53 protein-coding genes, 1 tRNA gene, 1 pseudogene and 1 riboswitch (2 of these 56 cut by a window edge) are annotated in these 56,796 nt (G+C 70.5%); of the genes and pseudogenes, 33 read left to right on the forward strand and 22 right to left on the reverse strand.

Annotated elements, in window-relative coordinates; all coding sequences use genetic code 11:
• From ACZ7NC_RS15260 to ACZ7NC_RS15290, 7 genes are all read left to right on the forward strand, one after another.
• Positions 1–519: the 3' portion of a phosphorylase family protein gene (locus ACZ7NC_RS15260; protein ID WP_471488378.1), read on the forward strand. It extends 123 nt beyond the left edge of the window; 519 of the gene's 642 nt are visible here — the last part of the coding sequence; the start codon falls outside the window, past its left edge; it ends in the stop codon at positions 517–519.
• A gap of 5 nt (positions 520–524) precedes the next feature.
• Positions 525–1,547: an adenosyl-hopene transferase HpnH gene (gene hpnH / locus ACZ7NC_RS15265; protein WP_471488380.1), complete on the forward strand. Its 1,023-nt coding sequence runs from the start codon at positions 525–527 to the stop codon at positions 1,545–1,547.
• Positions 1,548–1,551: 4 nt separating this feature from the next.
• A complete protein-coding gene (ispG, locus tag ACZ7NC_RS15270) occupies positions 1,552–2,727 on the forward strand; it encodes a flavodoxin-dependent (E)-4-hydroxy-3-methylbut-2-enyl-diphosphate synthase (protein ID WP_471488382.1) in 1,176 nt (391 codons plus the stop codon).
• Positions 2,728–2,758: 31 nt separating this feature from the next.
• The gene (dxs, locus tag ACZ7NC_RS15275; RefSeq protein ID WP_471488383.1) at positions 2,759–4,702 is read left to right on the forward strand and encodes a 1-deoxy-D-xylulose-5-phosphate synthase; all 1,944 of its coding nucleotides are present in this window, start codon (positions 2,759–2,761) and stop codon (positions 4,700–4,702) included.
• The gene (locus ACZ7NC_RS15280; protein ID WP_471488385.1) at positions 4,699–6,084 is read left to right on the forward strand and encodes an aspartate aminotransferase family protein; all 1,386 of its coding nucleotides are present in this window, start codon (positions 4,699–4,701) and stop codon (positions 6,082–6,084) included. Before dxs ends, ACZ7NC_RS15280 begins: the two co-directional genes overlap by 4 nt.
• An 88-nt stretch (positions 6,085–6,172) precedes the next feature.
• Entirely contained in the window at positions 6,173–6,817 is a 645-nt protein-coding gene (locus ACZ7NC_RS15285) for a helix-turn-helix domain-containing protein (protein WP_471488387.1), read from the forward strand.
• Positions 6,814–6,936, forward strand: coding sequence for a DUF6126 family protein (locus ACZ7NC_RS15290; protein WP_471488388.1), 123 nt, complete (start codon positions 6,814–6,816; stop codon positions 6,934–6,936). Before ACZ7NC_RS15285 ends, ACZ7NC_RS15290 begins: the two co-directional genes overlap by 4 nt.
• 38 nt (positions 6,937–6,974) lie before the next feature.
• On the opposite strand, the gene ACZ7NC_RS15295 is transcribed toward ACZ7NC_RS15290, so the two are convergent.
• Entirely contained in the window at positions 6,975–7,772 is a 798-nt protein-coding gene (locus ACZ7NC_RS15295) for a tyrosine-protein phosphatase (RefSeq protein WP_471488390.1), read from the reverse strand.
• A gap of 180 nt (positions 7,773–7,952) precedes the next feature.
• Here ACZ7NC_RS15295 and ACZ7NC_RS15300 point away from each other — a divergent pair, with 180 nt between their 5' ends.
• The 3 genes from ACZ7NC_RS15300 (at position 7,953) to ACZ7NC_RS15310 (ending at position 12,515) form a co-directional block, all read left to right on the forward strand.
• Positions 7,953–10,022 (forward strand): alpha-galactosidase, encoded by a 2,070-nt coding sequence (locus tag ACZ7NC_RS15300; RefSeq protein WP_471488391.1) that lies wholly within the window; start codon positions 7,953–7,955, stop codon positions 10,020–10,022.
• 307 nt (positions 10,023–10,329) lie between these two features.
• Positions 10,330–10,487: riboswitch (cyclic di-AMP (ydaO/yuaA leader) on the forward strand.
• A gap of 4 nt (positions 10,488–10,491) precedes the next feature.
• Complete coding sequence (locus ACZ7NC_RS15305) at positions 10,492–11,442, forward strand: M23 family metallopeptidase (protein ID WP_471488392.1); 951 nt, start codon at positions 10,492–10,494, stop codon at positions 11,440–11,442.
• A gap of 287 nt (positions 11,443–11,729) precedes the next feature.
• A complete protein-coding gene (locus ACZ7NC_RS15310; RefSeq protein ID WP_471488662.1) occupies positions 11,730–12,515 on the forward strand; it encodes an SGNH/GDSL hydrolase family protein in 786 nt (261 codons plus the stop codon).
• 104 nt (positions 12,516–12,619) lie between these two features.
• Here ACZ7NC_RS15310 and ACZ7NC_RS15315 read toward each other — a convergent pair whose 3' ends face one another.
• Positions 12,620–13,240, reverse strand: coding sequence for a TetR/AcrR family transcriptional regulator (locus ACZ7NC_RS15315; protein WP_471488393.1), 621 nt, complete (start codon positions 13,238–13,240; stop codon positions 12,620–12,622).
• A gap of 70 nt (positions 13,241–13,310) precedes the next feature.
• Positions 13,311–14,489 (reverse strand): Glu/Leu/Phe/Val dehydrogenase dimerization domain-containing protein, encoded by a 1,179-nt coding sequence (locus ACZ7NC_RS15320; protein WP_471488395.1) that lies wholly within the window; start codon positions 14,487–14,489, stop codon positions 13,311–13,313.
• A gap of 229 nt (positions 14,490–14,718) precedes the next feature.
• Here ACZ7NC_RS15320 and ACZ7NC_RS15325 point away from each other — a divergent pair, with 229 nt between their 5' ends.
• The 6 genes from ACZ7NC_RS15325 (at position 14,719) to ACZ7NC_RS15350 (ending at position 21,247) form a co-directional block, all read left to right on the forward strand.
• The gene (locus tag ACZ7NC_RS15325) at positions 14,719–15,894 is read left to right on the forward strand and encodes an MBL fold metallo-hydrolase (protein ID WP_471488397.1); all 1,176 of its coding nucleotides are present in this window, start codon (positions 14,719–14,721) and stop codon (positions 15,892–15,894) included.
• Positions 15,895–16,495: 601 nt separating this feature from the next.
• A complete protein-coding gene (locus ACZ7NC_RS15330) occupies positions 16,496–19,129 on the forward strand; it encodes a sensor histidine kinase (protein WP_471488399.1) in 2,634 nt (877 codons plus the stop codon).
• 92 nt (positions 19,130–19,221) lie between these two features.
• Positions 19,222–19,656 carry a roadblock/LC7 domain-containing protein gene (locus tag ACZ7NC_RS15335; protein ID WP_471488401.1) on the forward strand — a complete coding sequence of 145 codons (435 nt, stop codon included), beginning with the start codon at positions 19,222–19,224 and terminating at the stop codon, positions 19,654–19,656.
• 2 nt (positions 19,657–19,658) lie between these two features.
• Positions 19,659–20,030 carry a DUF742 domain-containing protein gene (locus tag ACZ7NC_RS15340; RefSeq protein WP_471488664.1) on the forward strand — a complete coding sequence of 124 codons (372 nt, stop codon included), beginning with the start codon at positions 19,659–19,661 and terminating at the stop codon, positions 20,028–20,030.
• On the forward strand, positions 20,008–20,607 hold the full coding sequence (locus tag ACZ7NC_RS15345; RefSeq protein WP_030956515.1) for a GTP-binding protein: 600 nt from the start codon (positions 20,008–20,010) through the stop codon (positions 20,605–20,607). Before ACZ7NC_RS15340 ends, ACZ7NC_RS15345 begins: the two co-directional genes overlap by 23 nt.
• Positions 20,608–20,668: 61 nt before the next feature.
• Entirely contained in the window at positions 20,669–21,247 is a 579-nt protein-coding gene (locus ACZ7NC_RS15350) for a GAF domain-containing protein (protein ID WP_471488403.1), read from the forward strand.
• Between the two features lie 42 nt (positions 21,248–21,289).
• On the opposite strand, the gene ACZ7NC_RS15355 is transcribed toward ACZ7NC_RS15350, so the two are convergent.
• Entirely contained in the window at positions 21,290–21,895 is a 606-nt protein-coding gene (locus tag ACZ7NC_RS15355; RefSeq protein WP_471488405.1) for a GOLPH3/VPS74 family protein, read from the reverse strand.
• A 396-nt stretch (positions 21,896–22,291) separates the two neighbouring features.
• On the opposite strand from ACZ7NC_RS15355, the gene tdh reads away from it, so the two are divergent.
• From tdh to ACZ7NC_RS15390, 7 genes are all read left to right on the forward strand, one after another.
• Entirely contained in the window at positions 22,292–23,320 is a 1,029-nt protein-coding gene (gene tdh, locus ACZ7NC_RS15360; protein ID WP_471488407.1) for an L-threonine 3-dehydrogenase, read from the forward strand.
• A gap of 39 nt (positions 23,321–23,359) precedes the next feature.
• Positions 23,360–24,553: a glycine C-acetyltransferase gene (locus tag ACZ7NC_RS15365; RefSeq protein ID WP_471488409.1), complete on the forward strand. Its 1,194-nt coding sequence runs from the start codon at positions 23,360–23,362 to the stop codon at positions 24,551–24,553.
• Positions 24,554–24,591: 38 nt separating this feature from the next.
• Complete coding sequence (locus ACZ7NC_RS15370) at positions 24,592–25,506, forward strand: LysR family transcriptional regulator (RefSeq protein WP_471488410.1); 915 nt, start codon at positions 24,592–24,594, stop codon at positions 25,504–25,506.
• Between the two features lie 35 nt (positions 25,507–25,541).
• Entirely contained in the window at positions 25,542–26,129 is a 588-nt protein-coding gene (locus tag ACZ7NC_RS15375; protein WP_471488412.1) for a helix-turn-helix domain-containing protein, read from the forward strand.
• On the forward strand, positions 26,126–26,638 hold the full coding sequence (locus ACZ7NC_RS15380) for a GNAT family N-acetyltransferase (RefSeq protein ID WP_471488414.1): 513 nt from the start codon (positions 26,126–26,128) through the stop codon (positions 26,636–26,638). The genes ACZ7NC_RS15375 and ACZ7NC_RS15380 overlap by 4 nt, the downstream gene beginning before the upstream one ends.
• 127 nt (positions 26,639–26,765) lie before the next feature.
• The gene (locus ACZ7NC_RS15385; RefSeq protein ID WP_471488416.1) at positions 26,766–27,125 is read left to right on the forward strand and encodes an MmcQ/YjbR family DNA-binding protein; all 360 of its coding nucleotides are present in this window, start codon (positions 26,766–26,768) and stop codon (positions 27,123–27,125) included.
• Between the two features lie 238 nt (positions 27,126–27,363).
• A tRNA-Pro gene (locus tag ACZ7NC_RS15390) sits at positions 27,364–27,437 on the forward strand.
• A 70-nt stretch (positions 27,438–27,507) separates the two neighbouring features.
• Here the strand turns inward: ACZ7NC_RS15390 and pgm are convergent.
• The 11 genes and pseudogenes from pgm to ACZ7NC_RS15445 form a co-directional block, all read right to left on the reverse strand.
• Complete coding sequence (pgm, locus tag ACZ7NC_RS15395) at positions 27,508–29,154, reverse strand: phosphoglucomutase (alpha-D-glucose-1,6-bisphosphate-dependent) (RefSeq protein ID WP_471488418.1); 1,647 nt, start codon at positions 29,152–29,154, stop codon at positions 27,508–27,510.
• Positions 29,155–29,345: 191 nt separating this feature from the next.
• Positions 29,346–30,113, reverse strand: a complete 768-nt coding sequence (locus ACZ7NC_RS15400) for an NPP1 family protein (RefSeq protein WP_471488420.1) — start codon at positions 30,111–30,113, stop codon at positions 29,346–29,348.
• Between the two features lie 26 nt (positions 30,114–30,139).
• Positions 30,140–31,249 (reverse strand): glycoside hydrolase family 19 protein, encoded by a 1,110-nt coding sequence (locus ACZ7NC_RS15405; protein ID WP_471488666.1) that lies wholly within the window; start codon positions 31,247–31,249, stop codon positions 30,140–30,142.
• 93 nt (positions 31,250–31,342) lie between these two features.
• Complete coding sequence (locus ACZ7NC_RS15410; RefSeq protein ID WP_471488422.1) at positions 31,343–33,541, reverse strand: RICIN domain-containing protein; 2,199 nt, start codon at positions 33,539–33,541, stop codon at positions 31,343–31,345.
• Positions 33,542–33,587: 46 nt separating this feature from the next.
• Positions 33,588–34,469, reverse strand: a pseudogene (locus tag ACZ7NC_RS15415) (chitinase); the annotation flags it as partial.
• Positions 34,470–34,858: 389 nt separating this feature from the next.
• Positions 34,859–36,283: a rifampin monooxygenase gene (gene rox, locus ACZ7NC_RS15420; protein ID WP_471488424.1), complete on the reverse strand. Its 1,425-nt coding sequence runs from the start codon at positions 36,281–36,283 to the stop codon at positions 34,859–34,861.
• Positions 36,284–36,487: 204 nt separating this feature from the next.
• Positions 36,488–37,015 (reverse strand): NUDIX hydrolase family protein, encoded by a 528-nt coding sequence (locus tag ACZ7NC_RS15425; protein ID WP_471488668.1) that lies wholly within the window; start codon positions 37,013–37,015, stop codon positions 36,488–36,490.
• 42 nt (positions 37,016–37,057) lie between these two features.
• On the reverse strand, positions 37,058–38,212 hold the full coding sequence (locus ACZ7NC_RS15430) for an amidohydrolase family protein (RefSeq protein ID WP_471488426.1): 1,155 nt from the start codon (positions 38,210–38,212) through the stop codon (positions 37,058–37,060).
• Between the two features lies 1 nt (position 38,213).
• Positions 38,214–39,617 carry a type I glutamate--ammonia ligase gene (locus ACZ7NC_RS15435; RefSeq protein WP_471488428.1) on the reverse strand — a complete coding sequence of 468 codons (1,404 nt, stop codon included), beginning with the start codon at positions 39,615–39,617 and terminating at the stop codon, positions 38,214–38,216.
• Positions 39,618–39,674: 57 nt separating this feature from the next.
• Positions 39,675–40,484, reverse strand: a complete 810-nt coding sequence (locus tag ACZ7NC_RS15440; protein WP_471488430.1) for an SAM-dependent methyltransferase — start codon at positions 40,482–40,484, stop codon at positions 39,675–39,677.
• Positions 40,485–40,617: 133 nt separating this feature from the next.
• Complete coding sequence (locus ACZ7NC_RS15445) at positions 40,618–41,427, reverse strand: hypothetical protein (RefSeq protein ID WP_471488432.1); 810 nt, start codon at positions 41,425–41,427, stop codon at positions 40,618–40,620.
• A 223-nt stretch (positions 41,428–41,650) separates the two neighbouring features.
• On the opposite strand from ACZ7NC_RS15445, the gene ACZ7NC_RS15450 reads away from it, so the two are divergent.
• From ACZ7NC_RS15450 to ACZ7NC_RS15480, 7 genes are read left to right on the forward strand one after another with little or no spacing between them, the layout of a single operon-like run.
• Positions 41,651–42,295, forward strand: a complete 645-nt coding sequence (locus ACZ7NC_RS15450) for a helix-turn-helix domain-containing protein (protein ID WP_471488434.1) — start codon at positions 41,651–41,653, stop codon at positions 42,293–42,295.
• Between the two features lie 45 nt (positions 42,296–42,340).
• Positions 42,341–43,666, forward strand: coding sequence for a M24 family metallopeptidase (locus ACZ7NC_RS15455; protein ID WP_471488436.1), 1,326 nt, complete (start codon positions 42,341–42,343; stop codon positions 43,664–43,666).
• Entirely contained in the window at positions 43,666–44,643 is a 978-nt protein-coding gene (locus tag ACZ7NC_RS15460) for a thiamine pyrophosphate-dependent dehydrogenase E1 component subunit alpha (protein ID WP_471488670.1), read from the forward strand. The genes ACZ7NC_RS15455 and ACZ7NC_RS15460 overlap by 1 nt, the downstream gene beginning before the upstream one ends.
• Positions 44,631–45,611, forward strand: coding sequence for an alpha-ketoacid dehydrogenase subunit beta (locus ACZ7NC_RS15465; RefSeq protein WP_471488438.1), 981 nt, complete (start codon positions 44,631–44,633; stop codon positions 45,609–45,611). The genes ACZ7NC_RS15460 and ACZ7NC_RS15465 overlap by 13 nt, the downstream gene beginning before the upstream one ends.
• Before the next feature lie 21 nt (positions 45,612–45,632).
• A complete protein-coding gene (locus tag ACZ7NC_RS15470) occupies positions 45,633–46,985 on the forward strand; it encodes an amidohydrolase family protein (RefSeq protein ID WP_471488440.1) in 1,353 nt (450 codons plus the stop codon).
• Complete coding sequence (locus ACZ7NC_RS15475; protein WP_471488442.1) at positions 46,982–47,857, forward strand: cupin domain-containing protein; 876 nt, start codon at positions 46,982–46,984, stop codon at positions 47,855–47,857. The genes ACZ7NC_RS15470 and ACZ7NC_RS15475 overlap by 4 nt, the downstream gene beginning before the upstream one ends.
• Positions 47,854–48,546, forward strand: coding sequence for an SDR family NAD(P)-dependent oxidoreductase (locus ACZ7NC_RS15480; protein WP_471488444.1), 693 nt, complete (start codon positions 47,854–47,856; stop codon positions 48,544–48,546). Before ACZ7NC_RS15475 ends, ACZ7NC_RS15480 begins: the two co-directional genes overlap by 4 nt.
• 58 nt (positions 48,547–48,604) lie before the next feature.
• On the opposite strand, the gene ACZ7NC_RS15485 is transcribed toward ACZ7NC_RS15480, so the two are convergent.
• The 5 genes from ACZ7NC_RS15485 to ACZ7NC_RS15505 all read right to left on the reverse strand — a co-directional run bounded on the left by ACZ7NC_RS15485 (position 48,605) and on the right by ACZ7NC_RS15505 (position 51,977).
• Entirely contained in the window at positions 48,605–49,441 is an 837-nt protein-coding gene (locus ACZ7NC_RS15485) for an SAM-dependent methyltransferase (RefSeq protein WP_471488446.1), read from the reverse strand.
• A gap of 48 nt (positions 49,442–49,489) precedes the next feature.
• Complete coding sequence (locus ACZ7NC_RS15490; RefSeq protein WP_471488448.1) at positions 49,490–50,137, reverse strand: HhH-GDP family DNA glycosylase; 648 nt, start codon at positions 50,135–50,137, stop codon at positions 49,490–49,492.
• 15 nt (positions 50,138–50,152) lie between these two features.
• Complete coding sequence (locus ACZ7NC_RS15495) at positions 50,153–50,485, reverse strand: DUF3140 domain-containing protein (protein WP_471488449.1); 333 nt, start codon at positions 50,483–50,485, stop codon at positions 50,153–50,155.
• 68 nt (positions 50,486–50,553) lie between these two features.
• Positions 50,554–51,036: a Dps family protein gene (locus ACZ7NC_RS15500; protein ID WP_471488451.1), complete on the reverse strand. Its 483-nt coding sequence runs from the start codon at positions 51,034–51,036 to the stop codon at positions 50,554–50,556.
• Between the two features lie 131 nt (positions 51,037–51,167).
• Positions 51,168–51,977: an alpha/beta hydrolase gene (locus ACZ7NC_RS15505; RefSeq protein ID WP_471488452.1), complete on the reverse strand. Its 810-nt coding sequence runs from the start codon at positions 51,975–51,977 to the stop codon at positions 51,168–51,170.
• Positions 51,978–52,175: 198 nt separating this feature from the next.
• On the opposite strand from ACZ7NC_RS15505, the gene ACZ7NC_RS15510 reads away from it, so the two are divergent.
• Both ACZ7NC_RS15510 and ACZ7NC_RS15515 read left to right on the forward strand, forming a co-directional pair.
• The gene (locus ACZ7NC_RS15510; RefSeq protein WP_471488454.1) at positions 52,176–53,363 is read left to right on the forward strand and encodes a thiolase family protein; all 1,188 of its coding nucleotides are present in this window, start codon (positions 52,176–52,178) and stop codon (positions 53,361–53,363) included.
• A gap of 66 nt (positions 53,364–53,429) precedes the next feature.
• Positions 53,430–54,203: a sulfite exporter TauE/SafE family protein gene (locus ACZ7NC_RS15515; RefSeq protein WP_471488455.1), complete on the forward strand. Its 774-nt coding sequence runs from the start codon at positions 53,430–53,432 to the stop codon at positions 54,201–54,203.
• Here ACZ7NC_RS15515 and ACZ7NC_RS15520 read toward each other — a convergent pair.
• On the reverse strand, positions 54,189–55,001 hold the full coding sequence (locus tag ACZ7NC_RS15520) for an HAD-IIA family hydrolase (protein WP_471488457.1): 813 nt from the start codon (positions 54,999–55,001) through the stop codon (positions 54,189–54,191). The two genes, ACZ7NC_RS15515 and ACZ7NC_RS15520, sit on opposite strands and share 15 nt — an antisense overlap.
• A gap of 33 nt (positions 55,002–55,034) precedes the next feature.
• A complete protein-coding gene (locus ACZ7NC_RS15525; RefSeq protein WP_471488672.1) occupies positions 55,035–56,456 on the reverse strand; it encodes an alpha/beta fold hydrolase in 1,422 nt (473 codons plus the stop codon).
• 247 nt (positions 56,457–56,703) lie between these two features.
• Between ACZ7NC_RS15525 and ACZ7NC_RS15530 the strand changes: the two genes are divergently transcribed.
• On the forward strand, positions 56,704–56,796 hold the start of the coding sequence (locus ACZ7NC_RS15530) for a cobalt-precorrin-6A reductase (RefSeq protein WP_471488458.1). 669 nt of this gene lie beyond the right edge of the window; only the first 93 of its 762 coding nucleotides appear in the window; its start codon is at positions 56,704–56,706; the stop codon falls past the right edge of the window.

Genomic DNA, 56,796 nt, shown 5'->3' on the forward strand with positions numbered 1-56,796 from the left:
ATGGGGCCGAAGGCCGCCGAGCGCTCGGTCACCCGGATCCTGGCCGACCCCGCCCTCAGCGGGGCCGCCGTGCTCGCCACCGGCTTCTGCGCGGGGCTCGCTCCCGGGATGCACCCCGGCGATCTGGTCGTCGCCGAGGAGACCCGGGATCCGGCGGGAACCGTTCCGTGCGTCGGCACCGACCTACTCGTCAAGGAACTCGCGCGGACCGTCCCCGGCCGCACCGTCCACACCGGGCCGCTCACCGGCTCCGATCATGTCGTCCGAGGCCAGGAACGGTCCGATCTGCTCGCGACCGGCGCAATCGCGGTCGACATGGAGTCCGCGGTCACGCTTCTGAGCGCCGTACGCACGGGCGAGCGCCCGGTTGCGGCCGTCCGGGTGGTCGTGGACGCTCCAGAACATGAACTCGTCCGGATCGGCACGTTGCGCGGTGGAATATCGGCTTTCCGTGTCCTTCGTTCCGTTCTACCCGCATTCTATGAATGGCACCGTTCTTTGTTGCTCCCCAGGAGGTGAGCCAGATGGCCATGCCGCTGCGTCAGTCCATCAAGGTCGCTACATACTTGGCCGAACAAAAGCTCCGCAGGCGGGACAAGTTTCCGCTGATCGTCGAGCTGGAACCGCTTTTCGCCTGCAACCTCAAGTGCGAGGGCTGCGGCAAGATCCAGCACCCGGCCGGAGTCCTCAAGCAGCGCATGCCGGTGGCCCAGGCCGTGGGAGCGGTGCTCGAATCCGGTGCGCCGATGGTGTCCATCGCCGGCGGTGAGCCCCTGATGCACCCGCAGATCGACGAGATCGTGCGGCAGCTGGTGGCCAAGCGGAAGTACGTCTTCCTGTGCACCAACGCCATGCTGCTGCGCAAGAAGATGGACAAGTTCAAGCCCTCGCCCTACTTCGCCTTCGCCGTGCACATCGACGGCCTGCGCGAGCGCCACGACGAGTCCGTGGCCAAGGAAGGAGTGTTCGACGAGGCGGTCGAGGCGATCAAGGAGGCCAAGCGGCGCGGCTTCCGGGTCACCACCAACTCGACCTTCTTCAACACCGACACCCCGCAGACCATCGTCGAGGTGCTCAACTTCCTCAACGACGACCTCAAGGTCGACGAGATGATGATCTCGCCCGCCTACGCCTATGAGAAGGCACCCGACCAGGAGCACTTCCTGGGCGTCGAGCAGACCCGCGAGCTGTTCAAGAAGGCCTTCGCGGGCGGCAACCGAAGGAAGTGGCGGCTCAACCACTCGCCGCTGTTCCTCGACTTCCTCGAGGGCAAGGTCGACTTCCCGTGCACCGCCTGGGCGATCCCGAACTACTCGCTGTTCGGCTGGCAGCGCCCCTGCTACCTGATGAGCGACGGCTACGTGCCCACGTACCGCGAACTCATCGAGGAGACCGACTGGGACAAGTACGGCCGCGGCAAGGACCCGCGCTGCGCCAACTGCATGGCGCACTGCGGCTACGAGCCCACCGCCGTCCTCGCCACCATGGGCTCGCTGAAGGAGTCGCTGCGCGCCATGCGCGAGACGGTCTCCGGAAACCGGGAGTGACACCATGACCGCCATCCCCTTGGGTGTCCCCGAGGTACCGGTCCGGCCGATCGCCGAGCGGCGTGTGTCGCGGCGGATCCAGGTCGGCCCGGTGGCGGTCGGGGGCGGTGCCCCGGTGTCGGTGCAGTCGATGACGACGACCCGTACGTCCGACATCGGCGCCACCTTGCAGCAGATCGCCGAACTCACGGCGTCCGGCTGCCAGATCGTGCGTGTGGCCTGTCCGACGCAGGACGACGCGGACGCGCTCGCCACGATCGCCCGTAAGTCCCAGATCCCGGTGATCGCGGACATCCACTTCCAGCCCAAGTACGTGTTCGCCGCGATCGAGGCCGGTTGTGCGGCCGTACGCGTCAATCCCGGCAACATCAAGCAGTTCGACGACAAGGTCAAGGAGATCGCGCGGGCCGCCAAGGACCACGGCACGCCGATCCGGATCGGCGTCAACGCCGGGTCGCTCGACAAACGGCTGCTGCAGAAGTACGGCAAGGCGACTCCGGAGGCGCTCGTGGAGAGCGCGCTGTGGGAGGCGTCGTTGTTCGAGGAGCACGACTTCCGGGACATCAAGATCTCGGTCAAGCACAACGACCCGGTCGTGATGATCGAGGCGTACAAGCAGCTCGCCGCGCAGTGCGACTACCCGCTGCACCTCGGGGTGACCGAGGCCGGTCCGGCCTTCCAGGGCACGATCAAGTCGGCCGTCGCCTTCGGCGCGCTGCTGTCGCGGGGCATCGGCGACACGATCCGGGTGTCCCTGAGCGCCCCGCCCGCCGAGGAGGTCAAGGTCGGCATCCAGATCCTGGAGTCGCTGAACCTCAGGCAGCGGCGGCTGGAGATCGTCTCCTGCCCGTCGTGCGGGCGTGCGCAGGTCGATGTCTACAAGCTGGCCGACGAGGTCACCGCCGGCCTGGAGGGCATGGAAGTGCCGTTGCGCGTAGCCGTCATGGGCTGTGTCGTCAACGGCCCCGGCGAGGCCCGCGAGGCCGACCTCGGGGTCGCCTCCGGCAACGGCAAGGGGCAGATCTTCGTCAAGGGCGAGGTCATCAAGACCGTCCCCGAGTCCAGGATCGTCGAGACCCTGATCGAAGAGGCGATGAAGATCGCCGAGCAGATGGAGCAGGACGGGGCCGCATCGGGCGCCCCCACCGTCACGGGGAAACCGGCAGTGACTGTGAGTTGAGGCAAGGCACGGACCGAGAGGGGGCCCGAGCGTGACGATTCTGGAGAGCATCCGGGGACCGCGCGACCTGAAGGCGCTGTCCGAGGCGGAACTCGGTGAACTGTCCGACGAGATCAGGGAGTTCCTGGTGCACGCGGTCGCCAGGACCGGCGGACACCTCGGGCCCAATCTGGGGGTGGTGGAACTCTCCATCGCGCTCCACCGGGTCTTCGAGTCACCGGTCGACCGCATCGTCTGGGACACCGGTCACCAGAGCTATGTGCACAAGATCCTGACCGGTCGTCAGGACTTCTCCAAGCTGCGCGGCAAGGGCGGCCTGTCCGGCTACCCCTCGCGCGAGGAGTCCGAGCACGACATCGTCGAGAACAGCCACGCCTCCACCGCGCTCGGCTGGGCCGACGGACTCGCCAAGGCCCGCCAGGTGCAGGGGGAGAAGGGGCATGTCGTCGCGGTGATCGGCGACGGGGCGCTGACCGGCGGAATGGCCTGGGAGGCGCTGAACAACATCGCGGCCGCCAAGGACCGGCCGCTGATCATCGTCGTCAACGACAACGAACGGTCGTACGCCCCGACCATCGGCGGCCTCGCCAGCCACCTGGCCACACTGCGCACCACGGACAGCTACGAGAGGGTCCTGGCCTGGGGCAAGGAGGTGCTGCAACGCACCCCCGTCGTCGGCAACACCGTGTACGAGGCGTTGCACGGCGCGAAGAAGGGCTTCAAGGACGCCTTCGCGCCGCAGGGGCTCTTCGAGGATCTGGGCCTGAAGTACGTCGGCCCGATCGACGGGCACGACGTCGGAGCCGTCGAGTCCGCGCTGCGGCGCGCCAAGCGCTTCCACGGGCCCGTGCTGATCCACTGCCTCACGGAGAAGGGACGCGGCTATGAACCCGCCCTCGCCCATGAGGAGGACCACTTCCACACCGTCGGCGTCATGGACCCGCTGACCTGCGAGCCGCTCGCGCCGTCCAACGGGCCTTCCTGGACCTCGGTGTTCGGCGACGAGATCGTGCGGATCGGCGAGGAGCGGGAGGACGTCGTGGCGATCACGGCGGCCATGCTGCACCCCGTCGGGCTAGGCAAGTTCGCGGAGCGGTTCCCGGACCGGGTGTGGGACGTCGGGATCGCCGAGCAGCACGCTGCCGTGTCGGCGGCGGGGCTCGCGACGGGCGGGCTGCATCCGGTGGTCGCCGTCTACGCCACGTTCCTGAACCGTGCCTTCGACCAGCTGCTGATGGACGTCGCGCTGCACCGCTGCGGAGTGACGTTCGTGCTGGACCGGGCCGGCGTCACGGGCGCCGACGGGCCCTCCCACAACGGCATGTGGGACATGTCGATCCTCCAGGTCGTCCCCGGCCTCAGGATCGCCGCCCCGCGTGACGCCGACCAGCTGCGGGCACAGCTGCGCGAGGCCGTGGCCTGCGACGACGCGCCGACGCTCGTACGGTTCCCGAAGGAGTCGGTCGGGCCGTCGATCCCGGCGGTCGACCGGGTGGGCGGGCTGGACGTGCTGCACCGCACCACGCAGGAAGCGGACGTCCTGCTGGTCGCCGTCGGCGTGATGGCGCCCGTGTGCCTCCAGGCCGCCGAACTGCTTGAGGCCCGCGGCATCACCTGCACGGTCGTCGACCCGCGCTGGGTCAAGCCCGTCGACCCCGCGCTCGCGCCCCTCGCCGCACAGCACCGAATGGTGGCCGTCGTCGAGGACAACAGCCGCTCGTCGGGGGTCGGCGCCGCCGTCTCCCTGGCCCTGTGCGACGCCGAGGTCGATGTGCCGGTGCGGCGGTTCGGCATCCCGGAGCAGTTCCTCGCGCACGCCAAGCGGGGCGAGGTGCTCGCCGACATCGGGCTCACGCCGGTGGAGGTCGCCGGACGTATCAGCGCCAGCCTGGCTCTCAAGGAGGCCGAGGACAGCCTGGCCGACGGCAGCCAGGACGGTCGTACCGTCGTGCCAGTCAAGGAGAAGGCTGAATGACCACGGAGTTCGACCTCGGCCGCCTCCTCGCCGAGCGGGGAGCCGAGCGTTACGAGCTGCACGGGACGTACCTGAACCACCAGCTTCCGCGCATGCTGCACACCATCGGCTTCGACAAGGTCTACGAGCGGGCCGAGGGCGCGTACTTCTGGGACGCGGACGGCGACGACTACCTGGACATGCTCGCCGGGTTCGGGGTGATGGGGCTGGGCCGCCACCACCCTGTCGTCCGCAAGGCGCTGCACGACGTCCTCGACGCCCAGCTCGCCGACCTCACCCGCTTCGACTGCCAGCCGCTGCCCGGGCTGCTGGCGGAGAAACTGCTGGGCCACAGCCCGCACCTGGACCGGGTGTTCTTCGGCAACAGTGGCACGGAGGCGGTGGAGACCGCGCTGAAGTTCGCGCGGTTCGTCACCGGCAGGCCGCGGATCCTGTACTGCGACCACGCCTTCCACGGACTGACCACCGGCTCCCTGTCCGTCAACGGCGAGTCCGGCTTCCGGGACGGCTTCGCCCCGCTGCTGCCGGACACGGCCGTACCGCTCGGCGATCTCGACGCCCTGGCACGGGAGTTGAAGAAGGGTGACGTCGCCGCCCTGATCGTCGAGCCGATCCAGGGCAAGGGCGTGCACGAGGCCCCGCCCGGCTGGCTTCGGGCCGCCCAGGAACTGCTGCACAAGCACAAGGCGCTGCTCATCGCCGACGAGGTGCAGACGGGGCTGGGCCGGACCGGCGACTTCTACGCCTACCAGCACGAGGACGGGGTCGAGCCCGACCTGGTGTGCGTGGCCAAGGCGCTCTCCGGCGGTTATGTGCCGGTGGGCGCCACGCTCGGCAAGGACTGGATCTTCAAGAAGGTCTACTCGTCCATGGACCGGGTGCTGGTCCACTCGGCGAGCTTCGGGTCCAACGCGCAGGCCATGGCGGCCGGACTCGCGGTCCTGTCCGTGATGGAGAACGAGCAGATCGTCGCGGGCGCGCGGGCGACCGGGGAACAGCTCAGGTCCCGGCTCGCGGCACTGATCGACAAGTACGAGCTGCTCGCCGACGTCCGCGGCCGGGGCCTGATGATCGGCATCGAGTTCGGCAGGCCCGACTCGCTGAAGCTGCGGAGCCGGTGGACCATGCTCCAGGCCGCGCGCAAGGGCCTGTTCGCGCAGATGGTCGTCGTACCGCTGCTGCGGCGGCACCGCATCCTCACCCAGGTCTCCGGCGATCATCTGGAGGTGATCAAGCTGATCCCGCCGCTGATCATCGGCGAGCGGGAGGTGGACCGCTTCGTCGACGCCTTCACGGATGTGATGGACGACGCGCACAGCGGTGGCGGGCTGATGTGGGACTTCGGCAAGACGCTGATCAAGCAGGCGGTTGCCAACCGGTGAGGCCCGAGTAGGCGGCCTCGCGCATTGGGCTTTTGCCTCTTAGGCAAGAAATTTGCCGGAGAGGCAAGTCTGCGGCTGAATGGAGAGCATGAGCTCTCCCGAGACCGAGCCGGAGCCCGGAGTCGCGGCGGATGCGCCGGGGCCGGTCGATGCCCTGCCCCTCGTCGCGCCCCAGCTCCGTGCGCTGCGCCGCCGCGCCTCCCTCACCCTGGAGGCCGCGGCCCGCGCCGCCGGGCTGTCGCCCGCGCACGTCTCCCGACTGGAGACCGGGCAGCGCCAGCCCTCACTGCCGATGCTGCTCGCGCTCGCACGCATCTACGGTACGACGGTCTCGGAGCTGCTCGGCGAGACGGTCGCCGACCGGGACGCCGTCGTGCGCGCCGGCGACATGGAACCGACCGCGGCCGGCGGCTGGATCTACCGGCAGGCGGGCTCGCCAGGGCGGGGGATGCAGGCGCTGCGCGTCCATGTGCCGTACGGCTCACAGGGCGACATCGTGCGGGTCCACCCCGGCGAGGAGTGGCTCTACGTCCTGGAGGGGCGGCTGCGGCTGCGCCTCGGGGACACCACGCACCAGCTCGCGCCCGGCGACAGCGCGCACTTCGACTCGCTCACCCCGCACCGGATCGCCGCCCGGGACCAGGGCGGGGTCGAGCTCCTGTTCGTACACACCCTGCTGCAGAGCCCCACGGCCACCCTGTGCCTGGGCCCCACCGCTGGAGAGACGCCATGAGCGACATGGAAGAGAAGTTCCCGCGCGCCCTTTGGGTGCGGCTCATCATCTACATCGCGGTGGGGCACCTGTTCGCGGCCTTCATCTACTTCCTGTTCGAGGCGGGCGGCGGGCAGTAGGCGCGGGCGCGTGGTGGCTGCCGGGATGGCGGCCGACGTCAGTCGAGCAGCCGCTCCCGCAGGCGCTCGCGGGTCTCCGGAGTGATCCGCAGGCCCTGTTCCAGGTAACTGTCGACGCCGCCCCACGTCTCCTCGATCGTCTCGAAGGCCGCCGTCAGATACTCGGCCCGCGCGTCGAACAGCGGGCTGAGCAGCTCCATCACCTCGGGTGAATAGATCGAGTCACCGCTGCCGTTGCGCTTCACCTTGTAGCGGCGGTGCTTGGCGTTGGACTCCAGGTAGTCGGCGACGATCGCCTCGCGCTCGACGCCGAGGGAGAGCAGTGTCACAGCGATGGACAGGCCCGCGCGGTCCTTGCCGGCCGCGCAGTGCATCAGGGCCGGGACACTGTCCTCGGCCAGCGCGTGCAGCACCTGGGAGTGCTCGGTGGTGCGCTCCTTGATGATCGAGCGGTAGGAGACGATCATCCGGTTCGCAGCCCTGCCGTCCGCCAGGATCTCCCGCAGCTGGTCGAGATCGCCGTCCCGGACCATCGTCCAGAACTCCGCGCCGTCCGCCGGGTCGGACAGCGGCAGGTTCACATTGCGCACGCCCGGCAGCTCGACGTCCGGTCCTTCGAGCTTCTGGTCGGCCGCGTTGCGGAAGTCGAAGATCGTGTGCAGCCCCAGGGAGCCGAGGAAGGCGGCGTCCTGCGTGGTCGCGTGCGCGAGGTGGCCGCTGCGGAACAGCACCCCGTGCCGCACCCGTCGTCCGTCCACTGTCGGCAGTCCACCCACGTCACGAAAATTGCGAACCCCGGCCAGTTCAGGCTCGGTCGACGGGATCTGCTGCGTCACGGGGGCTCCTCCCAGTCGGCCCCGGCGGCGCGGCTCGGCGGTGTGGCCGACGGGGTGCGCTCTCGACGATACGACATGGGATCCAGGGCCAATGAGTTATCCACAGGCGTTGCCTCGGGACCCCTCGCCCCTTGATGATGTTGGTACTTGATCGCACCTGTTCGACTCTGTGAGGGCTTGATGCTGGAGATCTCCGACAACGGCCGTACGTGGCTCCTCTCCGGGCCGACCAGCGGTTACGCCGTCCATCTGACCGAGGGCCACGAGCTGTTGCACCTCCACTGGGGGCCGCGGATCGCGCTCGCCGACGCCGAGGCGCTCGCCGTACGTCCGCTGCCGGAGTACTGGCCCTTCGAGTCCCCGCTCGACGGACGCGAGGAGTACCCGGTCGAGGGCGGCCCCCGCTTCGTACGCCCCGCGCTGTCCGTGCGCGGCGACGAGCGGCGCGGCACCGAGTGGGTTTTCGTGCGGTACGAGACCGAGGAAGACGAGCTGCGGTTGCGCTTTCGTGACGGCGGGCTGCACGTCACCCTGCACCACCGGATGCGCGGCGACGTCGTGGAGCGCTGGGTGACCCTGGACAACGAGGGGCCCGCTCTGGAGCTGCTGCGCGCCGACTCGGCCACCTGGACGCTGCCCGACCGGGAGGACTGGCGGCTGTCCCAGCTGCACGGCCGCTGGGGCGCCGAGTCCCGGCTGGCGCAGGCCCCGCTCACCTACGGCGAGAAGGTCATCGGCAGCCGCCGGGGGCACACCGGGCACCAGCATCTGCCCTGGGTCGCGCTGGACACGGACGCCACCGAGGAGCGCGGCGAGGTCTACGGCTGCGCCCTCGGCTGGTCGGGGTCCTGGCGCATCGCCGTGGCCCAACTTCCGGACGCGCGCGTGCAGATCACCGGCGGGGCCGGGCACGACGACTCGGGCCTGCTGCGCCTGGCGGCGGGGGAGTCCTTCACGACGCCCGTCTTCGCCGGCCTGTGGAGCGACGGCGGCTTCGGCGGGGCCAGCCGCGCCTGGCACGCGTACCAGCGCGCGTATGTGATCCCCGACGCCGACCAGGACCGGGCGGTGCTGTTCAACTCATGGGAGGCGACCGAGTTCGACATCTCCGAGGAGCAGCAGAGCGTGCTCGCGCGGCGGGCCGCGGCCATCGGGGTCGAGCTGTTCGTGGTGGACGACGGCTGGTTCGGCACCCGCACCAGCGACCGCGCCGGGCTCGGCGACTGGACGCCCAACCCCGACCGCTTCCCGTCCGGCCTCAAGCCGCTCGCCGAGTACGTGCACGCGCTGGGCATGCAGTTCGGCATCTGGGTCGAACCGGAAATGGTCAATCCGGACAGCGAGCTGTATCGCGCCCACCCGGAGTGGGTGCAGCACCAAACAGGACGAAAGCGTACGGAATTCCGCAATCAGCTCGTACTGAACCTCGCCCGCGACGACGTCCAGGAGTATCTCTGGGAACAGCTCGACGGGCTCCTCTCCAGCGCCCCGATCGACTATGTGAAGTGGGACTTCAACCGCTGCTTCTCCGACGCCGGCTGGCCCGGTGAGCCGTATCCGCAGCGCTTGTGGGTCGACCATGTGCGTGCCCTGTACGGTCTGCTCGACCGGCTGCGCGCCGCTCACCCCGGTGTCGCCTTCGAGTCCTGCTCGGGCGGCGGCGGACGGATCGACCTCGGCGTGCTCGGCCGTACCGACCAGGTGTGGACCTCGGACAACACCGACCCCCTCGACCGGCTCGCCATCCAGCACGGCTTCAGCCAGATCCACCCGCCCCGGGCCATGGCGGCCTGGGTCACCGACAGTCCGAACGCCATGCTCAACCACCGCGCCAGCTCACTGCGCTTCCGCTTCGTCAGCGCCATGGCGGGGGTGCTCGGCGTCGGCGGCGACCTGGAGCGGTGGACCGAGGAGGAGCTGGCCGAGGCCCGGGAGTGGGTGACGCTCTACAAGGAGATCCGCCCCCTGGTGCAGCGCGGTGACCTCTACCGGCTGCGGCCCCCGCGCGGCGGACTGAGCGCGGTGCAGTACGTGCTCGGGGACGAGACGGTCGTCCTCGCCTGGCTCCAGGCCCAGAGCTATGGCGAGCCCCTGCCGGCCCTGAGGCTGCGCGGTCTCGACCCGACAGGTGCGTATGAATGCCTTGAAACGGGCGAAATTCACCGAGGTGCCGTACTGGTGCATCACGGACTAAGTGCCCGTCTGTGTGGCGATCTGGATGCGACGGTTATTCGCCTCCGTCGCATCTAGGTGTTCTGTCCGAATTGACTACTTCATTCCAACTCGCTCTGGAGTGAAGGGAGGTGGAGCAGGGTCACGTGAGGAGCGTCATATTCGTGACCGTGCGTCGCCCGTCATGTCCACGTAATTCACATGTTTTTCATGGGGCTTTGAGTCGGACGGCATACCAAGAATTCACTCACGGTGACCGGTAATTCCCACAAGGGATCAACAGGAACGCATTCGGACGGAACCTCTCACTTGTTCCCATGCGTCTTCCTCGCTTACGTTCGCCACCAATCCGGACGGACGCCTAATCCTGCCGCCGACCGGATCCCGCGCTAACTCACCCGTCCACGGCAGGAGCGGGGGACCCACAGGTACAACCGCCTGTTCCGGTCTCCGGAACGGCTTGGGGTCAAGTCGCGTCCCGACGCGGCCGGGCATCTCCAGCCCGCACCCGACAGCTCACCTCGCAGGCGCCGGAGAGGAATTCGCCATGCCCGCGAAGGGTAAGCATCGCCGCCCGAAGCCCTTGCGCTTCACCCGCTCCATAGCCGTCGCCGGAACCGGCGGCGCCGCTCTCGCTCTCCCGCTCATGGGGGCCACCGGCGCCCACGCCGCTCCCTCGCAGTCCGTTTCGGAAAAGGCCGTTCAGTCCCTTCCCGCCGCCGGCCAGAAGGCGGTTGAGAAGAAGGCCGCCGAGAAGAAGACCGGCGTGCGGACCTATTCGGTGAGGGTGGGCGATTACCTTTCGAAGATCGCCGACAAGGAGAATGTCAGCGGCGGCTGGAAGCGGCTCTACGCCGACAACCGCGCGGCGGTCGGCGACGACCCGTCGCTGATCCACCCCGGTCTGAAGCTCACGATCGGTGGCAAGAAGGCCACGACGAGCACCCCCAAGTCCTCGTCGTCCGCCCCGTCCTCCGCCTCGTCGAAGAAGTCCTCGAAGCCCTCGTCGAAGCCGTCCTCGAACGACTCGAGCGCCTCGAAGTCCGCCGCGAAGACGACCTCGGCCGCCGGGACCGCAAGCACCGCCAACGGGTTCTCCGCCCCGCTCACCGGCGCGACCCTCGGCACCGGATACAAGGTGGCGGGCAGCATGTGGTCCAGCGGCTACCACACCGGTGTCGACTTCGCCGCCGCGACCGGCACCCCGCTCAAGGCGGTCGGCGCGGGCACCGTCGTCTCCGCCGGCTGGGGTGGCGCGTACGGCAACCAGGTCGTCATCCAGCTCGCCGACGGCTACTACGCGCAGTACGCCCACCTGTCCTCGCTCTCCGTCTCGGCCGGCCAGACCGTGACCGCGGGCCAGCAGGTCGGCCTCTCCGGCGCGACCGGCAACGTGACCGGCCCGCACCTGCACTTCGAGATCCGCACCACGCCGGACTACGGCTCGGACGTGGACCCGGTCGCCTACCTCCGCTCCAAGGGCGTTGCCATCGGCTGACGGCCGCCCGCGCGAAAGCCACCTGCCTGACACGCAACCGAAGGCCGGACCTCGATCCCCGGGTCCGGCCTTCGGTGTGTCCACGGTCCAGTGGCCGTGCCCCGGAGGCCGATGACAGTCATCACCCGCTCAACACCCCTGCTCAGAGGGTTATTCCAGGTTTGGTCAACACTTGGGGAGTGGCTTATCTCACCGCTCGTCAACCTCTTCCTACGGTCGCGTAGGTCACATTCAAAGGTGAATCATGTCCCGATGTGGCAGACGATTCGAAGAGTGACAGCAGATCAGTGATCGGGTCGTACGTCGCGGTGGGGGACAGCTTCACCGAGGGCGTCGGCGACCCCGGCCCCGACGGGGCGTTCGTCGGCTGGGCGGACCGGTTCGCGGTCCTGCTCGCGGACCGGCGTCCCGAGGGCGACTTCGACTACACCAACCTCGCCGTGCGCGGCAAACTGCTCGACCAGATCGTCGAGGACCAGCTTCCCAAGGCCGTCGAACTGGCCCCGGACCTGGTCTCGTTCTGCGCGGGCGGCAACGACATCATCCGGCCGGGCACCGACCCCGACGAGGTGGCCGAGCGCTTCGAGCGGGCGATCGCCCGGCTCACCTCCGCCGTCGGCACCGTCATGGTGACGACCGGCTTCGACACCCGTGGCGTACCCGTGCTGAAGCATCTGCGCGGCAAGATCGCCACGTACAACGGTCATGTGCGGGCCATCGCCGACCGGTACGGCTGCCCGGTGCTCGACCTGTGGTCCCTGAAGACGGTTCAGGACCGCCGGGCCTGGGACGGCGACCGGCTTCACCTGTCTCCCGAGGGGCACACGCGCGTGGCGCTTCGCGCGGGCCAGGTCCTCGGGCTGGAGATCCCCGCCGACCCGGACCAGCCCTGGCCGCCGCTCCCGCCCCGCGGCACCCTTGAGGTTCGCCGGGACGACGTCCAATGGGCGCGCGAGTACCTGGTGCCGTGGATCGGCCGGCGGCTGCGCGGCGAGTCGTCGGGCGACCATGTGACGGCCAAGGGCGCCATGTCCCCGGACGACATCAAGATGCGGATCCAGTCCGTGGCCTGAGAGCGGTTCGCGAGCCACAGATGCCTCCGGGCCGTACCGGTCACTGATCGGTGCGGCCCGGAGGCATGTCCCGCGGAGCGAACTCGGCGCCCGCACCACGTACGTCAGCGTCTGGACGCCGTCAACGCCGCCCGCTCCAGCCCCAGTTCCCGGGCCAGCGCCTCGTCCACCCACTCCTGGGCACGCGCGCGTGAGACCGCCCCCGGGTACGACGTCAGCTGTACGGCCAGTCCGTCGAGCAGAGCGGTGAGGCGCAGGGCCGCGCCGGCGGGGTCGGGACAGCGGAACTCGTCCGCCGCCACCCCCTCGGCGATGACCTCGGTGATGGCCGCCTTCCACTGCCGGTCCAGGTCCCGGGTGACCTCCTGGAGCGCGGGCTCGCGCAGCGCCGCCGCCCAGCCCTCGATCCACAGCCGCCAGCCCTTGGCCTGGCCGGTGGGCGCGTACCAGCGCACGGCGGCCCGCAGCCGTCGTAGCGCCGTGGTACGGCGGCCGAGCAGCCGGCGCAGATGGGCCAGGTCGTCCTCGGCCGCATGGGTGAAGGCGGCTGCGACCAGCTTCTCCTTCGTGGCGAAGTGATAGAGCACCAGCGCGTTGCTCACGCCGAGCGCCGAGGCCACGTCGGCGATCCTGACCGCCGCCACGCCCCGTGCCTCTATCTGCTCCACGGCGGCCCGCAGCAGTTCCTCCCGCCGCTCCGCCACGCTCAACCGCACTCTTGCCACGCCGTCACCCTAAAGCCTCGCCGCGAGCCGCTCCTCGGCCACAGCCCGGCGAGGTCTCCGCGGGTCGCCGTCATCGGTGCCGTCCGAACCGCTCGGTGATCTCCGGCAGCCGGTCCGCCGCGATGGCGTGCGCGGCGGCACGGGGAGCCGTCCCGTCGGCCTCCGCGCGGGCCAGCGTGAGGGCGGTCAGAGCGCGCATCGAGCGCCGAGTGTGGGCGAACGCCTCGTCCGCGTCCGGGCCGATGTCCCCGAACAGCGTCCACCACCACCAGGCGTTCGTGGCCGAGTTGACCACCACGTCCGGCAGTACGGTGACGCCACGCGCGGCCAGCAGTTCCTCCGCGTCGGGCTGTACGGGCATGTTGGCCGCCTCGACGATCCAACGAGCGGTGATCCGTCCCTGGTTCGAGGAGTCGATCGCGTACGAGACGGCCGCCGGAACCAGCACCTCCGCCTCCGCCGACAGCCAGGCGTCGCCCGGCAGTTCGCGGTCCCCGGGGCGCAGCGCGGCGCGGTCGATCGTGCCGTAGGCGTCGCGTGCCGCCAGCAGGGACTCGATGTCGAGGCCCGCCGGGTTGGCGATCGTGCCCTTGATGTCGGCGACGGCCACGACCGTGAGCCCCGCGCGCGTGAGGAAGCGCGCGGTGGCCCCGCCCATGGTCCCCAGGCCCTGCACCGCGGCACGGGTCCGCCAGTACGGCACACCGGCCCGGTCCAGAGCCGTCAGCACCGACTCCGCGACCCCGCAGCCGCCGACCAGTTCGTCGAGCCCGATGCCGTCGACGTCGACCGCGAACGCCTCCGCGAGCCGTCGCCGGGCATCCCGCTCGTCGTCGAGCAGCGGGTACACGGCCTGGACGGACGACACGAGCCCCGCCTCGACCGCCGCGCGGTCGACCACGTCCTGGGTGAGACCGAGGTCCTCGCCCGTGGTCCAGAAGTTCTCGATGTACGGCCGCATGCTCCGCAGGTAGCGCACCAGGAGCCGGTACGCCTCCGGATCCCGGGGGTCGCAGTCGATGCCGCCCTTGGCGCCGCCCAGGGGGACGTACCGCGCCTCGGGGTCGTAGTGCAGCGCTTCCTTCATGCTCATGCCGCGGGCGAGCCCGGTGACCTCGTCCAGCGTGCAGCCCGGACGCATGCGCAGCCCGCCGCTGGCCACGCCGCGCACCAGCCGGTCGACGACCAGGAAGCCCTGGCGGCCGGTGACGTGGTCGGTCCAAGTGAGCGACAGCAGGGGGGCGTTCATGGGGTCTCCGGGGTCGCGGGCCGGGCTCGGGGCAGGTGGGGTCCCGACGCGGCTACTGAACGAGGAGTCAGTATCGAAGCGGGATGGGGACATGTCAACGATCGTGGCTGGATCAGCGGGAGCGGGGTGGCCCGCGGGGGTGTCGGAGCTCGCAGGGCCAGGGGGTATCCGGGGGTGTCAGCGGGGCCGACCATAATGGAATAACTCACCGACTCCACCTGGAGGTACCGTGGCCGGTTTCCGTTTCCCGAGCTCCGGGCTGCGCGCCCTGCGGCCCGAGGCCTTCGGTGTGGATCCGAGCGGTGAGCGCATGGCGCGTATCCGCAGATCGCCGCACTTCCGCAACGGCGTTTTCCAGAACCCCGGAGGTACGGCGCGGACCAGGCCGTCCGGATCGATGCTGGAGTTCGGCAAGCTCTACTTCGACAAGGAAGCCCGGCCGCGAAGGGCCCCCAAGGGCACCGTGCCGGTGCACCCCACCACCTACGCCGACCTTTCCAAGCCGCCTGCCACGGGGCTGCGCCTGACCTGGATGGGGCACTCCAGCGTCCTCGCGGAGATCGACGGCCATCGCGTGCTCTTCGATCCCGTGTGGGGCGAGCGCTGCTCCCCGTTCCCCTTCGTCGGACCCAAGCGGCTGCACCCCGTGCCCCTCTCGCTCGCCGCGCTGGGACCGGTCGACATCGTCGTCATCTCGCACGACCACTACGACCACCTCGACCTGCCCACGATCAAGGCGCTGGCCGGCACCGACACGCTCTTCGCCGTACCGCTCGGCGTCGGCGGCCATCTCGAGCACTGGGGCGTGTCCGCCGACCGGCTGCGCGAGCTGGACTGGCACGAGACGACCAAGGTCGGCGGGCTCACCCTGACCGCCACCCCGGCCCGACACTTCTGCGGCCGCGGACTGCGCAACACACAGCACACCCTCTGGGCGTCCTGGGTCGTCGCCTCGGACGAGCACCGGATCTACCACAGCGGGGACACCGGCTACTTCGAGGGCTTCAAGGACATCGGCGCCGACCACGGCCCGTTCGACGCCACGATGATCCAGGTCGGCGCCTACTCGGACTTCTGGCCCGACATCCACATGACACCGGACGAGGGCGTCCGGGCCCACCTCGACCTTCAGGGCGGCGATCCCACCGCGGGCGTCATGCTGCCGATCCACTGGGGGACCTTCAACCTCGCTCCCCATCCGTGGGCGGAGCCGGGCGAGTGGATGATGCGGGCCACACACAAGGCCGGGGTCGCCATGGCGGCCCCGCGCTGCGGTGAGCCCTTCGAGCCGGCCTCGGTGCCGCCCGTGACGCCCTGGTGGCGTGATGCGGCCGAGGCGCCCGCCGGCGGGTGGCCGACCTGGCCGCCGGTCGCTTCGGGGGCCGCCGACACGGCCATCGCCTAGATCGGCTTCGGAGTACTTCGGCAATTCCGCCCGCGGGTGTCTTTCTCTTCCGGTCGGCTGCCGTGGAGCAGCCCGCGGTTGTGCGAGGAGTCGCCGCCCGCGCCCCCGCACGGCGATGCGCGCGGGGCGTCCGGGAGTGCGTTCGGGGCGCCCGGAAGGCAGTGTGCGCCGTTACGGGCGGTGACGCTCTGGGGTTCGCGTGCCGGGCGCACGGAGTGCTGAAACGTCCCGGCCGGGGCAGAGTCCGCGAAGAAAGGAAACGTCCGGGAGGGGCGGGGCACGGAAAGTGCCCCGCCCCTCGGCTTTTCTCCGTGACCACTTCTGACCAGGTCCGATCGTTCGACTGCTCCTTATGGGCGAACGGTGGAGCGGGTTATCGGTCTGTCGTACGAGGCCTCATACCAGAGCGGGACGCTCCCTGCGGGACTTTGTCAACTGCCCACCGCACTTGATGCGGAGACGACTACCGTGAGTGTCCGTCGGGCGACACACAGCCGAATTCATCGGCTCAGTCGACCGACATCGCGATGGCGCATGCCCCGGGCCGCGCAGACCGCGCGCACCCCAGGCCCCCGACCGACGGACCAGTACGAGGACCCCGATGTCTCAAACACGCGCCCCGGCCGCACGCGCTGACCGCCGTGAGGGCGGGCGGCACGGGCGCCCGGCCGCCCGAACCGCACCCGCGCTGCCCGAGACCCATATACGGCCCCAACTGCTGCGGCTGGCGGTGCTGCCGCCCGTCGCGGTGACCCTCAGCGCCTGCGCGGCCGTGCTGTTCGTCGTGCGCTCCACCGGGGCACGGCCGAGCCTCACCCTGTGGGTGGTGCTCGCCGGCGCCGTCTCGGTCACCCTGGCGGGCATCCTGATCGCCGCCGTGGCCGCCAACCGTGCCGCCCGGTCCGTGACCGACCGCATCCGCGCACTGCGCCGCAGCAGCGCGCGCAGCGAGGCCGATCTGCGGGCCCTCGTGGAGACACTGCGGCGCGGTGACGGGCCGCCGAAGCGCAAGCCGCGCAGTGGTCCGCCCGAGGGCGCCGACGACTTCGAACTCCTCGCCGCCGACCTGGCACGCGCCCACGACGGGGCCGTCACCGCCGTCGTCCAGGCCGCCCAACTCTCCAGCCAGGCAGGCAGCGAGCAGAAGCTGGAAGTCTTCGTCAACCTCGCCCGGCGTCTGCAGTCGCTCGTGCACCGCGAGATCTCCATCCTCGACGAGCTCGAGAACGAGATCGAGGACCCCGACCTGCTCAAGGGGCTCTTCCACGTCGACCACCTCGCCACTCGCATCCGCCGCCATGCGGAGAACCTCGCCGTCCTCGGCGGCGCCGTCTCCCGCAGGCAGTGGAGCAACCCGGTGTCCATGACCGAGGTGCTGCGCTCGGCCATCGCCGAGGTCGAGCAGTACTCGCGGGTCAAGCTCGTGCCGCCGATCGACGGCACCCTGCGCGGGCACGCGGTCGCCGACGTCATCCACCTGCTGGCCGAACTGGTCGAGAACGCCACGGTGTTCTCCGCCCCGCACACCCAGGTGCTGCTACGGGCCAACCTCGTGACCTCGGGGCTCGCCGTCGAGGTCGAGGACCGCGGGCTCGGCATGCCCGTCGGCGAACAGAACCGCATGAACGCCCTGCTCACCGACCCAGACCAGGTCAACGTCGCCAGCCTGCTGGCGGACGGGCGGATCGGGCTGTTCGTCGTCTCACAGCTCGCGAAGCGACACGGCATCCATGTCCGCCTCCAGACCAACATCTACGGCGGTGTCCAGGCCGTACTCGTCGTGCCGGAGGGGCTGTTGGGCGCGGAGCCGGGGGCGCGCACGGGTGCCGCGCGGGGGCATGAGCCGCAGGGGGTGGCGGGAGCGGCCGTGCCGTCGCACTCTCCTGCGCAGTCCTCGTCGCCCTCTGCGCAGGCGCGTCCGCAGCAGGCGCCGGTGCCGCCGCCGCAGCGTCGGCAGTCCGCGGGGGAGGCCACGTCGCCTTCGCCCGCGGCCGCTTCTGCCGGGATGGAGAGCGGCGGGCAGCGGGGCGTGACGGAGACGCAGCCGCAGGCGTCGCAGGGTGCGTCGCTTCGGCAGCAGCCGGAGGCCGAGGGGAGGGGGTCGGGCCCCGGTGCGAACGGCACCGCTCCGGCGCCGCTGCCTGTGCGCGGCGCCAGGGGGGGACGGTCCAACCCGGCGGAGGCCGTGCCCGGCATCAGGCCTGACGAACGCCGGCTCGTCGCGGAGAACACCGGCACACCGCCGACCCCGCGCGTCAGCACCGTCCGCGGCACCATGGGCAAACCCACACTTCCGCGACGCCGGGCCCAGGAGCACATCGCACCTCAGCTGCGGGGAGGCCCCGCGCCGCGCCAGGAGTCCGAGTATCTCGCCGGGCACGACCCGGGGTTGATGGCGGCCTTCCAGCGGGGGATCGGGTTGGCGGAGACGCAGCAGCACATGGAGTCGGCGGGTGGGGATGCCGGGTTTGTGGGTGGCGGATCTGTGGAGGCTGGGCACATGGGCGCCGAGCACAGGGGAACCGAGCACATGGGCGGCGGATCCACGGAGTTGGGGCTCGGGGAGTCCGGACATGCGGAGTCGCGTCATGTGGAGGCGCGTCATGTGGGTGGCCAGCACAGGGCTGGCGGGCACATGGATTCCGGCCACATGGGCGACGTGGGCGACGGACCCATGGGTCCGGGGCATATGGGCGCAGGCCACATGGACGCCATGCACACAGCTTCGGGCCACACGCTCCTGGGCCACACGGCGTCCGGCCACACAGCTCTTGGCCACACGGTGTCCGGCTCTATGGGCTCTGGCCATATGAGCGAGGGGCACGCGAACACGAGCCACATGAGCACGGGTCACATGGACTCGGCACACACCGCCACCACACACGGGACCACAGCGGCGTTCACCCCCTCACCACGCACGGCCTCCGACACCACCCCACCCATGCCGGAGCCGGCCCGCTCGAACCCCACGCCGCCCCCACTCACCCGCCTGGAGTCCGTCCGCCCGGAACCAAGTCGCTTTGAGCCCACCAGTCTCGACACGGGCCGCACGCAGAGCCCACATCTGCGCCCGACGTCCCTGGATGCACTCGACATGGTCGTGCCCCCCACGACCACCCGGCCTCCCATGGGTGCAACGCCCATGGACCCGGCCCATGTAACCGAGCCGCACCCCGGGCCCGTGCCCGGCACCGACCACACCACTTGGCCCGACGGGAGCGCACCAGCCGGATGAGCACGACCATGACCAGCTCGAAGTCCGCCTGGGAGTCCACCCCCAACCCCAGCGCTCCCGCAGACCTTCGTACCTCAAGGAGTCGATCCATCATGGCGAGCGAAGCGCCGACCGCCCATGTCTCCGATCTCGACTGGCTGATGAGCGGGCTAGTGCAGCGCGTGCCGCACACAAGCAGCGCGGTCCTGCTGTCCTGCGACGGGCTCGTGAAGTCGGTACACGGCCTCGACCCGGACAGCGCCGACCACATGGCCGCCCTGGCCTCCGGCCTGTACTCCCTCGGCCGCAGCGCCGGGGTCCGCTTCGGCGACGGCGGGGACGTGCGTCAGGTCGTCGTCGAGCTGGACTCGACCCTGCTCTTCGTGACCACGGCCGGCTCCGGCACGTGTCTCGCCGTGCTGGCCGGACGCGAGGCCGACGCCGCGGTGCTGGGCTACGAGATGGCCATGCTCGTCAAGAGCGTCCGCCCCTACCTGGTCACCGCTCCCCGGCAGCACGCCGCCGAACCCCCTGCGATGAGGCCTTGAACGTGACGGCGGCCGGCGACGGGCCCTGGCTCGACGATGCGGCCGGACGGCTGGTGCGCCCTTTCACGGTCAGCAACGGCCGTACCAGGCCCACCGTCGCGCTCGACCTCATCTCGCAGGTGATGGCCACCGGGGCGACCCCCCTCGGCTACCTCGGCCCCGAGCACGAGCAGGCACTCGACCTGTGCCGCGCGCCCGTCTCGGTCGCCGAGGTCGCCGCCCACCTGAAGCTGCCGGCGGCCGTCACCAAGGTGCTGCTGGCGGACCTCGTCGACTGCGGGGCGCTCACCACCAAGCCCCCCGAGTTCCACCACAACCCGACAGACCGGGCTCTTCTGGAGGCAGTGCTCGATGGACTACGACGACAGCTCTGACCCCTTCCCCACCGCACTGAAGATCTTGGTGGCGGGAGGCTTCGGGGTAGGCAAGACGACCTTTGTGGGCGCGGTCAGCGAGATCGCGCCACTCAGCACGGAGGAACTGCTCACCACGGTCAGTGCCGCGACCGACAGCCTCGAGGGCGTCGAGAACAAGGTCGAGACGACCGTGGCCATGGACTTCGGCCGCATCACACTCGATCCGGAACACGTCCTGTATCTGTTCGGCACGCCCGGACAGGAACGGTTCTGGTTCATGTGGGACGAACTCTCGGAGGGCGCGCTCGGAGCGGTCATCCTCGCCGACACCCGGCGTCTGGAGGACTGCTTCGCCGCCGTCGACTTCTTCGAGCAGCGCGGCCTCGGTTTCATCGTCGCGATCAACGAGTTCGACGGCGGCTACCGATACGACCCGGAGGAGGTCCGAGCCGCCATCGACCTCGATCCGGAGATCCCGATCGTCCGCTGCGACGCCCGGATCTCCAGCTCTGGCGTACAGACCCTGCTGACCCTGGTACGGCACCTCATCGCCCACACACCGGCACCCGCGCCCAGCCACGGGGCCCACATGTGACATCCGCACACACCAGCACGGAGCCGCATATGACGTACGCCCACAGGGACGGAATCCACCCATGAGCTACGGCCCACCCCATCCGGTCGCTCGCCTGCTGCTCACCCCCGAGGACAAGGAGGCCCCCGCCCGCGCCCGGCGACTGCTCCGACTGAGGTTGGGGGATCATCCCGACCCGGCCCTAGACGTCTTCGCGGGCCATCTCGCCGAGCTCACCGGGGCGCCGTACGCCATGGTCAACTTCATCGACGAGAACGGGCAGTTCTTCGCCGGCCTGTATGCCCGGCACCGGGTGACCCTGACGCGGGCCGACGACGCCAAGCCGGAGCTGGGCCGCCATATGGAGCGCGACCATGGGTTCTGCCCCCATGTGGTGGTGCGACGCAAGGCGCTGGTCCTGGAGGACGTCTGCGACTATCCGCGGTTCGCCGGGAATCCGATCGTCGACGAGTTCGGTATCCGCTCCTACATGGGCGCCCCGCTCATCGACAGTACGGGGATGGCGCTGGGCACGGTGTGTGTCGTCGATGTGGAGCCGCGGCCGTGGGGGAGGGCCGGGCTGGAGACCATCAAGGTGTCGGCGGCGGACCTGGTCGCCCGGCTGGAGCGACGGGAGGCCGACGGGCTCCCACTGCTCTGACTCCCGGTCCGTACAAGGAGGCCCTCGCGTCGGTAGTAACCCCTAGTAGCCCCGCCACACGTTGTCGAACGCGGCGTCCTCGATCGCCCGCCGCTGCCGTACGGCCTCCAGCTCCATCACGGCGTCGCCGACCGCGGCCAGCACGGTCGTGACGGTCTCGTCGGTGAGGCCCTCGGTGGCGTCGGCCGACTCCTCGCGGATCCCGGCAGCGGTGGCCAGGGCGGTGAGCACCGGCTCGCCCGATGCCCAGCGCTTCTCGGCCCTGTCCTTGGCGACCGAGTCGACCGGCACCGTCCGCGCGGCCCGCCGCGGGATCCGGAGGCCCCTTGGCCGGGCCGTGAGTCCCATGCGCTCCAGATCCGCGAGATAGGCCGCGGACAGTCCGCGGCCCCGGCGCCACAGCCAGTCCTCGACCGGCTCGTACGGCTCCTGCCGTACGAGGGAGGAGGCGGCCTCGTCCAGCAGTCGGTCGCCTGTCGGCGCCTGCGCGCTGGGTGTGATGAGGTCGCCGTCCAGGACGAGGGCCCGGGCGTCGATGAGGTCGAACACCTCGGCCGCCGCGAGCGCGAGAGACAGATCGCCCTGTTCCACCGGGTGATCCGGTGCCATGTCCAGGGCGACGATCGCGAGGTCCCGTGCGGTGTTCATGAGCGGCTCCTGGTCAGTCGGCCGAGTGCGGGGCGCGGGCGTGCGGCCGCCTCGCGGGTCGGGGCGTCTTACGCCGATTCTCGCTGCCGTTCGGGCGCCGTGTGGCGTACTACCAGCATGTGGTGCGGGAAGCCGATTCTCAGCCCGGCGTGGCCACGGCCGCGGCGAGGACCACGAGGGCGGCGAGCAGCAGGTCGGGCAGTGCCCCGTGCTTCGAAGGGGGACCGCCGGCGTCCGGGCCGAGGGTGTGAAGGAAAGCTGTGGCGCCGCTTAAGAAATCCTCGATGGACCAGGACGCCGCCGTACGGCAGATTGCTACGCGATTCCACCCCCCTTCCCGGCCGCGGGCTCGATCGGCATGCCCGCGGCCGGGACTCACGCACAGGAGCCGTTGCGTTGAAGGCGCTGGTCAAGGAGAAGGCGGAGCCCGGGCTGTGGCTCGCGGACGTTCCGGAACCGGCCGTCGGGCCCGGTGACGTACTGATCAAGGTGCTGCGCACCGGTATCTGCGGCACCGATCTGCACATCCGGTCCTGGGACGGCTGGGCGCAGCAGGCGATCCGCACCCCGCTCGTGGTCGGGCACGAGTTCGTCGGCGAGGTCGTGGAGACCGGTCGGGACGTCACGGACATCGCCATCGGCGACCGGGTCAGCGGTGAGGGCCATCTGGTGTGCGGGAAGTGCCGCAACTGCCTGGCCGGCCGCCGCCACCTGTGCCGTGCCACGGTCGGCCTCGGCGTGGGACGGAACGGTGCCTTCGCCGAGTACGTCGCCCTGCCCGCCGCCAATGTGTGGGTGCACCGGGTGCCCGTGGACCTCGATGTCGCGGCGATCTTCGACCCGTTCGGCAACGCCGTGCACACCGCGCTGTCGTTCCCGCTGGTCGGCGAGGACGTACTGATCACCGGCGCCGGTCCGATCGGCCTCATGGCGGCGGCGGTGGCCCGGCACGCGGGCGCGCGCAACGTCGTGATCACCGACGTCAGCGAGGAGCGGCTGGAGCTGGCCCGCAAGGTCGGCGTGAGCCTGGCGTTGAACGTGTCCGAGTCCAGCATCGCCGACGGGCAGCGCGTACTCGGCCTGCGCGAGGGCTTCGACATCGGTCTGGAGATGTCCGGCCGCCCCGAGGCCATGCGCGACATGATCGCCAACATGACGCATGGCGGCCGTATCGCCATGCTCGGCCTGCCCGCCCAGGAGTTCCCGGTCGACTGGGCGCGGATCGTGACCTCGATGATCACCATCAAGGGCATCTACGGCCGCGAGATGTTCGAGACCTGGTACGCGATGTCCGTGCTGCTGGAGGGCGGCCTCGACCTCGCCCCCGTGATCACCGGCCGGTACGGCTACCGCGACTTCGAGGCGGCGTTCGCCGACGCGGCCAGCGGTCGCGGCGGCAAGGTCATCCTCGACTGGACCGCCTGAGTCACCGCGTAAGTCCTCTGCATTCCTAGGAGCATTGAGATGTTCGACTCCGTGCGCGACGACCTGCGCGCCACCCTCGACGAGATCCGCGCCGCCGGCCTGCACAAGCCCGAGCGCGTCATCGACAGCCCCCAGTCCGCGACCGTCAACGTCAGCGCCGGCGGCCGCCCCGGCGAGGTCCTCAACTTCTGCGCCAACAACTACCTGGGCCTCGCCGACCACCCCGAGGTGATCGCCGCCGCCCACGAGGCACTGGACCGCTGGGGCTACGGCATGGCGTCGGTGCGCTTCATCTGCGGCACGCAGGAGGTGCACAAGGAACTGGAGGCCAGGCTCTCGGCGTTCCTCGGCCAGGAGGACACGATCCTGTACTCCTCCTGTTTCGACGCCAACGGCGGTGTGTTCGAGACGCTCCTCGGCCCCGAGGACGCGGTGATCTCCGACGCCCTCAACCACGCGTCGATCATCGACGGCATCAGGCTGTCGAAGGCCCGCCGCTTCCGCTACGCCAACCGTGATCTGGCGGACCTGGAGCGGCAGTTGAAGGACGCGTCGGACGCCCGGCGCCGGCTGATCGTCACCGACGGCGTCTTCTCCATGGACGGCTATGTGGCCCCGCTGCGCGAGATCTGCGACCTCGCCGACCGTTACGACGCCATGGTCATGGTCGACGACTCGCACGCCGTCGGCTTCGTCGGCCCCGGTGGGCGCGGCACCCCCGAGCTGCACGGCGTCATGGACCGCGTGGACATCATCACCGGCACCCTCGGCAAGGCGCTCGGCGGCGCCTCCGGCGGCTATGTCGCGGCCCGCGCCGAGATCGTCGCCCTGCTGCGCCAGCGCTCCCGGCCGTACCTCTTCTCGAACACCCTGGCCCCGGTGATCGCGGCGGCCTCCCTCAAGGTCCTCGACCTCCTGGAGTCGGCCGACGACCTGCGCGTCCGGCTGGCCGAGAACACCGCCCTGTTCCGCCGCCGTATGACGGAGGCGGGCTTCGAGATCCTCCCCGGTGATCACGCCATCGCGCCCGTGATGATCGGCGACGCGACGAAGGCCGGCCGGCTGGCGGAGCTGCTGCTGGAGCGGGGCGTGTACGTGATCGGTTTCTCGTACCCGGTGGTGCCGCAGGGGCAGGCGCGCATCCGCGTCCAGCTGTCCGCCGCGCACTCGACGGACGACGTCAACCGTGCCGTGGACGCCTTCGTCGCGGCCCGGGCGGAACTGGAGGCCTGACGTCCGGGCGGCCCGGACATATTGCGATAATCGATCTCATGATCGAAGCGCGGCGGCTCCACATCCTCCGTGCGGTGGCCGACCACCGCACCGTGACGGCGGCTGCCGCCGCGCTGTATCTCACGCCCTCCGCGGTCTCCCAGCAGCTCGCGGCCCTGGAGCAGGAGACGGGCCACCGCCTGGTGGAGCGCGGGGCCAAGGGCGTACGGCTGACCCCGGCCGGCGAGATCCTGCTCAACCACACCAACGCCGTCCTCGCCCAGTTGGAGCGGGCGGAGGCCGAGCTCGCGGCGTACAGCTCGGGCGCGGCCGGCACGGTCACCGTCGCCTCCTTCGCGACCGGTATCGCCCTGGTCGTCGCGCCCGCGGTGGCCCGCCTCGCCGGGACGTCCCCCGGCATCCGCATCCGCGTCCAGGACGCCGAGGGTGATGCCAGCCTGCCCATGGTGCTGGACCGGCAGGTCGACATCGCGGTGGCCGTGGAGTACCGCGGGGCACCGCCCGCCGACGACCCCCGTCTGTCCCACGTGCCGCTGTACGCCGAGCCCTTCGACGCGGTGGTCCCGGTCAGCCACCGCCTGGCCGACGCGGCCGAGGTGCCGCTCGCCGAGCTGGCCAAGGACACCTGGATCGGCCCGTACCCCGGCAACCCCTGCCATGACGTGGTGGTCCTGGCCTGCGAGAACGCGGGCTTCCAGCCTCGCCTCGAACATTCCTCGGACGACTTCCGCGCGGTCGTCGCCCTCGCCTCGGCCGACGCGGGGGTGGCCCTCGTGCCGCGCTCGGCGCTGCGCGGCATGGACCTCGCCGGGGTCGTCGTACGTCCCGTCGACGGCGTGGCACCCACGCGTCGGGTCTTCGCGGCCGTACGGCGAGGAGCCGAGGAGCATCCCTTGATCCGGCCGGTGCTGGAGGCGCTCGGCGAAGGCGGCGGGGGAGTGAGCCTGCCGTAACAGCGTCGTTTCATATGTGGGATAGCGTCCCGAATATGAAACAGGAAGCAATGGGCGGCGAAGTCCCGGACACCGTCGACACCCGCCTCGGCGCCCGCCTCGCCGAGCTGCGGGCCGAACGCGGCTGGTCCTTGGGCGAGTTGGCGGACCGCAGCGGCATCAGCCGCTCGACCCTGTCCCGGGCCGAGCGGGCGGAGATCAGCCCCACCGCCTCGCTGCTGAATCGCCTCTGCCATGTCTACGGCCGCACCATGTCCCAGCTGCTCAGCGAGGTCGAGTCCGAGCCCGCGCTGCTGGTGCGGGCGGCGGAGCAGCCGGTGTGGGAGGACCGTTCCTCCGGTTTCGTACGGCGATCCGTGTCGCCGCCGCACGCCGGGCTGCGCGCCGAACTCGTCGAGGGACGGCTGGCCGCGGGCGCCGACATCGCGTACGACCGGCCACCCGTACCGGGTCTGGAGCAGCACATCTGGGTGCTGGAAGGGACGCTTGAGGTGACGGTGCAGGAGGTCGAGCACCGACTCGGCGCCGGGGACTCTCTGCGGATGCGGGTATGGGGGCCGACGCGGTTCCGGTGCGCGGGGCCCGGGACGGTGCGGTATGTGCTGGCGGTGGTGCTGCCGTGATCGTGACCCGACTGGACGAGGCCCAACTGCTGGACCACGTCGATGACCTGGCCGACCTGCTGATGGACACCGTGGCGGACGGCGCGTCCGTCGGATTCATCGCGCCCCTCGACCGTACGGCGGCCCGGACCTGGTGGAAGGAGCGCGCGGCGGTCGTCGGCGCCGGGCGGCTGGCGGTGTGGGTGGCCCGCCGGGACGGGCGAGCCGTCGGCACGGTCGGTCTCGCCTTCGCCGACAAACCCAACAGCGGCCATCGGGCCGAGCTGGTCAAGCTGATGGTGCACCGGGAGGCGCGGGGACAGGGCCTTGGCCGCAGACTCCTGACGACCGCCGAGCAGGCCGCGACCGACGCCGGTGTCACCCTCCTCCACCTGGACACCGAGACCGACAGCCTCGCCGAGCGCCTGTACGGCTCGGCCGGCTGGACCCGGGCCGGAGTGATCCCGGACTACGCGGCGAGCCCGGCGGGCGTGCTGCGGCCGACGACGATCTACTTCAAGTACGTGTGACCGAGGCCGCTGACTGTCAGAGCCGCGTGGAACACTCGCCGTCGTTGATCGGCCGAGGGGGATCGCCTGCCATGGCCGTGAGTATTTCGTTCATCAGCGCGACGACGGAGGAGGTGGACAGAGTCTCATGCCGGATGCCGAAGACGTGCGCCGTATCGCCCTGTCCTTGCCGGACACGACCGAGAAGATCGCCTGGAGCATGCCCACGTTCCGGGTCGCGGGCAAGATGTTCGCCACGTTGCCCGAGGACGAGACCTCCATCGCGGTGCGCTGCCCCAAGGAGGAGCGCGACGAACTGGTCCTGGCCGAGCCGGACAAGTTCTGGATCGCGGACCACGAAGCACAGTTCGCCTGGGTACGGGCCCGGCTCGCCGCCCTGGAGGGCGACGGCGAACTGCGCGACATCCTCTCCGACTCCTGGCGTCAGGCCGCCCCGACCCGTCTCCTTGAGGCGTATCCGGACTTGGGGTTGGCGACGGGGGACTGAAAACCCGTGGGGCGTTGTCAGTGCCTCGTGTCATGCTCCGAGGGCAGGTGTGGGAGCCGGGGCGGAGGGGGCCTCGGCTACCACGGGGGCTGGTGTGACTTCCGCGGTCGGCGCCGGTGCGGCCCGAGCGGCACTGAAGCGGGCAGGGCACGAATAAACGAGTGCGCGACCATCGACACGAGTGCGGTATTGTTTCCATGCACGTTCGGCGGGGGGAAACCCCAGGTCAGACGGGCATCGGGACGTGGCGCAGCTTGGTAGCGCACTTGACTGGGGGTCAAGGGGTCGCAGGTTCAAATCCTGTCGTCCCGACTTGTGAAGCGGCAAGTCAGGGGTGTGTCGGAGGTTTCCGACACACCCCTTTCATCATTTCTGGACGGTGTCAACGCCCGCCGCCGAGCGCCGCGAGCACCACGGACCTGGCCTCCTCCTGGATCCGGCGCAGATGGTCCGGTCCGAGGAAGGACTCCGCGTAGATCTTGTAGACGTCCTCGGTGCCCGAAGGGCGGGCCGCGAACCAGGCGTTGGCGGTGGCGACCTTGATGCCGCCGAGAGCGGCGCCGTTGCCGGGGGCCTCGGTGAGGACCGTGGTGACCGGCTCTCCGGCGAGGCTGTCGGCGGTGACCTGGCGCGGGGACAGCTTGGCGAGCAGGGCCTTCTCCTCACGGGAGGCCGGGGCGTCGACACGCGCGTAGGCCGGGGCGCCGAAGCGGTCGGTGAGCTGGGCGTAGTGCTGCGACGGGGTCCTGCCGGTGACCGCCGTGATCTCGGAGGCGAGCAGGGCGAGGATGATGCCGTCCTTGTCGGTGGTCCACACCGAGCCGTCGCGGCGCAGGAAGGACGCGCCCGCCGACTCCTCGCCGCCGAAACCGAGCGTTCCGTCGGACAGGCCGTCCACGAACCACTTGAAACCGACCGGGACTTCGACCAGCGGTCGGCCGACGTCGGCCGCGACCCGGTCGATCATGCTGGACGACACCAGGGTCTTGCCGATCCCGGCGCCCGCGGGCCACTGCTCCCGGTGCGAGAACAGGTACGAGATGGCCACGGCCAGATAGTGGTTGGGGTTCATCAGGCCCCCGTCCGGCGTGACGATGCCGTGCCGGTCGGCGTCGGCGTCGTTGCCGGTGGCGATGTCGAACCGGTCGCGCTGCTCGATGAGCGAGGCCATGGCGTACGGCGAGGAGCAGTCCATGCGGATCTTGCCGTCCCAGTCCAGCGTCATGAAGCGCCAGGTGGGGTCGGTGAGCGGGTTCACCACCGTCAGGTCGAGCCGGTGCTGTTCGGCGATCCGGCCCCAGTAGGCGACGGAGGCACCGCCCAGCGGATCGGCGCCGATGCGCACACCGGCGGAGCGGATCGCCTCCAGGTCCAGCACGTTCGGCAGGTCGGCCACGTAGTTGCCGAGGAAGTCGTGGCGTCCGGTGCCGGGTGCGGCCAGCGCGCGGGTGTAGGGGATGCGCCGTACGTCCTTCAGACCGCCGGTGATGATCTCGTTGGCGCGGTCCTGGATCCAGGAGGTCGCCTCGGAACCGGCGGGGCCGCCGCTCGGCGGGTTGTACTTGAAGCCGCCGTCGGCGGGCGGGTTGTGGGAGGGGGTGACCACCACACCGTCGGCGAGGCCGGACGTGCGCGACCGGTTGGTGGTGAGGATGGCGTGCGAGACCGCCGGGGTGGGCGTGTATCCGTCGGCCTGGTCGATGAGGACGGTCACGTCGTTGGCGGCGAACACCTCCAGCGCCGTGATCCGCGCGGGCTCCGACAGGGCGTGGGTGTCGGCGCCCAGGAAGAGGGGACCGTCGGTGCCCTGGGCGGCGCGGTACTCGCAGATGGCCTGGCTGGTGGCCGCGATGTGGTCCTCGTTGAACGCCGTCGTGAGGGACGAGCCGCGGTGTCCCGAGGTGCCGAACGCCACCCGCTGTCCGGGCTCGGCCGGGTCGGGATGCAGCGCGTAATACGCCGTGACCAGGCGGGCCACATCTACGAGGTCCTCGGGTCCGGCGACCTGCCCAGCTCGCGCGTCCTGCATTTCCCGCTCCTCCGCAAGGTCGACCGTTGGGTACGGCCCTCATTCTCCCCTGCCCGGCCCGCCGGGACGCGCACCATGCGGCCGTTGTGGCTTGCGTCCAGCGGTTGCGGCGGCATGGTGACGGAGACGGCCCCTCAGGCGAGCGCCCGCAGGGCCATTTCTTGCCGCGCCGTCACTTGACGTCAGGGGGGTCAGGCGTACGCGTCGAAGGGGATGCCGGACGGCTTCGTGTGGTCGAGGGCCCACTGGAAGTCGCCGTCATCGATCTTGATGGTGGCGGAGCCGAAGTCGGCGCTCATGAGCTTGTCGCGGTATCCGGCGGGATAGCCGTTCCACCCCACCAGGCGGGGGAAGAACCAGTTGCCCGTGGCGTTCTCCGCCGGCTCGTCATTGCCGCCCGCGAACCGGAAGCAGTGACTCGACGCACCGTCCTTGTGGTAGACGATCTTCGGGTGGGTGCCGTCGAAGCGGATCGCCGAACGGGCCGCCGACTGATAGGTGTTGTGCTGGGACACCGACACGTACTCGGCTTGGTTGTTGTTGATCCACACGATCACGTGTTCCCAGTCATGGGTGTGGCCGAGGGCCGCCGGACCGAGGGTGATCTGGTCCTTCTCGAAGTAGCTGGCGTACATCACCGCGCACCAGCCGTTGTTGCACTTCGCGCGCGAGTAGGTGTTGGCGTTGGCCAGCTGGGCGTAGTCGTGGCACTTGCCGTTGACGTCGCCGCCGAGCTTGAGGCCCGGGTTGATGGTGCTGTCGGCGCCGATGGCGGCGGTGGCGTAGCAGCCGTCGCCGTCATAGTCGTAGGCGGGGGAGAACGTCTGCTCCAGGCTGTCGGCGTTCTGCGGCAGCAGGGTCAGGACGTTCGCGTGGGCACTCGCGGGAAGGGCCACGACGAGCGTCATCGCGCCGAGCGTGCCGAGGGCGGCCTTGGCGAGGGATCTCAACTTGCGCATCACGTCTCCTTGTCGAGCGGCCATGGTCAGCAGTAGAGGTTGCCGCCCGGCGAGACGCCGAGGATGGAGGTGAACCGGTTGTAGGCGTCGACGCGGCTCTGCACCTGCGCCGGGTTCTTGCCGTCGCACTCCAGGGAGCCGTTGATGGAGCGGATGGTCTGGCCGAAGCCGGCCTGGTTGACCATGGCGTTGTGCGGGGTCATGGTGCCGGGGCCGGTCTGGGTGTTCCAGTACCACAGGCCGGTCTTCCAGGCGACGGCCGACTCGTTCTGCACCCGCCAGGGGTTGTTGAGCAGATCGATACCGAGCGCGTCACCGGCGGCCTTGTAGTTGAAGTTCCACGACAGCTGGATGGGGCCGCGGCCGTAGTAGGCGGCCTGGCCCGCCGGGCAGCCGTAGGGCTGGCTCCAGTCGCAGTAGTGGGGGTAGTTGGCCGTGTTCTGCTCGACGATGTGGACGAGTCCGCCGGTCTCGTGGTTGACGTTGGCGAGGAAGGCGGCGGCCTCCTGCTTCTTCACCGTGTCGCTGCCGGTATTGGCGAAGCCCGGGTAGGCACTCAGCGCGGCGGTCAGGCCGCTGTACGTGTAGAACGAATTCCGGTTCGGGAACATCTGGTTGAACTGCGCCTCGCTGACGACGAACCCGGACGGGTTGCCGCCGCCTCCGCTCGCGGGCGCGTTCCACTTCTGGTTCGCGGCGCCCGTGCAGCTCCAGATCTGCAGCCGGGTGCCGTTGGCGCTGTTGTTCTCCCGGACGTCCAGGCACTTGTTAGCGGCCGGGTTGACGATGTCGCGCGCCGCGGTGACCACCCACTGCTGGTTGGCGCTGCCCGAGCAGTCCCACAGCTGGACCGCGGCGCCGTCGGCGGTGCTCCGGTCGACGACGTCGAGACACTTGCCGAGCGCGCGCAGGGTCCCGTCACCGGAGTTGGACCAGATCTGGGCGCCGGTCCCGTTGCAGTCGTAGAGCTGCACGGCGGTGCCGTTGGCGTTGCTGGCGCCCGCCACGTCGATGCACTTGCCGGCGAGGCCGGTGATCGTGCCGTCGGCTGCCTGGGCGGGGGTCACGGTGAAGAGCGCGGTGAGGACGGCGGAGAGGACGGCGAAGACCGCGAGCCGGGGTCTGAACTGGGTCATGGACATGGTTGAGGACGCTCCCTGGAGATGTCGGGGGGTGGGTCGGCCGCCCCTCGGGCGGAGGGACGGCCGACGACGGAGCTCGGTGACGCGTTACGGGTAGTTCGTCAGATTGGCCACGTTGCTGCTGGAGTTGGACGGGCCACCCGTGCTGTTGACGACGTGCCGGATGGTGCCCGTGCCGCCGAGGGAGACGGTCACCATGCTGGTGAAACGCACTCCCGCGTTGTTCGGCGCCTCGATGGCCCGCTCGGCGGCCACGCTCGGGTTGACGTTGAAGTAGCAGTAGCTGCCGAGGCCGTAGGCCTGATGACTGGTGACGGAGTCGGCGACCTTGTAGGCGGCGTAGCCCTGTGTGGAGCCGTTCATCCAGGCCGCCTGGTTGGGCGGGTCGTACGGCATCTCGTTCTGGTAGAAGTACGTCCGGCCGCCGTTGCCGTTCCAGATGGTCTGGTACTTCTGGTAGTGCTCGACGAACAGGCCGTACGCGGTGACGTTGTCGCCGTTGACGATCAGTCCGGTGTCCCCGGTGTTGGTGTTCCAGCCGACGCCGCTGCCGTGGTCGGCGCGCCAGATCCACATGTGGTCGCCGATGACGTTGTCGCTGTTGATGACAAGGCTGGTGGTCGCCTTGCCGACGGCGGCGCCGCCGACGCGGAAGTACACGTCGTGCAGGGACGTCGGGTTGGCGGTGTGCGACGCGGACGAGCCCGTCGGGCCGACCTCCATCAGGGTGGGCGAGTTGGTGGTGCCGGCGTCGAAGAGAACACCCGCGACCTTCACGCCGTCCACGTCGGCCACCTTCATCGCGGTGACACCGTTGTCCGGGATGAACGTCGCCAGCCCCAGGCCGAGCACGACCGTGTCGGCGCGGTTCACCTGCAGCGTCTGATTGAGGTGATAGACGCCCGGGGTGACCAGGAGGTTCTTGCCCGCCGCCAGTGCCGCGTTGATGTCCGCGGCGGTCGCGCCCGGCTTCACGACGTAGAAGGTGTCCAGGCCCAGCGAGGTGCCGGACGGCGCTCCTCCCGCCCAGCTGGTCGCCGTGGAGTTGGACCGCACCGACGGCACGAACACCTTGTAGGCGCCGGCACCGTCGACGTACAGGAACGGCTTCTCCCGGCTGACCGGGGTCTGCCCGACGGTGGTGTACGGCGGGTTGGGGAAGCTGGTGCCCGGGACGCCCTGGCTGCCGACGAACACCATGTTCCAGTTGGAGCCGGTCCAGCTGCCGAGCTGGGAGTTGCGGGTCAGCCACTGCTGCTGGCTGCCGGAGTTGACCTGACCGTCGACCTTGGTGTCGGCGAGCAGACCGCCGCTGGACCAGCCGTTGTCGTCGAGGGCGAGGTTGCCGCGCAGATGCATCCGGCGGTACGCCGCCGCCTGCGAGACCGCCCAACGGTCGCTGCCGCTGGTCGGGTTGACGGACAGGTTCTCGGCGCCGCGCCAGAAGTTCTGCGTCGTGTTGCCCTGGAACCAGTCCGCCTCGGCGTGCACCGCGCCGTTGATCGTGACCGCGTCCGGGGACAGGCCGAGCCCGGCGGCCTGGGTGTAGAAGCCGACGTTGACGTCCGCGCTGTAGGAGCCCGGCTTGAACAGCACGGCGTAGCGCTGGGAGCCGAACTGGTTCGTCTCCTGCTGCTGGAAGATGGAGTTGAGCCTGCTCTGGATCGTCGACGTCGACATGGACGGGTCGAAGACCACGACGTTCGGGCCGAGGTCCGGATTCGCCGTCGACTGGTTCACGGGGACCACCTGGAAGCGCTGGGCGGCGCTGCCGTTGCAGGTGTACTGCACGAACTGCACGCCGTCGGCGAGCGAGGCCCCCGGGTCGTCCAGGCACTTGCCGCTGTTGCGGTTGACGAAGTGGTAGGCGCCGCCGCCCTCGTCGACGGGCAGCCACTGCTGGTTGGCGCCGCCGCCGTAGGCCCACAGGTGGACCGGCGCGCCGTCGGCGGTGGAGACGTCGGACACGTCCACGACCTGGCCGGTGTTGTTGCGGTTGTTGATGCGGACGTAGCCGTCGCTGGTGGTGGTGAAGCTCCACTGCTGGGCGGTGGTGCCGTTGCAGCCGTACTGCTGCACGACGGTGCCGTTGGCGGTGCCGGCCGCATACGCGTCCAGACACCTGCCGCTCGCGGCGTTCATGACGGTGGCGAAGTCGGCGGTCAGCGCGGCGGCGCTCGCTGGTGCCGGTGCCGAGGTGAGCAGGGAGGCGGCCGCCACGGTGACGACCGTGACGGCGGTGGATCTGCGCAGGCGCCTGAGCGCGGGTCGCAAGATGGTGAGCACGGGTCTCCTCGCCGAACTGGTCGGCCGGTGATGGGGGTTGGCTGGATCAGCCGGTGTAGCCGGCGAACACGCGGGTGTAGTCCCAGTCGGACTGGTTCACGCCGGAACAGCTGTCGGCGGGACCGCCGGTGCAGGGGCGGTCGCGGTTGGCGGACCAGAAGGTGAGCCGGGCCAGGTGGTGCTGCTGGGCGTAGGCGAGCATCGTTCGGAAGTCGGCGACCGTGACGGTCTCGTTCTGGTCGGTGATGCCGTTCATCGACGAGATGCCCATGGAGCGATAGGCCTGGTCGTCGCTGTAGCCGTACGCCGACTTCAGCGCGCCCTTGAGGCCCTCGGCGGCCCGCACGGTCAGGTCGCCCATGTTCTGTCCCGATCCGCCGAAGTCGAACGGCATGATCGTCCAGGCGTCCACGGTCAGGCCGGCGCCCGCGGCCCGGTCGATCAGGCTGGTGTCGGGGCCGTTCTGGCCGGTGCCGATGGTGACGTACACCTTCAGACCGGGGTTGTCGGCCTTGACCTGCTTCAGGGCGTCGACCGTGCGCTGCTGCACGGTCGGGCTGTCGTAGGCGTCGGCTTCGAGGTCGATGTCGATGGCCTTGAGCCCGAAGGCGCTGATCACCTTCTGGTAGGCGGCGGCCAGTTCGCCCGCACTGGAGCAGGAGCTCTCCAGCTTGTTGCCGCTCCAGCCGCCGAACGACGGGACGACATCACCGCCGTTGGCCCGCACGGTGTCGATCGTCCGCTGGTCGACACCGCCGGTCAGCGCCCGGCTGCCGTCCCACCGTGGGTCGCAGTAGCCGTTGCTGAGCACGAAGGCGAGGGTGAAGTACTTGACGCCGGTGGCCTCGGTGACCGTGGTGGGGTTCGGCGGGCTGCCCCAGCCGTTGTAGAGGTACGGCGCCACGGCCATCGGCGGGGAGGGGGCGGCCTGGGCGGGGGGCGCGGTGAGCAGGCCGGTGGTGAGGGAGAGCGCGGTGAGGGACATGGCTGCGGGGAGAGTTCTGGGCATGTGCGGGTAAGCCCTTCGTGGGGGGTGTGCGACCCGGGCCGCGTTCACCTTCTGAACGGTGAGTGCGTCACGCGGTGCCTGGCTGACCCGTGAACCTAAAGGTATGGACCACTTCCGTCAAGGCGTGAAGTAAGCCGGGAGGGAAGTGAATTGAAGTCGCGCCCGGAATGGGCGGACTCACCTCCCATGGGCGGTCTCCACCTCACGCCCCTGGCGCTGGTCGCCACGCCGCCCTTCCCGGCGCATGGCGTCAACCCCGCGTCGGCGGCCGACGCGGGGGAAAGTGACTCCGGGCGGGCGTCGCGAGCTCAGTCGGCGTCGCCGAACCACCGGCGCAGCGGGGCGAGCAACTCCTCCTGGTTCTCACCGACCCACGCCACATGGCCGTCCGGCCGCAGCAGCACGGCAGGCACGTCCAGGTCCTCGCCGACGTCGACGACGTGGTCGACCCGGCCCTCCCAGCCGTTAACCGAGAGTTGTCCGGTCCGGTCGAGCAGCAGTCCGCGCCCGCCGCGCATCAATTCGTACAGGCGGCCCTGCTTGAGCGTGAGGTCACGCATCCGGCGGCCCAGCAGTTCGTGGCCCTCGCCGAAGTCGTAGCGGACCTCGACCGCGGTGATCATCCCGGTGACGTACCGGTTCACCTCCTCGAAGTCCATCAGCTTCGAGAACAGCTCCCGTAGCGCGGTCGCGCCCGGATCGGTGCCCAGCAGCGTGATCTGCGCGCGGGTGTTGGCCAGCACGGCGGCGCCCACCGGGTGCCGTTCGGCGTGGTACGTGTCCAGCAGCCCCTCGGGTGCCCAGCCATGGACCGCCGCGGCCAGCTTCCAGCCGAGGTTGAACGCGTCCTGGACACCGAGGTTGAGCCCCTGCCCGCCGGTCGGCGGATGGATGTGCGCCGCGTCGCCCGCCAGCAGCACCCGGCCGACCCGGTAGCGCTCGGCCTGCCGGGTGGCATCGCCGAACCGGGAGAGCCAGCGCGGCGAGTGCGCGCCGAAGTCGGTGCCCGCGACGGCCCGCAGCCGCTGCTTGAACTCCTCCAGAGTCGGCTCGCTCGCCCGGTCCTCGGCCACGCCGTCCGCGGGCACGACCACCCGGTACACCCCGTCCCCGGCGGCGGAGGCGCCGAACCGCAGCTGGGTCCTGTGGACTTCGGCGACGACGGCGGCGATCCTGTCCGGATCCTCGGTCAGCTCCATCTCGCCCAGCAGTGTCTCGACCGTGGCGGCCTCGCCGGGGAAGCCGACGCCGAGCCGCTTGCGCACCACGCTGCGGCCGCCGTCGCAGCCGACGAGGTAGCGCGAGCGCAGCCGCGTGCCGTCCGTCAGCTCGACCGTCACGCCGTCCCCGTCCTGGCTCAGCCCCACCACTTCGCGACCGCGCCGGATCTCGGTGCCGAGCTCCAGGGCACGCTCGTTGAGCAGCCGCTCGGTGAGCGGCTGCGGGGTGGCGACACCGTACGGGTGGGCCGTGTCCAGCCCGTCAGGCCACGGCTTGGCGATGCCGCCGAAGAGTCCGCCGACCTGGAACTTCTCACTGACCGCGAGGAACCGGTCCAAAAGGCCGCGCTGGTCCATCATTTCGACGCTGCGCGCGTGCAGCCCCTGTCCACGGGACTGCCTGGTCGGCTCGGTCAGTTTCTCCAGCACGACCACATGCACGTCGTGCAGCCGCAGTTCGCAGGCCAGCATCAAGCCGGTCGGTCCACCGCCGGCAATGACGACATCGATCATCACAATCCCCGTTTCCGCAGGTCCTGGCTTCGGTCGGCGATTGTGCTGCACTAGGGGGGCCTTGCCGCAAGCCCCCCGGTGCGCTATAAGTTGAGCATGGCAAGGAGTTGACGGACCTCCTTGCCTTTGTTGTTCGCGTCGCCTTTGTTGTCGCGTCGCCTTTGTTCTTCTCGTCCCGACGGCTGTCTCGCCCGTCGGTCGCGCTCAGATCACGCAGCCCACATGCGCGAGCGCCTGCTTCAGCAACACCCCGTGCCCACCCGGCATCTCGCTCTGCACCGCCGGCGACAGGGCCTCCTGCGGGCTGAACCAGACCAGGTCGAGGGCGTCCTGGCGGGGCCGGCAGTCACCGGTCACCGGGACGACGTAGGCGAGGGAGACCGCGTGCTGACGCGGGTCGTGGTACGGCGTGATGCCCTGCGTCGGGAAGTACTCCGCGACGGTGAACGGCTGGAGAGAGGTCGGCACACGGGGCAGCGCCACCGGGCCGAGGTCCTTCTCCAGGTGACGCAGAAGGGCGTCGCGGACGCGCTCGTGGTGCAGCACGCGGCCGGAGACCAGCGTCCGGCTGACCGTTCCGTCCGGTCCGATGCGCAGCAGGAGGCCGATGCTGGTGACCTCACCGCTGTCGTCGACGCGCACGGGCACTGCCTCGACGTACAGGATGGGCATGTTGGCGCGTGCCTGCTCCAGCTCGTCGCTGGTCAGCCAGCCGGGCGTGGTTTCGGTCATGTCAGACATTGCTTGATCATACTTTCCAGGAATTGCGAACGCTCAGTCGCGGGGGGACGGGGGACGGGAACGGGGAAGTCCATAGAGGCGGCGGGCGTTGTCGCCGGCCGTCCACGCCGCGATGCGCAGCGCGTCCGGCAGGCTCAGCTCGTCGGCGTCCACCCGTTCCTGGAGCAGCTCGCCCAGGCCGCGACGGAACGCCAGTGCGCCGAGCCGGTACGACTCGGCCAGACCATAGGCGTCGGAGCTGTACAGCAGTTTGCGGAACGGGGTGATCTCCAGGGCCTCGGCCAGGACCGCCCGGGAGCGGGCCGGGCCGACGTGATGCAGGGTGAGGCCCACATCCAGATACACCTGCTCGAAGACCGCCGCCAGATAGGCCGCCTGGCGCTGGTACGGCCAGCAGTGCAGGAGCAGGACCGGGATCGTGCCCTTGGTGAGGTGCAGCCAGTCCGTGAGACGGGCCGGGTCCACCCGGTGCAGCCGGATGTCGTCGTCGCCGAACCCGGTGTGCAGCTGGAGGGGCAGCCCCAGGTCCACCGCCGTCCACAGCAGATGCCGTACCAGGACCGGATCGGTCAGCCGGCCGCCGTCCGCCAGCCACTGCCTGGCCGCCGCCGTCACGAGCGCGTCCGAGGGACGCGCCGGGTCCAGGTCGAAGCCGGTGCGGTAGGCGGCCACCGACTTCACGGCCACCACGCCCGGACGCCGCACGGCCTCCTCGGCGGCCGTGCGGAAGACGGTGATGTACGCGTCCGGCTCGACGCCCTCGGCCGCGACTGCCTCGGCGAGCGACTCCAGCCGTACGACTTCGTAGGCGGCGGCGTCGGCCGTGTCCGCCAGCTCCTGGGGCGTGGTGATCGGATGGGGTGTGTACCCCGTGTCGACGCAGAACGCCTCGGTCCCGGCGGCGGCCAGGAACCGGCGGCTGACCTCGCCTCCCCCCAGCTCCGCGCGCCGGGCCAGATAGGCGTCGGCGTCGGCGTGGCGCGGCAGGTCCAGCAGGGGTGCGCAGTGGCGGCGTACGGCGATGCCCAGCGGCGTGTCGAAGGTCGAGACGCCTGGCCATGGCTCGCCCTCGGTGAGCAGGGACTCGAAGCCTGCCCGGTCCAGGTCGGCGGTCACGATCCCGTGGCAGTGGTGGTCGACCAGCGGCAGCGCCGCGAGCGCCTCGTGGACCGGCCCTGTGGCGCCCATGTCAGTACTTCCACCGGTACGCCGCGGCCACCTGGTCGTCGTCGAGCCCGGCGACGGCGTCGATCTCACCCTGCCGTACGGCGATCACGGCGTCGGCGAGCACCGTGCCCAGCGCGGCACGCAGCACTTGGTCGGTACGGAACTCCGCGACCGCCTCGCCCAGCGAGGCCGGCAGTCTGCGGATGCCCCGGGCCGCCAGCTCGTCCGCACTCAGCCGCGCCGGATCCCCCGTGATCTCCCCGGGCAGCAGCGCGCCCGACGTCAGACCGTCCAGCCCGGCGGCGATCAGACAGCCCAGGGCGAGATACGGATTGGCGGCCAGGTCCACCGGCTTGACCTCCAGGTTGGCGGCCTGGTCGCGGTGGCCCGCCGTGCCGGTGACGACACGCAGTCCCGCCTCCCGGGTCTCGCGGCCCCATGCGGTGAACGCCCCGGCCCACTGCGAGGGCTTCAGCCGCAGATAGCCGGCCGGGCTCGGCACGGTCACCGCGGTGAGGGCGGGGAGGTGGGTGAGCAGACCGGCCGCGAAGGACTCGGCCTCGGGCCGCATACCGTGGCGGCGGTCACCGCCCGTGTGCAGATTGAGCCCGTCGCGCCAGGCGGACAGATGGACATGGCCGCCGTTGCCGACGCCCTGCCCGAGGACGGCCGGGGCGAAGGACGCCGCCAGGCCATGGCGCCGGGCCACCGCGCGGATGGTCTGCCGTACCAGCACGCTGTGGTCGGCCGCCGCCACCGGGTCGAGCGCGGCCACCGACAGCTCGAACTGCCCCGCCGCGTACTCGGGATGGAACTGGTCGACGTCCACGCCCTGCCGCGCGAGCGCCGCCAGCAGATCGGCGGCGCAGTCGCTCAACTCGACCTGGCGGGTGGCGCCGTACGCCGGACCCGTCACCGCGGGCACGAACGCGCCGTCGGGACCCGGTGGTTGGGCGACGGACCACTCGATCTCGACACTCGCCTTGAAGGTGACAGCGTGCCGCTCGGCGGCCTCCCGGACCGTCCGCCGCAGGAAGGTACGGCTGCACGCCGGATGCCGTTCGCCCTCCTGGGTGATGCGGTCGACCGGCGCCCACGCCCACCCGGGCTGCCCGGCCAGCTCCACCAGGTGGTCCAGGTCGGGATAGAGACGCAGATCGCCGTCCGGGGAGCCGAGGACATCGGTGGTGACGATGGAGTCGTTCGCCAGGAAGGTGTCGAACACCGGCGACATGCCGACACCCCAGGCCGCCGCCGAGGCGAGCTTCGCCGTGGGGACCGTCTTCACCCGGCCGACGCCCGCCGTGTCGACGTAGGCCAGGACGATCCCGTGCACGCCCCGCCCGGCCAGCTCACCGCTCAGCGAGCCGGCCCGCTCGACGTCACCGGGACGCCCGCCCGGGACGGGGTCGGCAAGGGTGGTCATACGGTCTCCTCGACGAGCTCGGCCGGTCCGCGCCGGTTCGTGCGGTGCCTGTCGGCGTCAGGGTTTCACGGCCACCGCGCCGTACTGCGGCACCGCGACGGGAGAGTCGGGGGCGTGCCACTGCGAGCAGGACACCATCCCCGGCTCCAGCAGCTCCAGACCGTCGAAGAAGGCGGCGATGTCCTTGCCGCTGCGTGCGGTGATCGGCGGGGTGGCGTTCTCGTTCCAGAACTTCATCGCCGGGATCTGGCCCTCGCCGCCGAGCTCGGAGTCGAAGGTCGGGTGCGTCAGGACCAGCAGACTGCCGGAGGGTACGGCGGCCAGGAGGCGCCGCACGATCTCGCGGGCCTTGTCGTAGTCCAGGACGAAGTTGAGGATGCCCAGCATCATCACCGCGACCGGCTCGCTGAAGTCCAGGGTCTGCGCGGCCCGTTCGACGATGGCGTCCGGGTCGTGGACGTCGGCGTCGATGTAGGCGGTGACGCCCTCGGGGGTGCCGGTCAGCAGCGTGCGGGCGTGCACCAGCACGATCGGGTCGTTGTCGACGTACACGATCCGTGAGTCGGGCGCGACGAGCTGGGCGATCTCGTGGGTGTTCTCCGCCGTCGGCAGCCCGGTGCCGATGTCCAGGAACTGTCGTATGCCCCGCTCCTCGGCCACGAAGCGCACGGCGCGGCCGAGGAACTCGCGGTCCGCGCGGGCGATGTCCCGGATGATCGGGAACATCCCGGCGACCTGCTCGCCGACCTGCTGGTCGACCTCGTAGTTGTCCTTGCCGCCGATCCAGTAGTTCCACACCCGCGCGTTGTGCGCCACACCGGTGTTCAGCCTCGCCGACCCGCCCGACGGGGTGTGGCCATCACTCACGACTCGTCCTCTCCTCGCACGAACGACCGAAACCGGTCATCGTCGCCATTGTGCCGCTCCGTTGATCACGCTGTCCCCGGAATCGGCGGAGCCGGTACGGCTGTTGGCGGGTGCGAGGCAAGGACGGGCCGTGCTACTCGATCTCGCTGGGGCTCGCGGCGGGCGACTTCCCCGCCAGGACGTCCTGGAGGCGCTGGGTGCCGAGCTTCACCGCCTGCTCGACGGAGTCGTGCTCGTCCCCGTCCAGGCCGCCCGCGGTGACGGTGATCGCGTCGATGCGGACGCGTACGACGGCGACGTCCTCGGTGAGGGTGACCGGTTCGCCGTCCGCCGTGCCCTGCACCGTGACGCGCAGTCCGGCGCGGTCGTCACCCACGTCGGGCGGGGAGGTCTCGATGACCTGCACCGTGCGCTTCTGACCGTTGTCGGTCACCGTGAACTGGTCGCACTCCTGCGGCAGGGTCTTCAGCCAGGCCAGGGACTCCTCCGGGTCGGTCCGCTCGTAGGCGGCGACCTGGTACAGCAGGCGGGAGTCGCCCTGCTGGAAGCCGCGCAGCGCGGACGCCCCGGCCGGCTTGCCCAGCAACTCGTCGGTGTAGAGGCCGTCCAGCAGCCGCTGGCAGTCGGCGGCGTCCGTCTTGCCGGTGAGGAAGTCGTCGGCGTCGACGGAGCCGATGATCAGGGTGTCGTGCCAGTTGGCCACCTCGGAGTCCTTCACCTGCGTCCAGTCGTCCTCGATGTCCGCCTCGGTGATCAGCGCGGTCTGCGCGCCGGACCCGGTGAGTGTGGCGGTGGGCGAGGGCGACGCCGTCTGCCGGGCGACGGCCGCGGCCCGGGAGACGTCCTCGTCGCCGCCGTCCGAGCAGGCCGCGGTGGTCAGCAGAGCACCGGCGGCCAGGGCCGAGCAGACAGCACGGACGGATCGGGACGGGCGTCGGGTCATCTGGGCAGCCTCCTGTGGACGTGACACGTGTGCCCAGCGCATCACCGCCCCCAACGGTTCACCATCCGCGCCGGACCGTTCGAGTGAGCGCGCCCGAAGGCACCGGCGCCTCGGCCGCCGGGCTGCCGCTCTGGCGCGATGACCGGCCCCGGCTGTTCAATGAGGCTGCACATCATGCGGCCCAGGGGCCCAGGGGCCGACGAGAACAGGGGAGGAGCCGTCCGTGTCACCCGCCGCCGTGCCACCCGTGGGAGCGCGTATCCGGCAGGCGCGCCTCACACGAGGGACGAGCCTGCGCGCACTGGCCCGCGAGGTCGGGGTCTCGGCGAGCCTGATCTCGCAGATCGAGACCGGCAAGAGCCAGCCCTCCGTGAGCACGCTGTACGCCATCACCACAGCCCTTGGCATCTCCGTCGAGTCCCTCTTCGACGCGGCCGACGCCGATGTCCATGTCCCCTCCCCCGTGGAGGCGGCCTCCGGCACCGTCCTGCACGCCCTGGCCGCCTTCGCCGCTGACCCCGGCCGCCGTATCGGCCCGCTGGTCGCACCCGACGAGCGGGAGGTGCTGGAGCTGGACTCGGGTGTGGTGTGGGAGCGCCTCGGCCAGGTTCCCGGCACCCACGTCGACTTCCTGCTGGTGACGTACCGGCCCGGCGGGTCCTCCTCCAGCTCCGGCGGCCTCATGCGCCACACCGGCACCGAGTACGGCTATCTGACCTCGGGCGAGCTGATCCTCACCCTCGGCTTCGACGAGTACACGCTGCGCCCGGGCGACGCGGTCTGCTTCGAGTCGACGACCCCGCACCGCTACCGCAACGATGGAGATGTGCCGGCCATCGGCACCTGGTTCGTGTTCAGTGACACTTGACACCCGCCCTGGACAGTCGTTCACTCCGAAGTGGGGGTGGTCGCCATGGCGATCCGCACATTCGGACCCAATGCCGTCGACTGGGAAGAACGCGTCGACCTGGACCGGCTGCGCAAGCAGCGACTGGCCCGTCTGAACGAGACCCTGAACCGCTCCGAGCTCGGCGCGGTGCTCAGCTTCGACTTCGCCAACATCCGCTACATGACCGCCACGCACATCGGCACCTGGGCGATGGACAAGCTGATCCGCTTCGCCCTGCTGGTGCGCGGCGGCGAACCCGTCGTCTGGGACTTCGGCTCCGCCGCCCGCCACCACCAGCTCTACAACCCGTGGCTCGATTACAGCGACGGCAAGGGCGGCCCGCCCACCGGCGCCCGCGCCGGCATCTCCACGCTCCGCGGCGCCTTCCACCCGGAAGCGGGCATCGCCGAGGACGTCGCCGCCAAGATCGCCGCCGAGCTGCGCGTACACGGCCTGGCCGGCGAGCCGCTCGGTGTCGACGTCGCCGAGATGCCGGTCCTCACCGCCCTGCGCGCCGAGGGCATCGACGTCGTCGACGGCCAGCAGGTCTTCCTGGAGGCCCGTCGCATCAAGACGCCGGACGAGATCTCCCTGCTCACCCAGGCGTGCGCGATGGTGGACGCCGCGTACGAGGAGCTGTACGGCCGGCTGCGCCCCGGTCTGCGCGAGAACGAGTGCGTCGGCCTGGTCAGCAAGGTCCTGTACGACCTCGGCAGCGAGTACGTCGAGGGCGTCAACGCGATCTCCGGCGAGCGCTGTTCACCCCATCCGCATGTCTACAGCGACCGCCTGATCCGCCCCGGCGACCCCGCCTTCTTCGACATCCTGCACAGCCACCTGGGCTACCGCACCTGCTACTACCGCACCTTCGCCGTGGGCAGCGCCTCCAGTGCCCAGCGCGACGCCTACGTGCGCTGCCGCGAGTACATGGACCGGGCCATCGCCCTCGTCCGGCCCGGCGCCACCACCGCGGACATCGTCCAGGTCTGGCCGCGCGCCGAGGAGTTCGGCTTCGCCGACGAGACGGCCGCGTTCGCGTTACAGTACGGCCATGGCGTGGGCCTGTCCATCTGGGAGAAACCCATCTTCAGCCGGCTGGTCTCCCTCGACCATCCCGAGGTCCTCGAAGAGGGCATGGTGTTCGCGCTGGAGACCTACTGGCCCGCCGCGGACGGCTGGTCGGCCGCCCGTATCGAGGAGGAAGTGGTCGTCACCGCCGACGGCTGCGAGGTCATCACCAAGTTCCCGGCGGAGGAACTGCTGGTGGCGGGCCGCAAGTACTGGACGGTCGGCGGTGAGCTGAACACCCGCCGTGAGTCGCAGTCCCATCTGAACACCGGGACGTCATGATGGACCCGGCCGAACTCCTCGCCGCCTACGAGCAGATGACCGTCATCCGCCGTACGGAGAAGGCAGCCCACGACCTGTTCCTCCAGGGCCTCGTCAAGGGCACCACCCACCTCGCCGCAGGACACGAGGCCATCGCGGTGGGCGCGAGCGCCGCCCTGCGCCCCGACGACTACGTCTTCGCCACCTACCGCGGCCACCACCACGCCATGGCGCGCGGCGCCACCCCCGAGGAGTGCCTCGCCGAACTCATGAGCCGGGCCACGGGGTTGTGCGGGGCCAAGGGCGGCTCCATGCACCTGACCAAGGCGTCCACCGGCATGCTCGGTTCGTACGCCATCGTCGGCGCCCACCTCCCGATGGCGGCCGGCGCCGCCTGGTCGGCCAGACTGCGCGGCACCGACCAGATCGCGGTGGCCTTCTTCGGCGACGGCGCCACCAACATCGGCGCCTTCCACGAGGCGCTCAACCTGGCCGCCGTATGGAAGCTGCCGGTGCTGTTCGTCTGCGAGAACAACCTGTACATGGAGTACACCCCCATCGCCGACGTCACGGCGGTGGCCCGGCCCGCCGCCGACCGGGCGCCCGCGTACGGCATCCCCGGCGAGGTGGTGGACGGCAACGACGTCGTCGCCGTGCACGAGACGGTGGCCGGGCTCGCGGCGCGGGCACGGGCCGGAGACGGGCCCGCCCTGCTGGAGGCGCGGACCTATCGGCACTTCGGGCACAGCCGTGCCGATCCTGCGACCTACCGTCCGGCCGAGGAGGTCGAGCGCTGGCTGAAGCACGATCCGTTGGACCTGGCGCGCGGGCGGCTGGTCGAGTCGGGGGTGCCCGAGGCCGTGGTCAGAGAGGCGGAGGAGCGGGCAACGACCGTCGTGCACAAGGCCGTCGAGGCCGCGAAGGCCGCCCCGCCGCCCGATCCGGACGAGGCGCTGACCGACGTATGGGCCGACGGAGGTGCGGCGTGGCGGACCTGATCAGCTACCGGGAGGCGGTCGCCGAGGGCATCGCGCGGGAGATGCGGCGCGATCCGTCCGTCGTGTGCCTGGGCGAGGACATCGGCGAGGCGGGCGGGGTGTTCAAGACGACCGTAGGGCTGTTCAAGGAGTTCGGGCCCGAAAGGGTGTGGGACACGCCCATCTCCGAGCAGGCCATCGTGGGGGCCGCCATGGGTGCCGCGATGACCGGGATGCGGCCGGTCGCCGAGATCATGTTCTCCGACTTCCTGGCCTGTTGCTGGGACTACCTCGCCAACGAGGTCCCGAAGGTGCGGTACATGACGGGCGGCCAGGTCACCGTCCCGCTCGTGGTGCGCACCGCCAACGGCGGCGGGCTCGGCTTCGGCGCCCAGCACTCGCAGGCCACCGAGAACTGGGCGCTCACCGTGCCCGGCCTGAAGATCGCCGCACCGGCCACCCCCGCCGACGTCATCGGCATGATGGCGGCGGCGATCCGCAGCGACGACCCGGTCGTCTTCTTCGAGCACAAGGGGCTGCTCGCCTCCAAGGGCGCGCCCCCGCCCCCGGACCACGTCGTCGAGCTGGGCCGCGCCGCAGTCGTCCGCGAGGGCGCCGACGTCACCCTGGTCGCCCTCGCCTCGATGGTGCCGGTCGCACTGCGGGCCGCCGAGCTGCTGTCCGGTGAGGGCATCGAGGCCGAGGTCGTCGATCTGCGCTGTCTGGTGCCGCTGGACGTCACCGCCGTTCTCACCTCGCTCGGACGAACCTCGCGGCTGGTCACCGTCGAGGAGAACCCGTACCAGGGCGGCTGGGGCGCGACGCTCGTCTCGGTCGTCGCCGACGAGGGGTTCGGCCTGCTGGACGCGCCGCCGCGCCGAGTGGCGGGGGAGTGCGTCCCGCTGCCGTTCGCCGACGCGCTGGAGGAGCGGGTGATCCCCACCGTCGACAAGGTCGTGGCGGCCGTACGCGGACTCGCCGCCTACTGAACACCCATGGGAGGAACGGCGATGAGCAATCGGATACTCCTGCGCGGCGGTCACGTACTGTCGATGGACTCCTCCATCGGGGATCTGCCCCAGGGCGACGTCCTCATCGAGGACGGGAGGATCACGGCCGTGGAGCGGGAGATCGGCGCCGACGCGGACGTGCTCGACATGAACGGCCGTATCGTGATCCCCGGCTTCGTCGACACCCACCGGCACACCTGGGAGGCGTCCATCCGGAACGTCGCCCCCGACGCCACCCTGGACGACTACTTCGTCGACATCCTCGACACCTTCGCCCCGCTCTACACGCCCGAGGACGTGTACGCGGCCAACCTCGCGGGCTCGCTGGAGTGCCTGAACGCCGGCATCACCACCCTCGTCGACTGGTCGCACATCAACAACACGCCCGCGCATCCGGACGCCGCGATCCAGGGCCTCAAGGAGAGCGGGATCCGCGCCCAGTACGCGTACGGCAGCGCCAACACCTCGCTCGCCGACTACTGGTTCGAGAGCAAGATCGCGATCCCGGGTGACGACGTACGGCGGATCCGCGACGCCCACTTCTCCTCCGACGACGGCCTGCTGACCATGGCCCTGGCCACCCGTGGCCCCGGCTTCTGCGTCAACGACGTCGTCACCGCCGAGTGGGCCCTCGCCCGCGAGCTGGACATCCCGATCACCGTGCATGTGGCCATGGGCCGCCTCGCGGGCCGCTTCGGGATGGTCAAGCAACTGCACGACCTGGGGCTCCTCGGCCCCGACACCACCTACATCCACTGCTGCTACCTCCACGAGGACGAGTGGCGGATGGTCGCCGACAGTGGCGGGACGGTGTCGATCGCGCCGCAGGTCGAGGTGCAGATGGGGCACGGCTGGCCGCCCGTGATGAAGGCCGTCGAGTACGGGCTGCGGCCGTCCCTGAGCGTCGACGTCGTCACCACCGTGCCCGGCGACATGTTCACCCAGATCCGGGCGGCCTTCGGCGCCGAACGCGCCCGGGTCAACGCCGACTGCTGGAAGGCCAACATGCCCGTGCCCGACATCATGTTGACGGCACGTCAGATGCTGGAGATCGCGACCCGCAACGGCGCACACGTCGCCGGTCTCGAACACCGCACCGGCTCCCTCACCCCCGGCAAGCGCGCCGACGTCGTCGCCATCGACGCCACCGCGCTCAATGTCGCCCCGGTGCATGACGCGGCCGCCGCGGTGACGCTGTCGGCGGACGTCTCCAATGTCGAGACGGTCATCGTCGACGGCGTGATCCACAAGCGTGACGGCCGGCTCGTCGCCGACGTCGACCGGGCCCGGCGACTGGTCCAGGAGTCCCGGGACCGGCTCCTGGCCGCGAAGGAGGCGAAGAGCGCGGCATGACCCGACACCTGGTGCGCCTCGCCGCCGACGTCCCGGAGCCGCCGTACGACGAACTCGGCCATCGGCGACGGGAGTTGGTCGGCGAGAGCGACGGGAGTGTGCACACCGGCTTCGGCCTGTGCGAGATACGGCCCGACGGCCTCCTCGGCGCGCATGTGCACTCGTACGAGGAGAGCTTCCATGTGCTCGGCGGGGCCGTGATTCTCGATCTGCCCGAGGGGTCGTACCGCCTCGAAGAGGGCGACTACGGCCTCCTGCCGGCCGGTGTCCCGCACGCCTGGCGCGGCGCGGGGGACACGGGCGGACGCTGGGCCGACATGCTCGCCCCGGTGCCGCGCGCCCGCTACGGCCACGACACCCAGGCCGTGCCCGCGCTGCCGGCGCGCGACCCCGTCCGCATCGACGTCCGCGACCCGCGCACCAGGTCCTTCGGCCACATCGAGCCCGCGCAGATGGACCCCGGCAAGCAGTCGCAGGACCTGCTGGCGTTGTCGGCGAGCATGCGGACCGCGCTGCTCGTGTACAGCGGGATCACCGTGAAGATGATGGTCGACAGCGACCTCGGCGCGGTCGCCTCGACCATGTTCATGGTGCAGTACGCGCCCGACGGCGTCGTGGGCACGCACGACCATCCCTTCGAGGAGACGTATCTGATCCTTCAGGGCGTCGTGGACGCCACCTTCGACGGCGAGCGGTACCGGTTGGTGCCGGGCGACGTCGCCTGGGCGGGCGCGGGATGTGTGCACGGGTTCGCCAACGCGGGTCAGGGGCCGGTGCGTTGGCTGGAGACACAGGCGCCGCAGCCGCCGGTCCGGCACTCCTACCGGTTCACTCGGGACTGGGAGTATCTGAGGGAGGTTCTGGGATCATGAGCAGTGTGGTCGTCGTCGGGGGGACGTCCGGGATCGGCCGCGAGTTCGCCCGCCTGCGCGCGGGGCGGGGTGACGAGGTGGTGCTCACGGGCAGGGACGCGCATCGCGCCGCCATGGTGGCGAAGGAGGTCGGCGCCGCTTGGGGCCTCGCCCTCGATCTCTCGCGGCCGCATGAGATCGCCGGCGCGCTGGAGGGGGTCGGGCGCGTGGACCATCTGGTGATCGCGGGCATCTCACGGGACGAGAACCGGGTCGCCGAGTACGACATCGACGCCGCGCTGCGGCTGGTCACGGTCAAACTCGTGGGCTACACCGAGGTCGTGCACGCCCTGCGGCCCCGGTTGCACGACGACAGCGCGATCGTGCTGTTCGGCGGCCAGGCCAAGGAGCGCCCGTACCCCGGGGCGACGACGGTGGCGACCGTCAACGCCGGGGTGCGCGGCCTGGTGCACACCCTGGCCGTCGAGCTGGCGCCCGTGCGGGTCAACGCCGTCCACCCCGGGGTCGTGGGCGACAGCCCGCACTGGGCGGGCAAGCCAGGGGAGGTGCTGGCGGGGTTGCGCGCCAGGACACCCGTCGGACGGCTCGCCACGATGGCCGACGTGGTGGACGCGGTGGACTTCCTGCTGCGCAACCGGTCGGTCAACGCGGTCGAACTCGCCGTGGACGGCGGGTGGTTGCTGGGCTGACCGACCCGTCAGGGCTGCTGACCCGTGCAAGCTGCTGACCCTCCCAGCTGCCGACCCGTCAGGGCTTGAGCCCCACCCCGCCGTACAGCGACACGATCCCCTCGTCGTCGGGCGTACGGTCCTCCGAGGGCTCCGGGTTCCAGTCCGTCAGGGACACGATCCCCGGCTCCATCAGGTCGAGTCCCTCGAAGAAGCCGCCCACCTCGGCCTGCGAGCGTGCGACGAGCGTGACGCCGCTTGCCGCGTACGCCTCGATGCCCCGCCGCACGTTCTCCGGCTCGAAGTCGGCTGTCATCGCGGACAGGACCAGCGCGCTGCCCGGCGCCAGCGCGCCGACCAGGGTGTCCACCATGTCGTGCGCGCCGTCCTCGTCCGCTATGAAGTGCAGCAGGGCGATCAGCGACAGGGCGACGGGCCGGTCGAGGTCGAGTACGCGCGCGGCCTGTTCGAGGATCGTGCGCGGCTCCCGGGCGTCGGCCTGGACGTACTCCGTCACGCCCTCGGGCGTGCCGCGCAGCAGGGCCTCGGCGTGGGCGAGGACGATCGGGTCGTTGTCGACGTAGACGACCCGCGCGTCCGGTACCGCGGTCTGAGCGATCTGGTGGAGGTTGGGCTCGGTCGGGATGCCGGTGCCGATGTCGAGGAACTGGCGGATGCCGGTGTCCCGGACGAGCCGGCGCGTGGTCCGCTGCATGAAGCGGCGGTTGGCGCGGGCGGCGCGCGGGGCGTCCGTGTTGATGGCGGTGATCCGCCGGCCGAGTTCCTCGTCGACCGGGTAGTTGTCCTTGCCGCCGAGGAACCAGTCGTAGACGCGGGCCGAATGCGGTCTGGTCGTGTCGATACGACTGACGGCCGGACTGACGGCCGGGCTGACGGCCGGCTCGGTTCCGGTCACGCGAGAACTCCTCTGCTCGACAAGGGCTGTTCGAGCAGTCTTTCACGATCATGAAGCCTGGCGGAGGCTGTCTTCGGCCACCTCTTTGTCCAGCGAGGCCCGCACCAACGCGGCGGCGAGGACGGCCGGTTCGGTGTCCCCGGCCAGCTCGACCAGCCGGTCCGGATCCTTGGGCAGGCCGAGCCGCTGGGCGCCGGAAAGCGCCTTGTCGTCCAGCCGGGGCGCCACTTCGGGCCAGACCCGCTGGACCTCGCGCAGAAAGATGTCGGCACCGGACGGGCCCAGGCCGGGGAACTCCTGGAGCAGGCGGCGCAGTTCGTCGACGTCGCCGTCCGCCTCCTTGCGCAGCCGCCGCAGATCGCCGCCCCACCGTTCGGTCAACAGCTCGGCGGCGTCGCCGAGTTGGGTGGCCGTGCGCTCGTCGTAGCGCCGATAGCCGCCCCGGACGAGCGCGTCCACCCGCTCCTGCCAGTCGGCGTCGGCCATCCGGCGCGGATCGCGCAGCCCCGCCTCGTACAGGGCGCGGGCGGAGTCGACGGCGATCGAACCGCGGATCCGGGCGCTGAGCAGATGGGCCAGGACCAGCAGCCGGTACAGCGGCTGCGGGGTGTCCTTCAGCGGAATGCCCGCCTCCTCGGCGAACGTCCGCCCGTGACCGCGCACGAGCTCCCGTACGACCTTCCTGTCGTCGCTCATGGCTTCAACCGTCGCTCACGGCCTCAGCGGATCGTGGCCGATCGTCATCAACTGATGGCGGCGGCGCGTCTGTTCGGGCTCGGGTTCGTTCTCGAGGTCCGCCTCCTCGGTGACGGTGTCGACGACGTCGTACATGACTTGGATGTCGTCGTCGGTGAGGTCCGTGCGCCGCTTCTGGAGGATCGCGAGGACGTGCTGCCCGGTCGGCGTGCCGGCCTGGTCGGGCAGTGGCTCGGTCTCCTCGTCCGCGTCGCTGACCCGGAGCCAGGTGGCCAGCTCCTGCGAGGTCATGTTCACCACGCGGTGGAAGTCCTCCCACAGCGCGTCGAGTTCGAGGGCGTCGGTCACGGTGTGCCCCTGTTCTCCGTCGTTGCGGCCAGTTCTCGACGTTCTCAGTCGTTCGTTCCGGGTCGTTCTCAGTCGTTGCGCGGCCAGTTCTCCGCGTCGAACATCCAGCGCTGCTTCTCCAGGTCGCGCGTGATGCCGATCAGCAGGTCCTGGGTCATCGGGTCCGGCTCGGCGGTGGCGTCGACGCGTTCGCGCAGCCGTCCGATGGCCGCATCCAGCGTGTCCACGATCAGCTGGACGACCTCCCCGTCGCGCATCCAGCCCTCCTTGGGGCCGGGCAGCGTGTAGGCGGCCGCGATCGTCTCCGGCCGGCCGTCGGGCGGTACGCCGAGCGCCGAGGCGCGTTCGGCGACGGTGTCGGCGTGTGTGCGGGCCAGTGAGACGACCTCGTCGAGCTGGAGATGGATCGACCGGAACCGCGGGCCCACGATGTTCCAGTGCGCCTGCTTCCCGATCAGCGAGAGTCCGAGAAGATCGACGAGCGTGCTCTGCAGGGCGTCCCCGGCGACCCGGCGAGCCGGCTCGGGGAGCGTGCTCTTGACCACGGTCATCACGAGCTCCTCCTTCTGGCTTGGTCATGGCCGTTTCGGAGCGGCGGCGCGGCGCGCTGACCACTCCAGACGCTGCAACCACTCCATGCCGCGCGGGTGCCCAGGGCGAATCGGCGCAAACGCGACCTGTCTCAGTGTGCGAGCACACCGTCCAGGAAGTGGATCAGGTCCGCGAAGACCTCCTCCTTGTTCGTCTCGTGGAACACCTCGTGCCGGGCCCCGGCGTAGACACGCTCGGTCGTCTCCTCCCCGCGCAGCTCCTCGATCCCGACCCGGCTGCCCGGGAGCGGCACCAGACGGTCGTCGTCGCCGTGCAGCCACAGCAGTGGCAGGCGGCCGATGCTGCCGCCCTTGGACACGGTGTCCAGCATTCGGGCGAACGCCCGCACCGTCGGCCACTTCATCGGCCCGTGCCAGACCAGCGGATCCCTCGTGTACGCCAGCCCCACCTCGGGGTCGCGGGAGAGCGCGGCCGGGGTGATCGGGGTGTCGGGGATCTCGTCGAGGGCGAGCAGCCGCCGGGGCAGCTCCCAGTCGCCGATCACGGGCCCGGACAGCACCAGGGCGGCGAGCCCGTCACCGTGCAGCTGCGCGTACCGTGCCGCGACGAGTCCGCCCATCGAGTGCCCGACCAGGACGACCGGCAGGTCCGGATGGGCGGCCCGGGCGAGGGCGGCGACGGTGTACACATCGGCGACCACGTCCTCGAAGTCCTCGATCACCACACGCTCGCCGGCCGACCGCCCGTGCCCGATGTGGTCCGGCCCGAACACGGCCGCACCATGCCCGACCAGCACATCCGCCACCTCGGCGTACCGGTCGACGTGCTCGCCGTAGCCGTGGACGACGAGCGCGACGTAGCGGGGCCGGGGGTTTCGCCACTCCCGTACGACGATCGAGCCCCGGCTGCCGTCGAGGACGTGTTCACGGGTGTCGGCCATGGTTCCTCCGGCTGCGGTCCGCTGTGGTCGGCTGGGTCGGTGAAGGTCCCAGGGGATCTTCCCAGGGTGCGGCGGGTCGGTCTATAGTCCAAAACTAGCAGCGCTAATTAACAGGGTGTCGATCCACCCGCCGATCCATCCGCTGATTCATCCCCCGATCCACCCACTGATCCATACTGCCCGGTCAGGAGTCCTGTCGTGCGTCCCGTCCACTTCGCGGCCGCCCGCCGCACCCCCATCGGCAAGCTGCGCGGCGCGCTGTCGTCCGTACGGCCCGACGACCTCGCCGCCGCCGTGATCAGGGGCCTCGTCGCCGACGTACCCGCACTGGATCCGGCGCGCGTCGACGACGTCTACTGGGGCGCCGCCAACCAGGCCGGCGAGGACAACCGCAACGTCGCCCGCATGGCCGCGCTGCTCGCCGGCCTCCCGGAGTCCGTGCCCGGTGCCACGGTCAACCGACTGTGCGCCTCCGGCCTGGAGGCGGTCACGACCGCCGCCCGCACCATCGCCGCCGGCGAGGCCGACATCGTGCTCGCGGGCGGTTCCGAGTCCATGAGCCGCGCCCCCTTCGTCCTGCCCCGCCCCGACGAGGCACTGCCCCACCGCGTCGAGACCTTCGACACCCGGCTCGGCTGGCGCCTGGTCAACCCGGCGATGAAGGAGCTGCACGGCCTGCTGTCCATGGGCGAGACGGCCGAGGAGGTCGCCGAGCGGTACGGCATCCCGCGCGAGCGGCAGGACGACTTCGCCCTGCGCAGCCACCAACGGGCCGCAGAAGCCCGCAAGAACGGCCACTTCGACGACGAACTCCTGCCGGTGGAGCGCCCGGACTCGGTGGTCGTCGACAGCGACGAGTGCATCCGCGAGGACACCTCGTACGAGAAGCTGTCCCGGCTGAAGCCGGTCTTCCGGGACGGCGGCACGGTCACCGCGGGCAATGCCTCGCCGATGAACGACGGCGCGGCCGGACTGCTCCTGGTCAGCGAGGAGGCACTCAACGAACTGGGCCTGGAGTCCCTGGGCCGCTATGTCGCCGGCGCCTCCGCCGGCGTCCACCCCGACGTGATGGGCATCGGCCCGGTCCCCGCCACCCGCAAGGCCCTGGCCCGGGCCGACTGGACGATCGCCGACATCCAGGAGGCCGAGTTCAACGAGGCGTTCGCGGCGCAGGCACTCGCGTGCGTGGACGCGCTCGGCATCGATCCCGACCTGGTCAACCCGAGCGGCGGCGCCATCGCGCTGGGGCACCCGCTGGGCTGCTCGGGCGCACGGATCCTGACCACACTGCTGCACCGGATGCGGCGGACGGGAGCGGAGCGGGGGCTCGCGACGATGTGTGTGGGAGTCGGGCAGGGAAGCGCGGTGCTGGTGGAGAGGCATTAGCAATCTCCCAACTGGCGAGACGGTCCTTACCGGTACCTGTTGTCTGCACATAGCATCTGTCTCCGCATGGACACGATGACGCTTTGGCACATAACAGGCTGGGAGTTCGCCGCGCTCGCCTTCGCGGCCCTGCTCGTCGGCTTCTCCAAGACCGCCGTGAGCGGGGCCAACACGGTCAGCCTGGCGATCTTCGCCGCCGTACTGCCCGCCCGCGCCTCCACCGGCGTCCTGCTGCCGATCCTGATCGCCGGTGACGTGCTCGCCGTCCTCACCTACCGACGGCACGCCCACTGGCCCACACTGTGGCGCCTGTTCCCCGCGGTCGCGGCCGGCGTCGTCTTCGGCACGCTGTTCCTGGTGTGGGCCGACGACGCGATCGTCCGTACGTCGATCGGCGCGATCCTGCTGATGATGGCGGCGGTCACGGTCTGGCGCCGCCGTACGGCCGACAAGGAGTTCGAGCCCGACTCGGTCACCACCCGGGCCGGCCGGGTCAAGGCCCGCTCGTACGGCGTCCTCGGCGGCTTCACCACGATGGTCGCCAACGCGGGCGGCCCGGTGATGTCGATGTACCTGCTGTCGGCCGGCTTCCGCAAGCTCGGCTTCCTCGGCACCTCCGCCTTCTTCTTCCTGATCGTCAATGTCTCCAAGGTGCCCTTCAGCGCCGGACTCGGCCTGATCGACGGCTCCTCGCTCCTCCTCGACGCGGCCCTCGTGATCTTCGTCGTGCCCGGAGCGCTGCTCGGCAAGTGGGCCGTCGACCGGATCAACCAGCGGCTGTTCGAGCAGCTCGTGATCGCGGCGACCGTCGTGGGCGGCCTCCAGCTACTGCTGCGCTGACCCCCGCAGTTCCGCCAGCAGTGCGGGCAGATCGGCGAACGAGTCGATCACATGGTCGGGCGTGCCACTCGCGGCCCGGTGTGTCTCCGGCAGGTACTTCCCGGTCTTCACCAGCACGCCCGTGACACCGGCCCGCTGTGCCGCCAGCACATCGGACTCGATGTCGTCCCCCACCATCACCGCCTCGTCCGCACCGACCCCCAGATGCGCCAGCGCCGCCTCGAAGAACGCTGCCGACGGCTTCCCGGTGATCTCCGCCTCGACCCGCGCGGCCTGCTCCAGCCCGGCCAGGAACGCGCCGGTGTCGAGCTGCAACCCCTCGTCCGTACGCCAGTACAGGTTCCGGTGCATGGCCACCAGCCGGGCCCCGCGCTGGAGATGCCCGAAGGCCCGGTTGAGCTCCGCGTAGCCGAACTCGGGCCCGGCACCCCCGACGACCACGACGTCCGGTGTGGCGTCGGCGCCTTCGTCCTCGCCGACGAGGGTCACCCCCACCAGGTCCTCCGCGATGTCCCCGCTGTTCAGCAGCGCACACCGCGCCCTGGGCCAGTGCTCGGCGAGATGGGCGGCGGTGACGGCGGGCGCGGTCAGGACATCCTCGGCGGACACCGGGAACCCCGCGTCCGCCAGTGCGTGCGCGATCGAGGCCCGCGTCCGCGAGGTCGTGTTCGTGACCAGCGTGACGCCGAGCCCGGCCTCGCGGATCTCCCGCAACGCCTCGACCGTGCCGGGCAGCGGCTGCCACGACACGGTGAGGACTCCGTCGATGTCGATGAGGACGGCCCGTACGGATCCCATGCCAGGACGATAGACCGGTCCGGCCGTCTGCGCTCAGGGAGCGATACCGACCCCTTCGATCCTGCTCCACGCCCGCTCCTGACCTGCCGTCATGGCCGGCCAGCGCAGCCCGCCCGGCCGTGGCTCGACGCGCGAGGCGTACGGCGCAGGACGGAAGCCGGGGTCGTAGAAGCAGCCCGTGCCGTACGTCTCGTCGAACTCGCCGCACGACGCCGCGACCGACGACGGCGTGGGCTTCTTCCCCTTGCGCACCCACGCGTCCAGGGCGGCGACGGACGCGGCGTACTCGGCATCGCTCAGCTCACTGTGCTCGTGCTCCCGGGTGAAGGTCTGCACCAGGTGCCCGTCCCGCCGGGCGCCCTTGAGCGTGGCCCGAAAGGCCGCCTCGTGCTCGACGAACGCCGTCGGGTCGTCGATGGCGTGCAGCGTCAGCACCGGGATCGAGACCTCGCCGGTGAGATCGCTGTCGTAGGACAGATCCCGTACGGCCGTGGGGTCGGGGGCGAACCGTTCGACACCGGCGTTGAGCGCTTCGTCGTCATGCGACCCGGAGTAGCGGACGCCCTGATTGCCGAAGGGATTCCGGCCACCGAGACGCTCGTGCACGATGTCCCGGAAGGTGAAGGTCGCGAACCGCAGATGCGACTCAAGGGTGCGCTCCGGGATCCGCGTGACCGCGAGGATGTCGTCGAGGTTGCGCTGCTGCGGAGCGGTCCGCTCCTGCGGCTGCGACGCGAATCCCGTGCACTCCTGAAGCCGGGCGCGCAGGCCGGCGGACGTCATGGTCGAGTCGGCCCGCAGGCCCTGCCACAGCGGGTACCGCGGCTCGGTCGGCCGGGGGTGGTTGCCGCAGTAGTACTGGTAGACGACGCGCAGGTCGACGCGGTAGTCGTAGCCGCGCGAGCCACCTCCCAGGACGCCGTTGGTGAGCAGGGCTGCGTCGTACGCGCCCTTCCGGCTGCCGTAGGTCTCCACCACCTTCGCGGCGACGTTCCCGCCCCACGACTGCCCGTGCACATAGGTCCGCCGCGGCTTGCCGAACTCCTCGACGAACAGCCGGCGCACGCTCTCCGTGTCGGCCGCGGCCATCCGCGTCCCGTAGCCGCCCCGGCGGTACGACGAACCTGCCCAGGCGTAGCCCTCCTTCACCATCACCGACCAGCGGCCCAGGTCGTCGAGGCTGCGCGCAGGGTCGGACTCCGTGCCGAGGTCGGGACCGCCGTGGGCGTGCACGACCAGGGAGCCGTTCCAGTCGGACGGCACGGCTATCGCGTAGTAGGCGCCGGCCGCGTCGCGCCCGGTGTAGCAGTCGGCCTTGCCGACGAGGTCGGCGGGACACTCGGCGAGGACCGGTCCCGCCGTCTCGCCCCGGGCGTTGGAGGCACCGACGAGGATGCCGACGGCGACGGCACCGGCCAGGACGGCGGCCGGCGTCGTACGGCGCCGTGCGGGCATGGGGACCGACCTGCGGATCACTGCGTTCGTTCTCGTCCAGTCCAAGACGCTGCTCCTCGTCCGTTTCGGCGCGTCGCTGAGCCGTGCGCCGTGATGCTAGGGAGGGACGGGACGAGGGACCACGGTCAGATCGTTGTGTTCATAGTGTTCGCCGCGCTCGGCCCGTGGCGGGCGGCGGGGTGTATGGGTTCGCTCGGGCATGGCACCGGCCCACACACGCCCACGCCACACCTCGTACGCTCGGCCTATGTGCCCGCGCCCCATGTGCCCCCGCCATATTCTGATCCTCGGCGGCACCACCGAGGCCCGGAGACTGGCCGCCGCGCTCACGGCGCAGCCC

The organism is Streptomyces sp. NPDC111802 (genome assembly GCF_055634335.1).

Coding starts and splice junctions, on each gene's coding strand:
- ACZ7NC_RS15345 (WP_030956515.1), top strand. CDS start 20,008: ATGGACTACGACGACAGCTCTGACCCCTTCCCCACCGCACTGAAGATC.
- ACZ7NC_RS15330 (WP_471488399.1), top strand. CDS start 16,496: ATGTCTCAAACACGCGCCCCGGCCGCACGCGCTGACCGCCGTGAGGGC.
- rox (WP_471488424.1), bottom strand. CDS start 36,283: ATGATCGATGTCGTCATTGCCGGCGGTGGACCGACCGGCTTGATGCTG.
- ACZ7NC_RS15460 (WP_471488670.1), top strand. CDS start 43,666: ATGGACCCGGCCGAACTCCTCGCCGCCTACGAGCAGATGACCGTCATC.
- ACZ7NC_RS15385 (WP_471488416.1), top strand. CDS start 26,766: ATGCCGGATGCCGAAGACGTGCGCCGTATCGCCCTGTCCTTGCCGGAC.
- ACZ7NC_RS15305 (WP_471488392.1), top strand. CDS start 10,492: ATGCCCGCGAAGGGTAAGCATCGCCGCCCGAAGCCCTTGCGCTTCACC.
- ACZ7NC_RS15320 (WP_471488395.1), bottom strand. CDS start 14,489: ATGAACGCCCCCCTGCTGTCGCTCACTTGGACCGACCACGTCACCGGC.
- pgm (WP_471488418.1), bottom strand. CDS start 29,154: ATGCAGGACGCGCGAGCTGGGCAGGTCGCCGGACCCGAGGACCTCGTA.
- ACZ7NC_RS15430 (WP_471488426.1), bottom strand. CDS start 38,212: ATGGGCGCCACAGGGCCGGTCCACGAGGCGCTCGCGGCGCTGCCGCTG.
- ACZ7NC_RS15370 (WP_471488410.1), top strand. CDS start 24,592: ATGATCGAAGCGCGGCGGCTCCACATCCTCCGTGCGGTGGCCGACCAC.
- ACZ7NC_RS15405 (WP_471488666.1), bottom strand. CDS start 31,249: ATGACCCAGTTCAGACCCCGGCTCGCGGTCTTCGCCGTCCTCTCCGCC.
- ACZ7NC_RS15280 (WP_471488385.1), top strand. CDS start 4,699: ATGACCACGGAGTTCGACCTCGGCCGCCTCCTCGCCGAGCGGGGAGCC.
- ACZ7NC_RS15445 (WP_471488432.1), bottom strand. CDS start 41,427: ATGACCCGACGCCCGTCCCGATCCGTCCGTGCTGTCTGCTCGGCCCTG.
- ACZ7NC_RS15365 (WP_471488409.1), top strand. CDS start 23,360: ATGTTCGACTCCGTGCGCGACGACCTGCGCGCCACCCTCGACGAGATC.
- ACZ7NC_RS15290 (WP_471488388.1), top strand. CDS start 6,814: ATGAGCGACATGGAAGAGAAGTTCCCGCGCGCCCTTTGGGTGCGGCTC.
- ACZ7NC_RS15375 (WP_471488412.1), top strand. CDS start 25,542: ATGAAACAGGAAGCAATGGGCGGCGAAGTCCCGGACACCGTCGACACC.
- ACZ7NC_RS15355 (WP_471488405.1), bottom strand. CDS start 21,895: ATGAACACCGCACGGGACCTCGCGATCGTCGCCCTGGACATGGCACCG.
- hpnH (WP_471488380.1), top strand. CDS start 525: ATGGCCATGCCGCTGCGTCAGTCCATCAAGGTCGCTACATACTTGGCC.
- ACZ7NC_RS15400 (WP_471488420.1), bottom strand. CDS start 30,113: ATGCGCAAGTTGAGATCCCTCGCCAAGGCCGCCCTCGGCACGCTCGGC.
- ACZ7NC_RS15515 (WP_471488455.1), top strand. CDS start 53,430: ATGGACACGATGACGCTTTGGCACATAACAGGCTGGGAGTTCGCCGCG.
- ACZ7NC_RS15435 (WP_471488428.1), bottom strand. CDS start 39,617: ATGACCACCCTTGCCGACCCCGTCCCGGGCGGGCGTCCCGGTGACGTC.
- ACZ7NC_RS15350 (WP_471488403.1), top strand. CDS start 20,669: ATGAGCTACGGCCCACCCCATCCGGTCGCTCGCCTGCTGCTCACCCCC.
- ACZ7NC_RS15520 (WP_471488457.1), bottom strand. CDS start 55,001: ATGGGATCCGTACGGGCCGTCCTCATCGACATCGACGGAGTCCTCACC.
- ACZ7NC_RS15425 (WP_471488668.1), bottom strand. CDS start 37,015: ATGACCGAAACCACGCCCGGCTGGCTGACCAGCGACGAGCTGGAGCAG.
- ACZ7NC_RS15470 (WP_471488440.1), top strand. CDS start 45,633: ATGAGCAATCGGATACTCCTGCGCGGCGGTCACGTACTGTCGATGGAC.
- ACZ7NC_RS15285 (WP_471488387.1), top strand. CDS start 6,173: ATGAGCTCTCCCGAGACCGAGCCGGAGCCCGGAGTCGCGGCGGATGCG.
- ACZ7NC_RS15455 (WP_471488436.1), top strand. CDS start 42,341: ATGGCGATCCGCACATTCGGACCCAATGCCGTCGACTGGGAAGAACGC.
- ACZ7NC_RS15525 (WP_471488672.1), bottom strand. CDS start 56,456: ATGCCCGCACGGCGCCGTACGACGCCGGCCGCCGTCCTGGCCGGTGCC.
- ACZ7NC_RS15475 (WP_471488442.1), top strand. CDS start 46,982: ATGACCCGACACCTGGTGCGCCTCGCCGCCGACGTCCCGGAGCCGCCG.
- ACZ7NC_RS15335 (WP_471488401.1), top strand. CDS start 19,222: ATGGCGAGCGAAGCGCCGACCGCCCATGTCTCCGATCTCGACTGGCTG.
- ACZ7NC_RS15300 (WP_471488391.1), top strand. CDS start 7,953: ATGCTGGAGATCTCCGACAACGGCCGTACGTGGCTCCTCTCCGGGCCG.
- ACZ7NC_RS15500 (WP_471488451.1), bottom strand. CDS start 51,036: ATGACCGTGGTCAAGAGCACGCTCCCCGAGCCGGCTCGCCGGGTCGCC.
- ACZ7NC_RS15490 (WP_471488448.1), bottom strand. CDS start 50,137: ATGAGCGACGACAGGAAGGTCGTACGGGAGCTCGTGCGCGGTCACGGG.
- ACZ7NC_RS15505 (WP_471488452.1), bottom strand. CDS start 51,977: ATGGCCGACACCCGTGAACACGTCCTCGACGGCAGCCGGGGCTCGATC.
- ispG (WP_471488382.1), top strand. CDS start 1,552: ATGACCGCCATCCCCTTGGGTGTCCCCGAGGTACCGGTCCGGCCGATC.
- ACZ7NC_RS15480 (WP_471488444.1), top strand. CDS start 47,854: ATGAGCAGTGTGGTCGTCGTCGGGGGGACGTCCGGGATCGGCCGCGAG.